General features: G+C 69.6%; 52 protein-coding genes, 2 tRNA genes and 1 riboswitch (2 of these 55 running past the window's edge). Of the genes, 39 read left to right on the top strand and 15 right to left on the bottom strand.

The annotated features are described in order from the left end of the window. The 13 genes from ON41_RS22440 to ON41_RS22380 all read left to right on the top strand — a co-directional run. Positions 1-818 carry the 3' portion of a TIM barrel protein gene (locus ON41_RS22440; protein ID WP_040749684.1) on the top strand. It extends 97 nt beyond the left edge of the window, so 818 of the gene's 915 nt are visible here — the last part of the coding sequence; its start codon lies beyond the left edge, outside the window; the stop codon is at positions 816-818. Positions 819-855: 37 nt separating this feature from the next. After that, on the top strand, positions 856-1854 hold the full coding sequence (locus ON41_RS22435; protein ID WP_040749683.1) for a sugar ABC transporter substrate-binding protein: 999 nt from the start codon (positions 856-858) through the stop codon (positions 1852-1854). A 17-nt stretch (positions 1855-1871) separates the two neighbouring features. Further along, the gene (locus ON41_RS22430; protein WP_051162246.1) at positions 1872-2915 is read left to right on the top strand and encodes an ABC transporter permease; all 1044 of its coding nucleotides are present in this window, start codon (positions 1872-1874) and stop codon (positions 2913-2915) included. Next, positions 2912-3694: an ATP-binding cassette domain-containing protein gene (locus ON41_RS22425; protein WP_174411349.1), complete on the top strand. Its 783-nt coding sequence runs from the start codon at positions 2912-2914 to the stop codon at positions 3692-3694. The genes ON41_RS22430 and ON41_RS22425 overlap by 4 nt, the downstream gene beginning before the upstream one ends. Then, positions 3691-4629 (top strand): 5-dehydro-2-deoxygluconokinase, encoded by a 939-nt coding sequence (iolC, locus tag ON41_RS22420; protein WP_040749681.1) that lies wholly within the window; start codon positions 3691-3693, stop codon positions 4627-4629. Before ON41_RS22425 ends, iolC begins: the two co-directional genes overlap by 4 nt. Continuing rightward, on the top strand, positions 4620-5558 hold the full coding sequence (locus tag ON41_RS22415; protein ID WP_246829583.1) for a Cgl0159 family (beta/alpha)8-fold protein: 939 nt from the start codon (positions 4620-4622) through the stop codon (positions 5556-5558). Before iolC ends, ON41_RS22415 begins: the two co-directional genes overlap by 10 nt. Beyond that, positions 5555-6448, top strand: coding sequence for a 5-deoxy-glucuronate isomerase (iolB, locus tag ON41_RS22410; protein ID WP_040749680.1), 894 nt, complete (start codon positions 5555-5557; stop codon positions 6446-6448). Before ON41_RS22415 ends, iolB begins: the two co-directional genes overlap by 4 nt. A gap of 22 nt (positions 6449-6470) precedes the next feature. Continuing rightward, positions 6471-8309, top strand: coding sequence for a 3D-(3,5/4)-trihydroxycyclohexane-1,2-dione acylhydrolase (decyclizing) (gene iolD / locus ON41_RS22405; RefSeq protein ID WP_040749679.1), 1839 nt, complete (start codon positions 6471-6473; stop codon positions 8307-8309). A gap of 65 nt (positions 8310-8374) precedes the next feature. Continuing rightward, entirely contained in the window at positions 8375-8866 is a 492-nt protein-coding gene (locus ON41_RS22400) for a winged helix-turn-helix transcriptional regulator (protein WP_040749678.1), read from the top strand. A 129-nt stretch (positions 8867-8995) separates the two neighbouring features. Next, complete coding sequence (locus ON41_RS22395) at positions 8996-9202, top strand: cold-shock protein (RefSeq protein ID WP_040749677.1); 207 nt, start codon at positions 8996-8998, stop codon at positions 9200-9202. Positions 9203-9759: 557 nt separating this feature from the next. Continuing rightward, positions 9760-9963, top strand: a complete 204-nt coding sequence (locus tag ON41_RS22390; protein WP_040749676.1) for a cold-shock protein — start codon at positions 9760-9762, stop codon at positions 9961-9963. A gap of 193 nt (positions 9964-10156) precedes the next feature. After that, the gene (serA, locus tag ON41_RS22385) at positions 10157-11755 is read left to right on the top strand and encodes a phosphoglycerate dehydrogenase (protein WP_040749675.1); all 1599 of its coding nucleotides are present in this window, start codon (positions 10157-10159) and stop codon (positions 11753-11755) included. 249 nt (positions 11756-12004) lie between these two features. Then, a complete protein-coding gene (locus ON41_RS22380; RefSeq protein ID WP_040749674.1) occupies positions 12005-13012 on the top strand; it encodes a 3-isopropylmalate dehydrogenase in 1008 nt (335 codons plus the stop codon). Between the two features lie 40 nt (positions 13013-13052). On the opposite strand, the gene ON41_RS22375 is transcribed toward ON41_RS22380, so the two are convergent. Next, positions 13053-14237 (bottom strand): MFS transporter, encoded by a 1185-nt coding sequence (locus ON41_RS22375; RefSeq protein ID WP_040749673.1) that lies wholly within the window; start codon positions 14235-14237, stop codon positions 13053-13055. A 178-nt stretch (positions 14238-14415) separates the two neighbouring features. Here ON41_RS22375 and ON41_RS22370 point away from each other — a divergent pair, with 178 nt between their 5' ends. The 4 genes from ON41_RS22370 (at position 14416) to ON41_RS22355 (ending at position 17086) form a co-directional block, all read left to right on the top strand. Next, on the top strand, positions 14416-15189 hold the full coding sequence (locus tag ON41_RS22370; RefSeq protein WP_040749672.1) for a fumarylacetoacetate hydrolase family protein: 774 nt from the start codon (positions 14416-14418) through the stop codon (positions 15187-15189). Positions 15190-15203: 14 nt separating this feature from the next. After that, entirely contained in the window at positions 15204-16664 is a 1461-nt protein-coding gene (gltX, locus tag ON41_RS22365) for a glutamate--tRNA ligase (RefSeq protein ID WP_040749671.1), read from the top strand. Positions 16665-16812: 148 nt separating this feature from the next. Then, positions 16813-16884, top strand: a tRNA-Gln gene (locus ON41_RS22360). Positions 16885-17013: 129 nt separating this feature from the next. Beyond that, positions 17014-17086, top strand: a tRNA-Glu gene (locus tag ON41_RS22355). A gap of 46 nt (positions 17087-17132) precedes the next feature. On the opposite strand, the gene ON41_RS22350 is transcribed toward ON41_RS22355, so the two are convergent. After that, positions 17133-17633, bottom strand: a complete 501-nt coding sequence (locus ON41_RS22350; protein WP_040749670.1) for a pyridoxamine 5'-phosphate oxidase family protein — start codon at positions 17631-17633, stop codon at positions 17133-17135. Between the two features lie 144 nt (positions 17634-17777). Beyond that, positions 17778-18479, bottom strand: coding sequence for an IclR family transcriptional regulator (locus ON41_RS22345; RefSeq protein WP_040749669.1), 702 nt, complete (start codon positions 18477-18479; stop codon positions 17778-17780). A gap of 95 nt (positions 18480-18574) precedes the next feature. On the opposite strand from ON41_RS22345, the gene leuC reads away from it, so the two are divergent. The 3 genes from leuC to ON41_RS22330 all read left to right on the top strand — a co-directional run bounded on the left by leuC (position 18575) and on the right by ON41_RS22330 (position 21461). Beyond that, positions 18575-19999: a 3-isopropylmalate dehydratase large subunit gene (leuC, locus tag ON41_RS22340; RefSeq protein WP_040749668.1), complete on the top strand. Its 1425-nt coding sequence runs from the start codon at positions 18575-18577 to the stop codon at positions 19997-19999. Between the two features lie 34 nt (positions 20000-20033). After that, on the top strand, positions 20034-20642 hold the full coding sequence (leuD, locus tag ON41_RS22335; RefSeq protein ID WP_040749667.1) for a 3-isopropylmalate dehydratase small subunit: 609 nt from the start codon (positions 20034-20036) through the stop codon (positions 20640-20642). A 156-nt stretch (positions 20643-20798) separates the two neighbouring features. Continuing rightward, positions 20799-21461, top strand: a complete 663-nt coding sequence (locus ON41_RS22330) for an HU family DNA-binding protein (protein ID WP_040749666.1) — start codon at positions 20799-20801, stop codon at positions 21459-21461. A 307-nt stretch (positions 21462-21768) separates the two neighbouring features. Here ON41_RS22330 and ON41_RS22325 read toward each other — a convergent pair whose 3' ends face one another. From ON41_RS22325 to cofC, 3 genes are all read right to left on the bottom strand, one after another. Next, a complete protein-coding gene (locus tag ON41_RS22325; RefSeq protein ID WP_051162244.1) occupies positions 21769-22761 on the bottom strand; it encodes an NUDIX hydrolase in 993 nt (330 codons plus the stop codon). A 14-nt stretch (positions 22762-22775) separates the two neighbouring features. Next, positions 22776-24959: an RNA degradosome polyphosphate kinase gene (locus tag ON41_RS22320; protein ID WP_040749665.1), complete on the bottom strand. Its 2184-nt coding sequence runs from the start codon at positions 24957-24959 to the stop codon at positions 22776-22778. Positions 24960-25025: 66 nt separating this feature from the next. Beyond that, a complete protein-coding gene (gene cofC, locus ON41_RS22315) occupies positions 25026-25790 on the bottom strand; it encodes a 2-phospho-L-lactate guanylyltransferase (RefSeq protein WP_040749664.1) in 765 nt (254 codons plus the stop codon). A 282-nt stretch (positions 25791-26072) separates the two neighbouring features. Between cofC and ON41_RS22310 the strand changes: the two genes are divergently transcribed. Beyond that, on the top strand, positions 26073-27068 hold the full coding sequence (locus ON41_RS22310) for an NAD(P)H-dependent glycerol-3-phosphate dehydrogenase (protein ID WP_040749663.1): 996 nt from the start codon (positions 26073-26075) through the stop codon (positions 27066-27068). Between the two features lie 34 nt (positions 27069-27102). Next, positions 27103-28200 (top strand): D-alanine--D-alanine ligase family protein, encoded by a 1098-nt coding sequence (locus ON41_RS22305; protein ID WP_040749662.1) that lies wholly within the window; start codon positions 27103-27105, stop codon positions 28198-28200. Between the two features lie 113 nt (positions 28201-28313). On the opposite strand, the gene ON41_RS22300 is transcribed toward ON41_RS22305, so the two are convergent. Beyond that, complete coding sequence (locus ON41_RS22300; RefSeq protein ID WP_040749661.1) at positions 28314-28961, bottom strand: DUF3515 domain-containing protein; 648 nt, start codon at positions 28959-28961, stop codon at positions 28314-28316. A gap of 93 nt (positions 28962-29054) precedes the next feature. Between ON41_RS22300 and ON41_RS22295 the strand changes: the two genes are divergently transcribed. The 3 genes from ON41_RS22295 to ON41_RS22285 are packed head-to-tail and all read left to right on the top strand — an operon-like array spanning position 29055 to position 31098. After that, positions 29055-30083, top strand: a complete 1029-nt coding sequence (locus ON41_RS22295) for a thiamine-phosphate kinase (protein WP_373281357.1) — start codon at positions 29055-29057, stop codon at positions 30081-30083. Positions 30084-30122: 39 nt separating this feature from the next. Next, positions 30123-30800, top strand: a complete 678-nt coding sequence (locus ON41_RS22290; protein WP_040749660.1) for a uracil-DNA glycosylase — start codon at positions 30123-30125, stop codon at positions 30798-30800. 37 nt (positions 30801-30837) lie between these two features. Beyond that, entirely contained in the window at positions 30838-31098 is a 261-nt protein-coding gene (locus ON41_RS22285) for a hypothetical protein (RefSeq protein WP_040749659.1), read from the top strand. 4 nt (positions 31099-31102) lie between these two features. Here ON41_RS22285 and ON41_RS22280 read toward each other — a convergent pair whose 3' ends face one another. Next, positions 31103-31615 carry a GNAT family N-acetyltransferase gene (locus tag ON41_RS22280; protein ID WP_051162165.1) on the bottom strand — a complete coding sequence of 171 codons (513 nt, stop codon included), beginning with the start codon at positions 31613-31615 and terminating at the stop codon, positions 31103-31105. 75 nt (positions 31616-31690) lie between these two features. Further along, entirely contained in the window at positions 31691-31882 is a 192-nt protein-coding gene (gene rpmB, locus ON41_RS40475; protein ID WP_011210730.1) for a 50S ribosomal protein L28, read from the bottom strand. A gap of 349 nt (positions 31883-32231) precedes the next feature. On the opposite strand from rpmB, the gene ON41_RS22275 reads away from it, so the two are divergent. From ON41_RS22275 to ON41_RS22265, 3 genes are all read left to right on the top strand, one after another. After that, the gene (locus ON41_RS22275) at positions 32232-34199 is read left to right on the top strand and encodes a DAK2 domain-containing protein (RefSeq protein ID WP_246461055.1); all 1968 of its coding nucleotides are present in this window, start codon (positions 32232-32234) and stop codon (positions 34197-34199) included. Next, the gene (gene recG / locus ON41_RS22270) at positions 34200-36467 is read left to right on the top strand and encodes an ATP-dependent DNA helicase RecG (RefSeq protein WP_040749657.1); all 2268 of its coding nucleotides are present in this window, start codon (positions 34200-34202) and stop codon (positions 36465-36467) included. A gap of 393 nt (positions 36468-36860) precedes the next feature. After that, the gene (locus tag ON41_RS22265) at positions 36861-37784 is read left to right on the top strand and encodes an EamA family transporter (RefSeq protein ID WP_246829582.1); all 924 of its coding nucleotides are present in this window, start codon (positions 36861-36863) and stop codon (positions 37782-37784) included. A 29-nt stretch (positions 37785-37813) separates the two neighbouring features. Here ON41_RS22265 and ON41_RS22260 read toward each other — a convergent pair whose 3' ends face one another. Both ON41_RS22260 and metE read right to left on the bottom strand, forming a co-directional pair. After that, positions 37814-39235: a short-chain fatty acyl-CoA regulator family protein gene (locus ON41_RS22260; RefSeq protein WP_040749656.1), complete on the bottom strand. Its 1422-nt coding sequence runs from the start codon at positions 39233-39235 to the stop codon at positions 37814-37816. A 466-nt stretch (positions 39236-39701) separates the two neighbouring features. Beyond that, positions 39702-42053 carry a 5-methyltetrahydropteroyltriglutamate--homocysteine S-methyltransferase gene (gene metE, locus ON41_RS22255; protein WP_040749655.1) on the bottom strand — a complete coding sequence of 784 codons (2352 nt, stop codon included), beginning with the start codon at positions 42051-42053 and terminating at the stop codon, positions 39702-39704. Between the two features lie 130 nt (positions 42054-42183). After that, positions 42184-42380: riboswitch (cobalamin riboswitch) on the bottom strand. Positions 42381-42639: 259 nt separating this feature from the next. Here metE and ON41_RS22250 point away from each other — a divergent pair. Both ON41_RS22250 and rsmD read left to right on the top strand, forming a co-directional pair. Beyond that, on the top strand, positions 42640-46044 hold the full coding sequence (locus tag ON41_RS22250; protein WP_040749654.1) for a pyruvate carboxylase: 3405 nt from the start codon (positions 42640-42642) through the stop codon (positions 46042-46044). A 24-nt stretch (positions 46045-46068) separates the two neighbouring features. Continuing rightward, positions 46069-46626, top strand: coding sequence for a 16S rRNA (guanine(966)-N(2))-methyltransferase RsmD (gene rsmD, locus ON41_RS22245; protein WP_040749653.1), 558 nt, complete (start codon positions 46069-46071; stop codon positions 46624-46626). A 12-nt stretch (positions 46627-46638) separates the two neighbouring features. Here rsmD and ON41_RS22240 read toward each other — a convergent pair whose 3' ends face one another. Then, a complete protein-coding gene (locus ON41_RS22240) occupies positions 46639-47226 on the bottom strand; it encodes a helix-turn-helix domain-containing protein (RefSeq protein WP_040749652.1) in 588 nt (195 codons plus the stop codon). Positions 47227-47282: 56 nt separating this feature from the next. Between ON41_RS22240 and ON41_RS22235 the strand changes: the two genes are divergently transcribed. Continuing rightward, entirely contained in the window at positions 47283-48329 is a 1047-nt protein-coding gene (locus tag ON41_RS22235; RefSeq protein WP_218003542.1) for an NAD(P)/FAD-dependent oxidoreductase, read from the top strand. Positions 48330-48339: 10 nt separating this feature from the next. Here ON41_RS22235 and coaD read toward each other — a convergent pair whose 3' ends face one another. The 3 genes from coaD to ON41_RS43660 form a co-directional block, all read right to left on the bottom strand. Next, positions 48340-48825, bottom strand: coding sequence for a pantetheine-phosphate adenylyltransferase (gene coaD, locus ON41_RS22230; protein ID WP_040749651.1), 486 nt, complete (start codon positions 48823-48825; stop codon positions 48340-48342). Between the two features lie 54 nt (positions 48826-48879). Beyond that, positions 48880-49923: a hypothetical protein gene (locus ON41_RS22225; protein ID WP_246460843.1), complete on the bottom strand. Its 1044-nt coding sequence runs from the start codon at positions 49921-49923 to the stop codon at positions 48880-48882. A gap of 321 nt (positions 49924-50244) precedes the next feature. Then, positions 50245-51000 carry a GtrA family protein gene (locus ON41_RS43660; protein ID WP_306307788.1) on the bottom strand — a complete coding sequence of 252 codons (756 nt, stop codon included), beginning with the start codon at positions 50998-51000 and terminating at the stop codon, positions 50245-50247. A 246-nt stretch (positions 51001-51246) separates the two neighbouring features. Between ON41_RS43660 and ON41_RS22215 the strand changes: the two genes are divergently transcribed. The 8 genes from ON41_RS22215 to ON41_RS22180 all read left to right on the top strand — a co-directional run. Further along, complete coding sequence (locus tag ON41_RS22215; protein ID WP_040749650.1) at positions 51247-51993, top strand: DivIVA domain-containing protein; 747 nt, start codon at positions 51247-51249, stop codon at positions 51991-51993. A gap of 175 nt (positions 51994-52168) precedes the next feature. Beyond that, positions 52169-52813, top strand: coding sequence for a YceD family protein (locus ON41_RS22210; protein WP_051162237.1), 645 nt, complete (start codon positions 52169-52171; stop codon positions 52811-52813). 2 nt (positions 52814-52815) lie between these two features. Beyond that, a complete protein-coding gene (rpmF, locus tag ON41_RS22205; RefSeq protein WP_024806508.1) occupies positions 52816-52998 on the top strand; it encodes a 50S ribosomal protein L32 in 183 nt (60 codons plus the stop codon). A gap of 20 nt (positions 52999-53018) precedes the next feature. Beyond that, positions 53019-53756 (top strand): ribonuclease III, encoded by a 738-nt coding sequence (gene rnc / locus ON41_RS22200; RefSeq protein ID WP_040749649.1) that lies wholly within the window; start codon positions 53019-53021, stop codon positions 53754-53756. A gap of 24 nt (positions 53757-53780) precedes the next feature. Then, complete coding sequence (gene mutM, locus ON41_RS22195; protein WP_040749648.1) at positions 53781-54638, top strand: bifunctional DNA-formamidopyrimidine glycosylase/DNA-(apurinic or apyrimidinic site) lyase; 858 nt, start codon at positions 53781-53783, stop codon at positions 54636-54638. Between the two features lie 217 nt (positions 54639-54855). After that, complete coding sequence (locus ON41_RS22190; protein ID WP_040749647.1) at positions 54856-55434, top strand: dihydrofolate reductase family protein; 579 nt, start codon at positions 54856-54858, stop codon at positions 55432-55434. Next, on the top strand, positions 55434-56468 hold the full coding sequence (locus tag ON41_RS22185; protein ID WP_040749646.1) for a PHP domain-containing protein: 1035 nt from the start codon (positions 55434-55436) through the stop codon (positions 56466-56468). The genes ON41_RS22190 and ON41_RS22185 overlap by 1 nt, the downstream gene beginning before the upstream one ends. Before the next feature lie 18 nt (positions 56469-56486). Further along, a protein-coding gene (locus tag ON41_RS22180; protein WP_040749645.1) for a class I SAM-dependent methyltransferase crosses the window boundary here: on the top strand, positions 56487-57243 show its 5' portion. It continues 68 nt past the right edge of the window; the window shows 757 of its 825 coding nt (coding positions 1-757); it begins with the start codon at positions 56487-56489; its stop codon lies beyond the right edge, outside the window.

Genomic DNA, 57243 nt, shown 5'->3' with positions numbered 1-57243 from the left:
CCGTGCTGTCCGAGATGGCCGCCTTGGGCCTCACCGCCACCGAAATCGGCCCGCCCGGATACCTGCCGGGCGAGCCCGCCGCGGCGCGTGATCTGCTCGCCCCGTGGGGAATCGGCGTCATCGGCGGATTCCTGGCCCTGCCCCTGCACCGCGAATCGGGTCGCGCGATGGCCGCCGCCCGGCGCAGCGCCGCCCTGTTCGCGGGCCTCGGCGCGGAGGTGCTGGTCCTCGCGGCCGCCACCGGAACCGAGGGGTACGACACCCGCGCGCCGCTGAGCGACCACGAGTGGCGCACGCTGATCGACACCGCCGCCACCCTCCGCGATATCGCCGCCGAATACGGCCTGCGCGCGGTGCTGCACCCGCATGTCGGCACTCACGTCGAGACCGAGGCCGAGGTGGAACGCTTCCTCGCCGACTCCGACCTCGACATCTGCCTCGACACCGGCCACCTGCTGGTCGGCGGCGCCGACCCGGTGCGCCTGGCCCGCCGGTACGCCGATCGCATCGGCCACATCCACCTCAAAGATGTGCGAAACGCCCTCGCCGACGAGATCCGCAGCGGAACAATGGAATACAGCCAGGCCGTGCGGCGGGGGCTGTACGCCCCGCTGGGGGAGGGGGATGTCGATATCGAGGCCCTCGTGCGCTGCGCCCGGGACGCGGGCTATCGGGGCTGGTATGTGATCGAGCAGGATACGGCCTTGGCGCCGGGCGACACCGCGGCCGTCCCGACCCGCGACACCGCCCGCAGCCTCCGCTATCTGGCGGACATAGGCTGTCCCGGCGTGCCGCTGGCCACCCCGGTGCCCCGTTGATCGTTCGGTATGCGCATCCCGTTGATAGTAGGAGCCCATGACAACGAAGTCTCGATTCGGCGCGAGGGGCCGCCGCCTCCTGCCGTGGCTGGCCGCCGGGCTGCTGCTGGCCGCGTGCAGCGGACCGGGCGCCGATGTTCCGGCCTCGTCGCAGACCAAGGCGCCGGTCGCCGCGGGCAGACTCGAATCGGTCGCGGTGGTCTCGCACGGCACCCCCGGCGACGCTTTCTGGAACGTGGTGAAGAACGGCGCCGAGGCGGCCGGTCGGGATCTCGGTGTCCGCGTCGAATACAACTCCGCCGGCGATCCCGGCGAGCAGGCCAAGCTGATCGACAACGCGGTGGCGCAGGGCGTCGGCGGGCTGGTCGTGTCGATGGCGAATCCGGAGGCGCTGCGTCCGTCCGTCGAACGGGCCGTGGCGGCGGGCATTCCGGTGGTGACCATCAACTCCGGCGAGGCCGAGAGCGCGAAGGTGGGGGCGATCGGGCACGTGGGCCAGAGCGAGCGGTCGGCGGGGGAGGCCGCGGGCCGAAGGCTGAAGGATGCCGGGAAGTCCAAGATGCTCTGCGTGATTCACGAGGCCGGCAATGTCAGCGCGGCCGAGCGGTGCGGTGGTGCGATCCAGGGCTTCGGCAATGCCACCACCCTGCAGGTCGACATCAACAATCCGACCGACGCCCAGGCCCGTATCAAGGGGGCGCTGGAGGCCGACCGGTCGATCGACGCGGTACTGACGCTGAATTCGCAGATCGCGGCGCGCGCGGTGTCGGCGGCGGGGGAGTCGAGGTCGGCCGCGACGGTGGCCACCTTCGACCTGAACTCCGATGTGGTGGACGCGATCCGGGCCGGCACGCTGCTGTTCGCCGTCGACCAGCAGCAGTACGAGCAGGGTTATCTGCCGGTGGTGATGCTGCAGCTGTACCGGACCAATCTGAACACCGTCGGCGGCGGCCGTCCGGTGCAGACCGGACCGGCTTTCGTCGACTCCGGAAACGTCGACGCCGTCGCGGAACTCGTGGCACAGGGCACCCGCTGAGAACAGGAGTGGACGAGATGAGTGTTGCCACAGATGTTTCCGCGGTGGACCCGGACCAGCGCGCCTCGCTACTGAACCGGATGATCGTGCGGCCCGAGATCGGCGCCGCGCTCGGCGCCGTGCTGGTGTTCGTGTTCTTCTCGGTGATCACCGACAAATTCCTCAGCCCGCTCGGGGTCGCCACCTGGCTCGACGACGCCTCGACCCTCGGCATCATGGCGGTGGCGGTGTCACTGCTGATGATCGGCGGTGAGTTCGACCTGTCGGCGGGCGTGATGACGGCGTCCACCGCGCTGGTCACGGCGTTGCTCTCGGTGGAGGCCGGCTGGAACGTGTGGCCGGCGCTGCTGGTGTCGCTGCTGTTCGCGCTGGCCGTCGGCGCGCTGAACGGCTGGCTGGTGATGCGGACCGAGCTGCCCAGTTTCATCGTCACCCTCGGCACGTTCCTCGCCCTGCAAGGCGTCAATCTCGGTGTCACGCGGCTGATCACGGGAACCGTGCAGGTGTCGGGGATGCGGTCGGCGTCCGGATACACCTCGGCCGGTTGGGTTTTCGCCTCCACCACCGATATCGGCGACGCCCGTATCCAGGCGTCGGTGGTGTGGTGGATCGTGCTCACGGCCGTCGCGACGCTGGTGCTGATGCGAACCCGGTTCGGCAACTGGGTCTTCGCTGTCGGCGGCGCGCTGCCCAGCGCCCGCGCGGTCGGCGTGCCCGCGATGCGGACGAAGATCGTCCTGTTCATGACGACCGCGTTCGCGGGCTGGGTGGTCGGGTCCTGCAACATCCTGCGGTTCGCCAGCGTGCAGGCCAATCAGGGTGTGGGACTGGAATTCCAGTACATCATCGCCGCGGTGGTCGGGGGCTGCCTGCTCACCGGCGGATTCGGGTCGGTGGTCGGCGCGGCGATCGGCGCGCTGATCTTCGGCATGGCGCGGCAGGGCATCGTCTTCGCGCGCTGGGACAGCGACTGGTTCATGTTGTTCCTCGGCGTCCTGCTGCTGGCGGCGGTCCTGGTCAACAACGCGTTCAAGAAGCGGGCGGAGAGGGTACGACGATGACGGTGCCGCTGATCGAAACCATCGATATCGGAAAGAGTTACGGCGGTGTGGTCGCGTTGCGGGACGTGTCCACGGTGGTCAACGCGGGCGAGGTCACCTGCGTGCTGGGCGACAACGGCGCGGGGAAGTCCACGCTCATCAAGATCCTGGCCGGGGTGCATCGGCACGACACCGGCGAACTGCGGGTGAACGGCGAGACGACCCGATTCGACTCGCCCCGCGCGGCGCTCGATCGCGGCATCGCGACCGTGTACCAGGACCTGGCGGTGGTGCCGCTGATGAGCGTGTGGCGCAACTTCGTGCTCGGCTCCGAACCCACCATCGGCGTCGGCCCCCTGCGACTGCTCGACCGGGGCAAGGCGCGCGATATCGCACGGAAGGCGCTGTCGGACATGGGTATCGACCTGCGCGACATGGAACAGCCGGTCGGGACGCTGTCGGGTGGTCAGCGCCAGTGCATCGCCATCGCGCGCGCGGTGCACTACGGCGCGAAGGTGCTGATCCTCGACGAACCGACCGCGGCGCTGGGCGTCAAGCAGTCCGGCGTGGTGCTGCGCTACGTCGTGCAGGCCCGCGACCGGGGGCTGGGGGTCATCCTGATCACCCACAATCCGCATCACGCCTACCCGGTCGGCGACCGGTTCCTGCTCCTCAAGCGCGGCGCCGTCCTCGGCTCCTACGAGAAGTCCGAGATCGACCTGCCCGAGCTGACCCGGCAGATGGCCGGCGGCGCGGAACTCGATGCGTTGCAGCACGAATTGGAGCGGGTGGTGCCGTGACGGACCTCGAGGCGCTGACCGTCGGTCGGGTGGGTGTCGACCTGTACCCGCAGCAGAGCGGCGTGCCGCTGGCCGAGGTGCGGACGTTCGCGAAGTTCCTGGGCGGCACCGCGACCAACGTGGCCGTGGCCGCCGCCCGGCTCGGCCGCCGCAGCGCGGTACTCACCAAGGTGGGGCCGGACGGGTTCGGCGACTTCGTGCGGCACGCCCTGGACGGCTTCGGCGTCTCGCCCCGTCACGTGTCGACCGCGCCGGATCTGCATACGCCCGTGGTGTTCTGCGAACTGAACCCGCCCGCCGATCCGCCGCTGCTGTTCTACCGCGCGCCCATCGCGCCCGACCTGACCCTCACCGCCGACGACGTGCCGTGGGAGACGGTCGATTCCGTGCCGCTGCTGTGGGTGACGGGGACCGGGGTGAGCGCCGAACCCGCCCGCGGCACTCAGCGCGCCATCCTCGAGCGCCGCGGGCGTGCCGGGCACACGGTCCTCGACCTGGACTACCGGCCGATGTTCTGGCCGGACGAGGCCGCCGCGCGCCGGGAGATCGGCTGGATGCTCGATCACGTGAACGTGGTGGTGGGCAACCGGACCGAGGCGCGGGTGGCGGTCGGCAGCGCCGACCCGGACGAGGCGGCCGACCGGCTCCTCGCCCGCGGCGTACGGCTCGTGGTGATCAAACGCGGGGCCGACGGGGTGCTGGTCGCCACCGCTGCCGAGCGCTGGACCGTGCCGCCGTGCCCGGTGGAGGTGGTGTGCGGGCTCGGCGCGGGTGACGCCTTCGGCGGGGCGCTCGTGCACGGCCTGCTGTCGGACTGGGACCCGCGGCGCGTCGCGGTCTACGCGAACGCGGCCGGGGCGCTGGTGGCTTCGCGGCTGGCCTGCGCCGACGCCATGCCGTCGCACGCGGAGATAGAGGAGATGCTGTGCACCTAGCGGGTACGGCCGGCGCCGCGCGCCTGACCGACGACCGGTGGCGCGAACTCCTGCGGATACGGGTCTCCGATCCCGGCGCGATCACGCGGGCCTACGCCGCGCGGCGGCCCCGGGCGACGCTGCTGTCGGACACCGGGACGCTGTTCCTCGTCGCCGCCGACCATCCGGCGCGGGGCGCGCTCGGCGTCGGTTCGGACCGCACCGCGATGGCGGATCGGCGAATGCTGCTGGAGCGCTTGCTCATCGCGCTCGACAATCCGTCCGTGGACGGGGTGCTCGGGTCGCCCGATATCGTCGAGGAACTGCTGCTGCTCGACGCCCTGCACGACAAGGTCGTCATCGGGTCGATGAATCGCGGTGGGCTGGCCGGGGCGGACTGGGAGATCGACGACCGGTTCACCGGCTACGACGCCCGGTCCCTCGTCGACTACGGGCTCGACGGCGGCAAGATGCTGCTGCGGCTGGTGGATTCGGATCGCGGCACCATCCCCACCCTGCACGCCTGCGCTCGCGCCGTGTCCGAACTGGCCGCGCACGGGCTCATGGCGATGGTGGAACCACTGCCGTACCACCGTGACGAGTCGGGATCGCTGACCATGCAGAAGGATTCGTTCTCGCTGCAACGGGCCATCACGATCGCCTCCGGGCTGGGCGTCACGTCGGCGCACACCTGGCTGAAGATGCCCGCGCCGCAGGATGTCTCGGTCCTCGACGCCACCACCCTGCCGGTCCTGCTGCTGGGCGGAGTGCCCTCCGGTGATGCCGCCACGGATATGGCCTCCTGGGGTAAGGCGCTCGGGCACGACGTCGCCCGCGGCCTGGTGGTCGGCCGCACCCTGCTGTACCCCCCGAACGGTGACGTGGCGGGGGCTGTCGAGTCCGCTGCGAAGATCCTGCGGGAGGCGCGAGGACGGAAGGGGGAGGAATGAGTGAACTGCACTACCCGGCAGGGACTCTCGTCGACTCCGATGACCCCGTTCGACTGGCGGCAGAGGCGGCGGGGTGGGCGTACACCGGGTTGCGGGTATTGCGTGTGGCCACAGGCGTTTCCCGCACTGTTCACACGGGTGAGTACGAAGCGTTCGTGCTGCCGCTCTCCGGCGGGTGCACCGTGCGCGTCGACGGCGTCGAGTTCGAATTGAGCGGCAGGGATTCGGTTTTCACGCGGGTGACCGACTTCGCCTACGTCCCCCGCGATGCGGAGGTGGAGTTGCTGTCGGCCGGAGGTGCTGCTGAGATCGCGCTGCCGATGGCGCGGTGCACGCGAAGGCTGGAACCGAAATACGGCCCGGCCGAGGAAGTTCCGGTGGAGGTCCGGGGCGCGGGCGAGTCGACGCGGCAGGTGACCAATTTCGGGACCCCCGGTGTCTGGGACCATGCCGACAAGCTGAATGCCTGCGAGCTGATCACGCCCGGCGGCAACTGGTCCTCGTATCCGCCGCACAAGCACGACGAGGCGAGCGAGTGCGAAGTGGTGAACGAGGAGATCTACTACTTCCGTGTTGCCGGACGCGACGGAATCACCCCGTCCCCGGAGGGTTTCGGCCTGCACCGGACCTACACCGCCGACGGCACGCTGAACGAGAACGTCGCCGTGCGCGACGGCGACGTCTTCCTGATACCGCGCGGCTACCACGGCCCGTGCGTCGCCGCGCCCGGATATCCCCTCTATTACCTCAATATCCTGGCCGGTCCCGCGCCGGACCGGTCGATGGCCTTCTGCGACGACCCGGCCCACGGCTGGGTCCGGGCAAGCTGGGAAGGCGTAGCACCAGACCCGCGCTGCCCGGTCACCAGCCACCGGGGGCGGGTGAAGTAAGCAGCGACAAGGGGCGATTCACATGGAACTGACAACCGCACAGGCACTCGTCGCGTGGATGATCGCCCAGCACTCGGAGACCTTGGACGGCCGCGAAGTGCCTTTGTTCCCCGCGGTTTTCGCCATCTTCGGGCACGGCAACGTCCTCGGGCTGGGCACCGCGCTCGAGGAGCGGCGCGACGTGATCCCGGTCTGGCGCGGCCACACCGAGCAGGGCATGGCCCTGGCCGCGGTCGGGCTGGCGAAGGCGACGCATCGGCGGCAGGTGGGGGTGGCGACCTCCTCCATCGGTCCCGGCGCGCTGAACATGGTCACCGCGGCCGGCGTCGCGCACGCGAACCGCCTTCCGCTGCTGCTGCTTCCGGGTGACACCTTCGCCGGTCGCGCGCCGGATCCGGTGCTCCAACAGGTGGAGCACTTCGGCGACGCGACGGTCACGGCCAACGACGCCTTCCGTGCCGTCAGCCGCTACTTCGACCGCATCACCCGGCCGGAGCAGTTACTCGCCACCCTGCCCCAAGCGGCCCGAGTCCTGACAGACGCCGCCGACGCCGGGCCGGTCACCCTCGCGCTGCCGCAGGATGTCCAGGCCGAGACCTTCGACTTCCCGGTGGAGCTGTTCGAACCGGTCGTCCACCCCGTCGCCCGGCCGCGGGCCGACCGGGGCGCGCTCGCCCGGGCGGCCCGCGCGATCTCGTCCGCCGAGCGGCCGATCCTGGTGCTCGGCGGGGGCGTCCGCTATTCGGGGGCGGGGGAGCAGGCACTGGAATTCGCTCAGCGGCACTGGATTCCGGTGACCGAGACCACCGCAGGCCGGACCCTGATGCCGCACCGGCATCCGCTGTACGCGGGGCCGCTGGGCATCACCGGTTCGGGGTCGGCGAATGCCGTTGCGGCCGAGGCGGATCTGGTGCTGGCGATCGGTACCCGTCTACAGGACTTCACCACGGCGTCGTGGACGGTCTTCGCTCCCGGCGCCACGGTCGTGAGCATCAACGCCGCCCGCTTCGACGCCGTCAAACACGGCGCACTGGCCGTCGTCGCGGATGCCGCTGCGGCACTGGAGGATCTGGAGCAGCAGCTGGCGGGCTGGCAGGTCGACCAGAGCTGGAGTACCCGTGCCGCCGCGGCGCGCGCCGACTGGGACGGCTACATCGACAAGCTGCGCGCCCCCACGTCCGGCACGCCCAGTTACGCCCAGATCGTCGGCGCTGTCAACGATCTCAGCGATCCCAACGACTACGTCATGACGGCGTCGGGCGGCCTGCCGGGCGAACTGATCGGCGGCTGGCGTGCGGAGGGCGGCGAACCGACGATGGACGTCGAATACGGATTCTCCTGTATGGGATACGAACTCGCGGGCGCCTGGGGCGCGGCCATGGCGCACCGCCGGGGCCTGGTCACCACGCTGCTCGGCGACGGCTCCTACCTGATGCTCAACTCCGAACTGTTCTCCGCGGCCTTCGCCGGTCAGCCCCTGGTGGCGGTGGTGTGCGACAACGACGGCTACGCCGTCATCGCCCGGTTGCAGGAGGGACAGGGCGCGCCACCCTTCAACAACTTCTACCGCCACTGCCGCACCAACCACACCGCCCCGCCCCGCGTGGACTTCGCCGCCCATGCCCGCGCGCTCGGCTGCCCGTCGTTCGTCGCGACGGATCTGGCGGAATTCCGGGCCGCCTACGCCGGCGCGCGGGCCGCGGCGCTCGCCGAATCGCGGCCCGCGGTCGTCGTCGTGCCCACCCGCCCCGCCGACTGGACCGACGCCGGCGCCGCGTGGGAAGTCGGTGTGCCCGAACACCTTTCCGGCCGCGCGGCCTACGCGGAGACCAAACGCCGCCAGGTCCGGTACCTGCGCTGATCGGGACGCGGTACCCTGAGCCGAGTGGTTGTGTTGTGCAAGCGGTCGGCCGCAGGAGGTGAGCGATGGTGGAGGCGCGTTCGGGGTGCCCGATCAACGCCACCATCGAGGTGATCGGCGATCGGTGGACATTGCTGGTGCTGCGCGACGTGATATTCGGCGATCGGCGGTACTTCCGGGAACTGCTGGCCGGCTCCGAGGAGGGGATCGCCTCCAATATCCTCTCCGACCGGTTGAAGCGCCTGGTCGCGGCCGGTCTGCTCAGCCGGGAGGACGCGCGTCCGGGACAGAAGGCGGAGTACCGGCTGACCGAGCCCGCCATCCAGCTGGTGCCTGTGCTCGCGCAGCTGGGCAGCTGGGGATTGCGGCACCGGCCCACCACCCGGCGGCTGCGGGTGCGCGCGGAGCTGCTCGAGGAGGGCGGCCCGCCGCTGTGGGAGGAATTCATGGACGAGCTGCGGGAACGGCACCTCGGAATCCCGCGCCCGGCGGGCTCCGGACCGGCGCCGTCCGAGCGATTGCGCGCCGCCTACGAACAGGCCCTGGCGCGGGACTGACCGCGAACCGCCGACGCCGCGCCGGGGCCGCCTGGACTGCCGCCGATCGCGTCGTTATCGTCTGCGTGGCTCGTAGGGGAGAAGGCGACCGCCGCCGCCTGCGCGCTCCTGGGCGAGAAGGTATGAGGGATGGCGCACGGCACGGTCAAATGGTTCGACAGTAAGAAGGGCTTCGGTTTCATCACCGCCGACGACGGCGGCCCGGACGTCTTCGTCGACTACACCGAGGTCGAGGGCTCGGGTTTCCGATCCCTCGAGGAGGGCCAGCGGGTCCGGTTCGACATTCGCCGGGCCAAGGCGGGGCCGGAGGCCCGGGGCGTGCAGATCCTGCGCTGACCCCTGTGTCCTGGCGCACATTTTCGCATTGCTGTTGCGCGGGTCACTTTTCAGCAAATCTGGATAACGGCTGTTTATGTTCGGTGGATATACGGGTTGACAGCCAGCTGAGCTGGGATTCGTAAAAGGAGAAACATTAATGATCCCCGTCATCATCGATACCGGTAGCGCCGCCCTGAACGGCCTGTGGAGCACCTTCGGCGCGGCCTTCCACGGCCTGGTCGACACCCTGTGGACCGGTTCCTTCGGGGGCTGACCTCGTATGATGGTCGTGACGATCGACCTTGGGCTCGGCCTCGGACATGAGGTGTCCGAGGCCGAGCCATTTTATGCGGGTGGTGTGTGATCGACGGTCGTGATACCGCGCGGTCGCCTATCACGGCGCGATAACGTCGCAGGGCAGCTGGGGTAGCGGGTAAATCGGGCTGATTCGCCGCAAACCCGCCCCGACAAGGTTCCTGGTGGCGGGCATGTATCGAGGCATGGCAGTGTGGACTGTTGAGAACGGGCCCGCCGTATGGTTGGTCGGCCCGGCTCGTCAACACAGAAGGTATGAAATGGCGCAAGGCGTAGTGAAGTGGTTCAACAGCGAGAAGGGCTTCGGGTTCATCGCGCAGGATGATGGGGGCCCCGACGTGTTCGTGCACTACTCGGCTGTCTCCGGATCGGGCTTCCGGTCCCTCGACGAAGGTCAGCGCGTGGAGTTCGAGATCGGCCAGGGCCAGAAGGGTCCGCAGGCCCAGGGCGTCCGCGTCATCTGATTCGCGAACTTGCCGAGAGCCCCGCACCGACGATGGTGCGGGGCTCTCGTGCGTCCGGGGTGGGGGAGCCTCGCTCCGTGCGCCGGATCACTCTGAGGGCACCTGCCTGCCGGGCGGCACTCGCATGCCGAACGATGCCCATTAAGCTGGGCGGCGATAAATTGCCGAACCTCATTCCCAGGAGTGCCCCACAGTGAGCCAACATGGCCGTCCTGTTGTTCTGATCGCCGACAAGCTCGCCCAGTCGACCGTCGATGCGCTCGGTGACGGTGTCGAGGTTCGCTGGGTCGACGGCCCGAACCGACCCGAGTTGCTGGCCGCCGTGCCCGACGCCGACGCCATCCTGGTGCGCTCGGCCACCACCGTCGACGCCGAGGTGCTCGAGGCCGGCAAGCGGCTGAAGATCGTCGCCCGCGCCGGCGTCGGCCTGGACAACGTCGACGTGCCCGCGGCCACCGAACGCGGCGTCATGGTCGTCAACGCCCCGACCTCGAACATCCACACCGCCGCCGAGCACGCCGTCACCCTGCTGCTCTCGGCCGCGCGCCAGATCCCGGCCGCCGACGCCACCCTGCGCGAGCACACCTGGAAGCGCAGCAAGTTCAACGGCGTCGAGATCTTCGGCAAGACCGTCGGCGTCGTCGGCCTGGGCCGCATCGGCCAGCTGTTCGCCGCCCGCCTCGCCGCCTTCGAGACCAAGATCATCGCGTATGACCCCTACGTCTCGCCCGCGCGCGCGGCGCAGCTGGGCATCGAGCTGGCGACGCTGGACGAGCTGCTGGCGCGCGCCGACTTCATCTCCGTGCACCTGCCCAAGACGCCGGAGACCAAGGGGCTGCTCTCCAAGGAGAAGCTGGCGCTGACCAAGCCGGGCGTCATCATCGTCAACGCCGCCCGCGGCGGGCTGGTCGACGAGCAGGCCCTCGCCGACGCCATCACCTCCGGCCACGTGCGCGGCGCCGGTATCGACGTCTACGAGACCGAGCCCTGCACCGACAGCCCGCTGTTCGAGCTGCCCCAGGTCGTCGTGACCCCCCACCTCGGCGCGTCGACGTCGGAGGCGCAGGACCGGGCCGGCACCGATGTCGCCAAGTCCGTATTGCTCGCGCTGGCAGGCGAATTCGTGCCGGGCGCGGTGAACGTGACCGGCGGCGCGGTGGGCGAGGAGGTCGCCCCGTGGCTGGAGATCGTGCGCAAGCAGGGCGTGCTGCTCGGTGCGCTGGCCGACGAGCTGCCGGTCAGCCTGGACGTGCAGGTGCGCGGCGAGCTGTCCTCGGAAGATGTTGCGGTGCTGGAACTCTCGGCGCTGCGGGGCATCTTCTCGGCGCTGGTCGAGGATCCGGTCACGTTCGTGAACGCGCCGCAGATGGCGCAGGACCGCGGCATCGAGGCGTCGGTCAGCACCGTGTCCGAGAGCCCCTCGCACCGCAGCCTCGTCGATGTGCGCGCGGTGTTCGGCGACGGCCGCACGCTCAATGTCGCGGGCACCCTGACCGAGCCGCACCAGGTGCAGAAGATCGTCAACATCAACGGCCGCAACTACGACATGCGCGCCGAGGGCCTGAACCTGGCCGTGCTGAACTACGACGACCGCCCCGGCGCCCTGGGCCGGATCGGCACCAAGCTCGGCGAGGCCGGCATCGACATCCAGGCCGCGCAGCTGAGCCAGGATGTCGATCAGGAGGGCGCGACCGTGGTTCTACGTATCAACCAGGAAGTCCCGGCCGACGTCCAGACGTCGATCGCCGAGGCCGTGGGCGCCGCCAAGGTGGCCCAGGTCGACCTGAGCTGAGCCGGCTCGGATCAACGGCTCGGTGCGCGCGAATCCCGATGCGGGGTTCGCGCGCACGGCTTTTCCGGACCGGTCCGGGGTATGGAATTCCACTATGCGAGACGAGGTTGCCCTGGTCGCAAGGGTTTCCGTAGCACCGGATAGGGTGGCCGTGCCTGCGAACCGGCCACGTCGACGCGCGTGTGCCGTCGCCGCGAGTTCCCGCGAGACCGCGCACGCCTGGCCGACGAACGAACGGAGCACTTGTCTATGAAGCTGGCTGTCATCCCCGGTGACGGAATCGGGCCCGAGGTCATCGCCGAGGCGCTGAAGGTGCTCGACGTGGTCGTGCCCGGTGTCGAGCGGACCCACTACGACCTGGGCGCCAAGCGGTACCACGCGACCGGGGAGGTGCTGCCGGATTCGGTGCTGCCCGAACTGAAGCAGCACGACGCCATCCTGCTGGGCGCGATCGGCGATCCGTCGGTGCCGAGCGGCCTGCTGGAGCGGGGCCTGCTGCTGCACACCCGCTTCGCGCTCGACCACCACGTGAACCTGCGGCCCTCGCGCCTGTACCCGGGCGTGACCAGCCCGCTGTCCGGCAATCCGGATATCGACTTCGTCGTGGTGCGTGAGGGCACCGAGGGCCCGTACACGGGCACCGGCGGCGCGATCCGCGTCGGCACCCCGCACGAGGTCGCCACCGAGGTCAGCACCAACACCCGCTTCGGCATCGAGCGCGTGGTCCGCTACGCCTTCGACAAGGCCCAGGCGCGGCGCAAGCACCTGACGCTGGTGCACAAGACCAACGTGCTCGGCTTCGCCGGCTCGCTGTGGCAGCGGACGGTGACCGAGGTCGGCGCGGAGTATCCGGACGTCGAGGTCGCCTACCAGCACATCGACGCCGCCACCATCCACATGGTCAACGATCCGGGCCGCTTCGACGTGATCGTCACCGACAACCTGTTCGGCGACATCATCACCGACCTGGCCGCCGCGGTCTCCGGCGGAATCGGCCTGGCCGCCTCCGGCAATATCGACGCGTCGGGCGTCAACCCGAGCATGTTCGAGCCCGTCCACGGCAGCGCCCCCGATATCGCCGGCCAGTCCAAGGCCGACCCGACCGCCGCCATCCTCTCGGTCTCCCTGCTGCTCACCCACCTCGGCAAGACCGACGAGGCGTCCCGCATCGAGTCCGCCGTCGCCAAGGACCTCGCCTCCCGCACGGCCCCCGCCTCCACCGTCGACATCGGCGACCGCATAGCCGCCGCCGTCTGACCACCCCGAAGCCCCGCACCCGGGGCTTGCGGGAAGTGGGTCAGGCAGGGGAGCGGTGGGTGAGGGGGACCAAGGGGATTGCGGCGGTGGCGATTACGGCGGCCACCGCGTAGGCGGCGGAGAAGCCGGAGGCGGTGATGAGGGCGCCGAAGAGCGGGGCGATGGCGGCGGAGGCCAGGTTCTGGCCGGTGTTCTGGATGCCGAGGCCGCGGCCGCTCCAGTAGGGGCCCGCGATCTCGGCGACGGCGGTGAAGGCCAGGCCGTTGTCGGCGACGGTGATGACCGAGGCGGCCACCAGGATCGGAATCGCCGCCCACCACCAGTGCGCCCAGGACGCGATCGCCAAGGCGCCCATGGAGATCGCCGCCGCGACGGCCACCGTGCGCAGCGGGCGCAGACGGCTGCCGACCCGGTCCGACCAGATGCCGGCGCCGATGCGGCCTGCGGCGCCCAGCAGCTGGGTGCCGGTCACCAGGACGCCCGCCACCGCCAGTGACATCCCGACGTCGCGGTGCAGCCACAGCAGCGCGAAGGTCCAGACCGTGGCCTGCGGGATCACCAGCAGCACCGAGACCGAGTGGATGCGCCACAGCGTCGAATCCCCGCGATACGGGTTGACCGGGTGCGCGTCGCCCGAGACCGCCGGGCGCGGCGGATCGACGATCCCGAACGCACAGCCGATCGCGGCCACCCCGGCCATGATCGCCGGAACCAGGATCGCGGTGGAAAACCCGTGTGCCGCAGCGATCGGCGGGATCGTCAGCGCCGCGATACCGACGCCCAGCGGCTGCGCGCTCTGCCGGATGCCCATCGCCAGCCCGCGCTGATCCGGCGGGAACCAGCCGACGATCACGCGCCCGCTGGCCCCGTTCGTGGACCCGGCGCCCAGGCCCGCCAGGAACAGCAGTATCCCGAGCGCCGCGTAATTCGTGACCATGGCCGCCGCGATCCCCGCGACGAACATCACCACCGGCCCGGCCACCAGCACCGCCCGCTCGCCGATCCGGTCCACGGCGTACCCCCACGCGATCAGGGTGCACACCAGGCCGACCGTCGGCATGGCCACCAGCAGACCGGCTGTCGCCAAAGGCATTCCGCGATCGGTCAGCGCGGGCAGCAGGAACGGCGTGCCGTGCACGATGACCGCGCTCGAGCTCTGGGCGAAGACCCCGAGGGCGAGCATGATCCACCGCCGGGTCGCGTACATCGGCGTCACGGTAGCCATACCCTCACCTCGAAATCTCATATATTGGGAACAGAGTCCTACTCTGTGAACACGAGCCTCACGGTACACCCTGCGTGCGCCCCTCGCGCGCCGCCCCCTGCCGCGTATCGGTGGAATCCGGTCGCTGTGCAGACCACCCGGTCGGGCACATACCACGCGGTGGATAGACTGTCGAGCCATGCGCCTAGGTCGAATTGCCAGTCCCGATGGGGTCGCGTTCGTCGGTATCGAGGGATCGAGTGCCGACGGAGTGGCCCGAGAGATCGCCGAACACCCGTTCGGCACCCCCACGTTCACCGGCCGCAGCTGGCCGCTGGCCGATGTGCGACTGCTGGCGCCGATCCTCGCGAGCAAGGTGGTGTGCGTCGGCAAGAACTACGCCGCGCACGCGCGGGAGATGGGCGGCGAGGCCCCGCAGGATCCGGTCATCTTCCTCAAGCCCAATACCGCCATCGTCGGGCCGAACGTCCCAATCGTGCTGCCGCCGAGTTCGTCTCAGGTCGACTATGAGGGCGAGCTGGCGGTGGTGATCGGCCGTCCGTGCAAGGATGTACCTGCCGCCCGCGCCCGCGACGTGATCCTGGGCTACACCGTCGCCAACGATGTCACCGCCCGCGACCAGCAGCGCCACGACGGCCAGTGGACGCGCGGCAAGGGGTACGACACCTTCTGCCCGCTCGGGCCGTGGATCGAGACCGAACTCGACCCGGCCGATCTGGAACTGACCACCGAGCTGGACGGCGAGGTCAAGCAGCGCAGCCGGACTTCGCTTCTCCTGCACGATATTCCGAAGCTGATCGAATGGGTCACCACGGTGATGACGCTGTTGCCGGGTGACGTAATCCTCACCGGCACACCGGAAGGTGTAGGACCGGTCCAGGATGGGCAAACCGTCTCCGTGACGGTCGAGGGCATCGGCACCCTCACCAATCCCGTTGCCGCCAAACGCTGATCGAGAGAAGGAACATGTCTGACGTACGGGTACGCTTCTGCCCGTCGCCGACCGGCACGCCGCACGTCGGCCTCGTCCGGACGGCTCTGTTCAACTGGGCGTACGCTCGCCACCACGGCGGCACCTTCGTGTTCCGCATCGAAGACACCGATGCCGCACGCGATTCCGAGGATTCCTATGCCGCGCTGCTGGACGCGCTGCGCTGGCTCGGCCTCACCTGGGACGAGGGTCCGGAGGTCGGCGGACCCTACGCGCCGTACCGCCAGTCGCTGCGGCGGGACCTGCATCTCGACGTCGTCCGGCGTTTGCTGGAGGCGGGGGAGGCCTACGAATCCTTCTCCACGCCAGAGGAAGTCGAGGCCCGTCACCGGGCCGCGGGCCGCGATCCGAAGCTGGGCTACGACAACTTCGACCGCGACCTGACACCGGAGCAGATCGCCGCCTTCAAGGCCGAGGGACGCGGCGCCGTGGTCCGGCTGCGCATGCCCGATCACGACCTCTCCTGGGACGACCTGGTGCGCGGCGAGACCACGTTCAAGGCCGGCTCGGTACCGGATTTCGCGCTCACCCGCGGTACCGGCGACCCGCTGTACACGCTGGTGAATCCGGTCGACGACGCCTCCATGCGGATCACCCACGTGTTGCGGGGCGAGGACATTCTCTCGTCCACCCCGCGGCAGATCGCGTTGTACGAGGCATTGCAGCGGATCGGGGTCGCGGAGTTCACGCCGCGGTTCGGTCATCTGCCCTTCGTGATGGGGCAGGGCAACAAGAAGTTGTCCAAGCGCGATCCCGAGTCGAATCTGTTCGTCCACCGCGACCGGGGATTCATCCCTGAGGGTTTGCTGAATTACCTGGCTTTGCTCGGTTGGAGCCTCGCCGACGACCGCGACGTCTTCTCCATGTCGGAGATGGTCGAGGCTTTCGATATATCGAAAGTAAATTCGAATCCGGCCCGCTTCGACCAGAAGAAGGCGGACGCGATCAACGCCGAGCACATTCGTTTGCTGGAGCCCGGGGATTTCGCCTCGCGGTTGCGGGAGTACCTGACCGGACACGGTCACATCGGCGCCGAAGTGGACGAGGCTCTATTCGCCACCGCGGCCGAGTTGGTGCAGACCCGGATCGTCGTGCTCGGCGATGCGTGGGATCTGCTGAAGTTCCTGTTCGTGCCGCAGTCGGAGTTCGCCGTCGACCCGGCCGCCGCGGAAAAGAACCTCGGTCCGGATGCGACGCCGGTGTTGCGGGCCGCCATCGCGGCGTTGGACGGCGTTTCCGACTGGTCGGCGGCGGAGTTGGAGAATGCGCTCAAAACGGCTCTGGTGGACGATCTGGGCCTGAAACCGCGTAAGGCGTTCGCGCCGGTGCGGGTCGCGGTGACCGGATCGCACATCAGCCCGCCGCTGTACGAGTCGCTGGAGTTGCTGGGGCGCGAGGTCACGATGGCGCGGCTGCGGGCGGCCGCGCCGGCGTAGTCCAGGGCCGGCGCGACGGTCACCGTCGCGCCGGAACCCGCCTCTGACCAGCCGATTTGTATAATTCCGGGAGGAGGCTGGTAACCTTTCTCTCGGCCCGGAACGAGGTCCTCTCCCCGCCAGGGAGACGGCCGAACGCCCAGGTCATTGGGGTATGGTGTAATTGGCAACACAGCTGATTCTGGTTCAGCCATTCTAGGTTCGAGTCCTGGTACCCCAGCGGAGAATGTCTCCGTCTCGGTTCGCGGCCGGGACGGGTGGCATCCTGGTGATTTGGTTCGCCGGGCTCCGGCCGGTAAGCTGGCCGGGCCTCCCACAGCGGAGACCTCCTTCCGGAGATCAATTTCCTGGCCCCGTCGTCTAGCGGCCTAGGACGCCGCCCTCTCAAGGCGGTAGCGCGGGTTCAAATCCCGTCGGGGCTACTGAAAACCCTCCAGCCTGGTGCTGGAGGGTTTTTTCATATCCGCCTCACGGCTGCGGCGGCCAGGTGCTGCCGCCCGCGGGCATCTCCGGCAGGCCCAGCTTCCGGTGATCCCAGCTGCGGGTCCGCTCGGGCACCACCCGGATCGCGACGCGCTTGTTCAGCATCGCCTCCACCATCGGGCGGACCTCCTCCGAATATGGGCCCGTGTAGCGCTCCCACACGCTCACGCCGACCTTGAACAGCGCCTCGGGATCGTCGACGATCTCCGCGCGCCCCTCCATCGAGACCCCGCGCAGCCGGTTGTAGGTGTCGCCGGCCTCCACCAGCACCGTCACCCGCGGATCGCGGCGGATGTTGACCGCCTTCTGCGACTTGGCCTTCGTCTCGAACCAGATCTCCCCGTCGACCAGGCCGTACCACATGGCGGTCAGGTGCGGCAGCCCCGTTTTGCCCAGCGTGGCCAGGTTGACGATGCGGCTGTGCTCGAGAAAATCGGCGATCTCCGCGTCGGACATCACGATCTGAGCGCGTTGATTTACTCCCATGAGCCGACTGTACTTTACGCCGTATGGCCCGCGTCACAGCGGCGTTCGTCACAGACTCCCGACCACTCCGCGTCTGCCCTCACTCCCAAGGCCCTCCGGGCCTCGCTGTTTTTTCCGGCACGCTTTTGGCCGGAATCCACACCCCTACAGACGTTTGTGCAGCGCATCGGCGGCGGCAACGAGATCCGCAGCCCAGCGCGCCCCCGGCCGCCTCCCCATCCGATCGATCGGCCCCGACACCGACACGGCCGCCACCACCGCACCCGACGAGTCCCGCACCGGCGCGGAGATGCTGGCCACCCCGGCCGCGCGCTCGCCGGCGCTCTGCGCCCAGCCGCGGCGGCGCACCTCCGTCAGCGCTCGCTCGCCGAACACCGCATCCGCCAGCACCCCCCGCTGCAGTTCGGGGTCCGCCCAGGCCAGCAGCACCTTGGCCGCCGAACCCGCGGTGAGCGGCAGCCGGGCGCCCACCGGTACGGTGTCGCGCAGCCCGGCGGCCGGTTCCAGCGCGGCGACGCAGACGCGGGAATGGCCGTCGAGCCGGTAGAGCTGCACGCTCTCGCCGGTGATCTCGCGCAGCCGGGGCAGGATGGCCGCGGCGGCGTCCAGCAGCGGATCCTCGGCGGTGGTCGCCAGTTCCGAGAGGGCCGGGCCCGGCCGCCAGAGCCCGTTGGCGTCCCGGGCGAGCATGCGGTGCACCTCGAGCCCCACGGCCAGCCGGTGCGCGGTGGCGCGCGGCAGTCCGGTGCGGGTGCACAGCTCGTTGAGGCCACAGGGCTGCTCGGCGGCCGCGTAGAGCACGGCCATGGCTTTGTCGAGTACCCCGATACCGCTATGCTGTCTCATAGAACGATATTAGCGTCTCGTATGCTGAGATTTGCAAACCGTAGCCGCGTCGTCAGCCCACTTCGGCGCGGATCCGAGCGAAAGCGAGAGCACAGATGGCCGAGCGGCCACGCACCCTGGCGGAAAAGGTCTGGGACCAGCACGTCGTCGCCCGCGGCGCGGGGGAGGGCGACGCGCGTGAACCCGACCTCATCTATATCGACCTGCACCTGGTGCACGAGGTGACCAGCCCGCAGGCCTTCGACGGCCTGCGCGCGGCCGGCCGGCCGGTGCGGCGGACCGACCTCACCATCGCCACCGAGGACCACAACGTCCCGACCGTCGATATCGACAAGCCGATCGCGGACCCCGTTTCCCGGACCCAGGTCGAGACGCTGCGGCGCAATTGCGCCGAATTCGGTGTCCGGCTCTACCCGATGGGCGATATCGAGCAGGGCATCGTCCACGTGGTCGGCCCGCAGCTGGGCCTGACCCAGCCGGGCACCACGGTGGTCTGCGGCGATTCGCACACCTCCACGCACGGCGCGTTCGGCGCGCTGGCGATGGGCATCGGGACCAGCGAGGTCGAGCACGTACTCGCGACCCAGACGCTGTCGCTGCGGCCCTTCAAGACCATGGCGATCAATATCGACGGCGAACTGCCGCCGGGCGTCACGAGCAAGGACGTGATCCTGGCCGTGATCGCGCGCATCGGCACCGGTGGTGGCCAGGGTTATGTTCTGGAGTACCGCGGCGACGCCGTGCGGGCCATGTCCATGGAGGCCCGGATGACGATGTGCAACATGTCCATCGAGGCGGGCGCCCGCGCGGGCATGGTCGCTCCCGACGAGGTCACCTACGCATTCCTGAAGGGCCGCCCGCACGCGCCGCAGGGCGCGGACTGGGATGCCGCGGTGGCCGCGTGGGGCGCGCTGAAGACCGACGAGGGCGCCGAATTCGACGCCGAGGTGCATATCGACGCCGCGACGCTGACCCCGTTCGTTACCTGGGGCACCAATCCCGGTCAGGGCGCCCCGCTGGGCGATTCCGTGCCGAATCCGGCGGATATCACCGACGAAACGGCGCGGGAGTCGGCCGAGAAGGCGCTGCGATACATGGATTTGGAGCCCGGAACTCCGCTTCGCGAGGTCGGGGTCGATACGGTATTCGTCGGTTCCTGCACCAACGGCCGCATCGAGGATCTGCGCGCCGTGGCGGAGGTATTGGAGGGCCGCAAGGTGGCCGACGGCGTGCGGATGTTGATCGTGCCGGGATCGATGCGGGTACGGGCCCAGGCCGAATCCGAGGGACTGGGTGACATATTCACCGCGGCCGGCGCGGAATGGCGCCAGGCGGGCTGCTCGATGTGCCTGGGCATGAATCCCGATCAGCTTTCCCCCGGTCAGCGCTGTGCCTCGACGTCGAACCGCAACTTCGAGGGCCGGCAGGGCAAAGGCGGGCGCACACATCTGGTTTCGCCGCTGGTCGCGGCCGCTACGGCGGTGCGGGGAACGCTGTCCTCACCGGCCGATCTGAACTGATAGGGCGATTTTTCACAGACTTTGGAGGAGAACCATGGAACCGTTCAAGGTGCACAAGGGGATCGGTGTGCCGCTGCGCCGGTCCAACGTCGACACCGATCAGATCATCCCGGCGGTCTATCTGAAGCGGGTGACCCGTACGGGATTCGAGGACGGGCTGTTCTCGGCCTGGCGCTCGGATCCGGCGTTCATTCTGAACACCGAGCCCTACAACCGGGGCTCTGTCCTGGTGGCCGGTCCGGATTTCGGCACGGGTTCCTCCCGTGAGCATGCGGTCTGGGCGCTGATGGACTACGGCTTCCGGGTCGTGATCTCGTCGCGCTTCGCGGACATCTTCCGGGGCAACTCCGGGAAGGGCGGCCTGGTGGCGGCCCAGATGTCACAACATGATGTCGAATTGCTCTGGAAGTTGCTCGAGGAACGGCCCGGTCTGGAATTGATCGTGGACCTCGAGGCCCGGTCCGTGACCGCTGGAACCACCGTGTTGCCCTTCGAAATTGACGACTACACCAGGTGGCGTCTGCTGGAGGGACTGGACGACATCGGCCTGACACTCCGGCGGGAAGACGCCATCAGCGCCTTCGAAAAGGCAAGGCCAACATGGAAACCCACCACCATTCCGGACGCTATTTCGCAGGTGTAAACAGTCCTGGGTGTTAGCTGGGAGCTACCAATCACGGTTGCTGCGCGTGTGCCACGCCACATGAAATTTGGCGTGGCACATAGACTCTTGCCCATTGAGGGTTTACCGTGGTACCTAGTCGGTCCGACGACGGGCCATTAGTCTGCGGAGGATTCAATGAACAAGGCGGAACTGATCGACGTTCTGACCGAAAAGTTGGGTACTGACAGGCGCACGGCCACTGCGGCAGTCGAGCAGATTGTCGACACGATCGTGCGTGCTGTGAACAAGGGTCAGAGTGTCACCATCACCGGATTCGGTGTGTTCGAACAGCGCAAGCGTGCGGCGCGGGTGGCGCGTAACCCCCGCACCGGCGAAACCGTCAAGGTGAAGCCCACTTCGGTGCCGGCATTCCGGCCCGGTGCGCAGTTCAAGGCGATCATCGCGGGTAAGCAGAAGATCGCGGCGGCCGGTCCGGCCGTGAAACGCGGTGTCGCAGCGCCGGTGTCGGGTGCGGCCAAGAAGACGGCCAAGAAGGCCGCCGCGAAGAAGACCACGGCCAAGAAGACAGCCGCCAAGAAGACGGTCGCGAAGAAGACGACCGCCAAGAAGGCCGCTCCGGCGAAGAAGGCTCCGGCCGCGAAGAAGGCCACCGTCAAGAAGACGACGGCCAAGAAGGCGCCCGCCGCCAAGAAGACCGCCGCCAAGTCGACGGTGAAGAAGACAGCGGCCAAGAAGGCCCCGGCCAAGGCCGCCGCCAAGAAGACCGCGGCCAAGAAGGCCCCGGCCAAGAAGACGGCCGCCAAGCGCACCGCTGCCAAGCGGACCACGCGTCGCTGACGGAACAACGCGAAAGCGGCCCCGGCCAACGCCGGGGCCGCTTCGTGCGTATAGGGCCGGGCATTGGGTGAAGCCGGGCCGCTTCGTGTGTGGGGGCGGGCATTGGGTGATGCCGGGCCGCTTCGTGCGTGGGGCCGGGCATCGATGTGCGATGCCGGGGTGATCGAGGGTGATGCCGGACCGTCTGTGCGCGGCTGGGGTATTCAGGATGACGATGAGCCGCTCGCGCGCGGTTCGGCACTCGGGGGTGAGGGCCGGTCTTCATCCGTTGAGGGTGAGATCGGCGCTTCCGTTGTGCGCGAAGGGGCTAGCGGCTTCGGGCGGTGGAATCCGTTCCGGTGTGCTTCGATTCGTGCTTGCTGTTGTGGGCGCGCAGGGCGCGGTCGTGGTGGTCGGCGGCGAGGAGCTTGCCGCCGGACAGCGACAGGACCCACATGGTGCCCTTGCGGTTGCGCGCGGGCGGCAGTGTGACACCGTCGATTTCGGCCCAGTCGCGCAGCAGCGGCGGAATCACCTTGCCCTGACTGCAGATCACCCGCACGGCGTCGGTGTCGGCCAGCTCACGCATGCGAGCCAGGGCCGCGTCCGGGGCTGCGGCATAACCGCTTTCGGACAGCAGCGGCTCTCGCACGATGTCGGCGCCGATCGCCTCGGCCAGGGGCTCCACGGTCTGCACACAGCGCACCGGCGGCGCGGAGAAGATCTCGGTGGCCCCGAACGCCAGCAGATTCGGCGTCAGCGCCCGGGCCTGTTCCCGGCCCGCCTTCTCGAGCGGGCGATCGTCGTCGTCGCCCTTGAAACGGTCCCGGCGGCCCGCCTTGGCGTGGCGCACCAGCAGCAGGGTGACGGTATCCGGCGGCAGCCGCAGGAAATTGCGGACCATGCTGCGGTCCATCGGATACGACAGCTGATCCATGACGGTGTCGACGGGATGCCACACCAGCTCGTCGACCTCCGAATTGGAGACGAACTCACCGTCGGCGGCCGAGGCCGCCCAGTAATCCACCCGCTTGAGTTTCCGGTGCCCGGTGATCGGATAGGTCACATGTCCGAGATAGCGGCCGAGGCGGCCGTGCAGGCCGGTTTCCTCGGCCACCTCCCGGACGGCAGCGACCATCGGCGTCTCACCGGGATCCAGTTTTCCCTTGGGCAGCGACCAGTCGTTGTATTTCGGCCGGTGCACCAGCGCCACCTCGACCGTGTCGCCCTGCGGCGCCCAGCGCCACAGCACGGCGCCGGCGGCGAGAATGTTGGCTTTCACCCGAGGGTCGGAGAATCCGGGGTCCTCGACATCCCGCATCGTCGCCGACCGGCTCACTGCTGATCCGGGCGGCGTAGCCGCATGAGGTACTCCTGATGGTCTCTGACCTGGTCGCCGTCGAGGACATCCGGATCGGGCAGGGCCTGCCAGCCGCCGTCCGCCTCGAGCACCCAGCAGCGCGTGGCGGGATGCAGGGCCGAGTCGAACACCTCTTCCAGACGTTCGCACAGCCGGCGGTCCTTCACCTGTGCCATCACCTCCACCCGCCGGTCGAGGTTGCGGTGCATCATGTCGGCGCTGCCGATCCAGAACTCGTCCTGGGCCCGGAAGTGCAGCACCCGCGAATGTTCGAGGAATCGCCCGAGAATCGAACGCACCTCGATATTCTCGCTCATGCCGGGAACGCCGGGTCGCAGCCCGCAGATGCCGCGCACCACGATCTGCACCGGCACCCCGGCCTGCGACGCCCGGTAGAGCGCGTCGATGATCTGCTCGTCGACGATCGCGTTGGCCTTCAACCGGATCCGGGCCGGCAGCCCCTGCTGGGCGAGTTCGGTCTCGCGCCGGATCCGCTCGATGATGCCCGAGCGGACGCTGGACGGGGCCACCAGCAGGTTGCGGTAGTTGGCCTTCCGCGAGTACCCGGTCAGGGAGTTGAACAGGTCCGTGAGGTCGGCGCCGATTTCCGGTGCGGCGGTGAGCAATCCGACATCCTCGTAGAGCCGCGCCGTCTTCGGGTTGTAGTTGCCGGTGCCGATGTGGCAGTAGCGGCGGATCGTGGCGCCCTCGCGGCGCACCACCAGGCAGGTCTTGCAGTGGGTCTTGAGGCCGATGAGGCCGTAGACCACGTGCACGCCGGCCTGTTCCAACTGCCGCGCCCATTTGATGTTGGCCTGCTCGTCGAAGCGGGCCTTGATCTCCACCAGCGCCACCACCTGCTTACCGGCCTCGGCGGCATCGATCAGCGCGTTGACGATGGGGGAGTCGCCGGAGGTGCGGTACAGCGTCTGCTTGATCGCCAGCACCTGCGGGTCGGCGGCGGCCTGTTCGATGAACCGCTGCACGCTGGTGGAGAACGAATCGTACGGGTGGTGGACCAGCACGTCGCCCTCGCGCAGCGCGGCGAAGACGTTGCGGGGCGTCTCCCGCTCGCCGAAGGCCGAGGGGGTGGCCGGAACGTAGGGCGCGTCCTTCAGCTGCGGCCGGTCCACCCCGTAGACCTGCCACAGGCACGACAGGTCGAGCAGGCCCGGCACCTGGATCACGTCGCCGGGGTCGACGTCGAGTTCGCGCAGCAGCAGATCGAGCATGTGCTCGGTCATATCGTCGGAGACTTCCAGGCGGACCGGCGATCCGAAGCGCCGCCGCGCCAGCTCGCGCTCGAGCGCCTGCAGCAAATCCTCGTCGCGGTCCTCGTCGACCTCGAAGTCGGCGTTGCGGGTGATGCGGAACGAATGTTGTTCCACCACGTCCATTCCCGGGAACAGCTGATCCAGGTGCGCGGCGATCAGGTCCTCCATCGGGAGGAATGCCGCGAGCCGCGCGACAGCGCCCTCGGCGGTGGTGCGGCGGACCCGGACGAACCGGTCGACGTTGTCCGGCACCTTCACGCGCGCGAAATGCTCGCCGCCGGTATCGGAATCCCGCACCGTGACAGCGAGATTGAGGCTCAGGCCGCTGATGTAGGGGAACGGGTGCGCCGGATCCACCGCGAGCGGGGTCAGCACCGGGAAGACCTGGTCCTGAAAGTAACCCGAAAGCCGCCGGCGCTCTTCGTCGTCCAGATCCGACCAGCCGATGATGGCGATGCCCTGATCCACCAGCGCCGGCTGCACCACGTCGAGGAAGACCTGTGCGTGCCGCACCGCCAGCTCCTGGGTGCGCTTGGCGATCAGCTCGAGTTGTTCGGAGGGGGTCAGCCCGTCGGCGGAGCGCACGGACAGTCCGGCCTCGGCGCGGCGCTTGAGGCCCGCGACCCGGACCATATAGAACTCGTCGAGGTTCGACGCGAAGATAGCGAGGAATTTGGCACGTTCGAGCAACGGCTCCGAGGTGTCCTCGGCCAGGGCCAGTACCCGGGCGTTGAAGTCCAGCCAGCTCAGTTCACGATTGAGATAGCGATCGGCCGGCAACTGCGGTGTCGCCGTGACGGTGGGCGGCGGCGTGGCCGCCGGCGGTGCTGCCGGGAGTCTCGGCTGCTGCTGGGCGGTCTCCGTTTCACTCACACTCACGATCATCCCTTACCCTCGGGCGATGTCACGCATGGCACCGCCGTTCCTCTCTCTACACCGCCACTCCGGCGATCATCCAGCACACATGTGATTCGCCGCGTACTTCCGTATGAGATCCCGGTGAACAGGTGTGGGCCAGCCGATGGTCCGCAATATCTCGGCGGTCGCGGGACCCACCCCGAGCGCTACCGCCCGGTCGAGGTCCGCCTCCGTATCGACGTCCAGTCGCAGACCCGGCCAGTCTCCGGCCAGATCCTTTGCACCCGAATCGATGTGGCGGCGCGCCGACTCCCCGCCGAACAGTGGTTCCAGCGGGGACGCGGCGTCGCGGACCAGGAGTGCCGCGGTGCCCCGCCCGGCGTGATCCGCGACGATCGCGCGCCCGGCGGGAGCGGTGGCCAGCATGTCGGACAGTTCCTCCGGGCGCAGTGCGGGCAGGTCCGCTTGCAGCGCAAGCAGATCCACCCCGCCGTGGAGTTCACGTACCGCCGCCGCTCCGGCGATGAGCGCCGCGTTGAGCCCGCTGTCGGGAGCGGTACCCGGACGGGTCGAGTCTATTCGCCCATTCCGGGCATCCGCGGCCCGGGGCGCGTCGCCGGTCGCGGGGTCGGGATGCACGGTCGCGCCGAGCCCGCGCACGGTGGCCGCGACCTCGGGATCGGGCGTCACGACGGTCACCGAACTCAGCCCCGCGGCCACCGCGGCCGTGACCGTATCCGACAGCATGGCCAGCACCAGGCGCGACCGGTCGCCGGGTGGCAACCGATCGGCGAGTCGGCTCTTGGCCCGATCGAGGTGCTTCACCGCGATCACGGCATGCACGGGATCCTGACGCATGTCCTCATCGTCCCATGGTTGCGACAGTGGCGAGCGTCATGCCGAGTCCGCTGGCAAACACCCGGCCCCGGGCCGATCGATGCCTGGCGAAGCGTCGTCGTCCCCTGCCGCTCGGCGCGCGAGGCGCTGGCGGAATCGGCCCCGACCCCGAACGTTTTTCGGCGCGGCTCGCGTTCAGCGGCCGTTTGCGAAGCGACGCAGGAGCCGGCAAACGGCCGCTGAACGCGAGCCATCAAGGCGCCGAAAAACCCGCCGAAGCGAAGCGAAGGCCATAATCACAGCATGACTAGGGCGGCAGTGATGGGTGCGGGGTCGTGGGGTACGGCGCTCGCGAAGGTGTTCAACGACGCGGGCACCGAGGTGACGATGTGGGCGCGGCGGCCCGAGGTGGCCAAGACCCTGGCCACCGAGCATCGCAATCCCGCCTATCTGCCCGATGTGGACCTGTCGGGCATCTCGGCCACCGACGACTTCCGGGTGGCGCTCGACGGCGCCGATACGGTCGTGCTGGCGGTGCCGTCGCAGTCGCTGCGCACCAATCTCGCGGCGTGGAAGGACACCATCGATCCCGACGCGACGCTGCTGAGCGTGGCCAAGGGTATCGAGACCGGCACGCTGCTGCGGATGAGCGAGGTGATCGCGGAGGTCACCGGCGCCTCGACCAGCCGCATCGCCGTCCTGTCCGGCCCGAACCTGGCGGGCGAGATCGCCGCCGAGCAGCCCGCCGCCACGGTCGTGGCCTGCACCGACGCCGCGCGGGCCGAGGCCGTGCAGCACGCCTGCGCCACCGGATATTTCCGCCCGTACACGAATACCGACGTGGTGGGCTGCGAGATCGGCGGCGCCAGCAAGAACGTCATCGCCCTCGCCTGCGGTATCGCCGCGGGCATGGGGCTGGGCAACAATTCGATCGCCAGCCTGATCACCCGCGGGCTCGCCGAGATCATCCGGCTGGGCGTGGCGCTGGGGGCCAATCCGGTCACCCTCGCCGGGCTCGCCGGGGTCGGCGACCTGGTCGCCACCTGCACCTCGCCGCTGTCGCGCAACCGGTCGTTCGGGCATGTGCTGGGCGAGGGCGGATCCATGCAGGCCGCGCAGGAGGCGACGCACGGTCAGGTCGCCGAGGGCGTCAAGTCCTGTAGCTCGATCCGGGCGCTGGCCGAGCGGCACAGCGTGGAGGTTCCGCTGACGACGGCGGTGCATCGGGTCTGCCACGAGGGCCTGTCGGTGGCCGAGGCGGTCGGTCAGCTGCTCGGACGGCGGATGAAGCCGGAATGATTCGCCGCCACGTCGGCCGGGTACGGTTCGCTCTATGAGTCGGATCAGGGTCGCGGTGGTGTTCGGCGGGCGCAGTAACGAACACGCGGTGTCGTGTGTATCGGCCGGTTTCGTGCTCCGCAGCCTGGATCCCGAACGGTTCGAGGCGGTTCCGATCGGAATCACCCGCGACGGCACCTGGGTGCTGGGCGGTTCGGACAGCCGCGAACTCGCCATCGCCGACCGGTCGCTGCCCGCGGTCGACTCCGACGGGACCGAACTGGTCCTGACGGCGGATCCGACCAAGGAGGGCGCGCTGCTGGCGGTCGGTGACACCGGCGCGGCGCTCGGCGCGGTCGAGGTCGTGTTCCCGGTGCTGCACGGCGCGTTCGGTGAGGACGGCACGATTCAGGGCCTGCTGGAGCTGGCGGGCCTGCCCTACGTGGGGCCGGGCGTACTGGCCAGCGCCACCGGCATGGACAAGGAGTTCATGAAGAAACTCCTGGCGGCCGAGGGACTTCCGGTCGGCGACTACGTGGTGCTCCGGCCGGGCGCGGCGACCGTGAGCGAGGCCGACCGGGCCCGGCTGGGCCTGCCGGTCTTCGTGAAGCCGTCGCGGGGCGGGTCGTCCATCGGGATCACCAAGGTGGACGACTGGGCCGATCTCGACGCCGCCCTCGCCGCCGCGCGGGCGCACGATCCGAAGGTGATCGTCGAGGCCGCCATCGACGGTCGCGAAGTCGAGTGCGGCGTACTGGAATTCCCCGACGATCGCGTGGAAGCCAGTGTGGTGGCGGAGATCCGGATGCCCGACGCCGACCCCGGCGACCTGCCCGACTTCTACGACTTCGACACCAAATACCTCGACGACGTGTGCGAGTTCGACATCCCCGCCAAGCTCGACGACGATGTGGCCCAACAGATCCGGGACCTGGCGGTGCGATCCTTCCGCGCCCTGGACTGCCAGGGCCTGGCCCGCGTCGACTTCTTCGTCACCCCCGAGGGCCCGGTCGTCAACGAGATCAACACCATGCCCGGCATGACCTCCATCTCCATGTACCCGCGCATGTGGGAGGCCACGGGGATCGATCACCGGTCGCTGATCAGCACGCTGGTGCAGACGGCGATTGCTCGGGGGACGGGTCTGCGGTAGGTCCAGAGATTCCGGCCAAAAGCGTGCCGGAAAAAGATCTGCTAGCGGTGCCGTAATCACGGCCGTCACCAGTCCTTGTTTCCGGCACGCTTTTGGCCGGAAACAAGGAACGCTCAGTGGGGAATAGGCCCCGGGTCGAGGGGTTGTGCGGGAAGCACCTTCGTAATCGTGTCGGAGATGTCCTGGAGGGGGGTGGGTCCCGCGCTGTTGGGCATGGTGACGGCGATGTAGGTGCCGCGGTCGACGGCGAACCAGGTGCCGGAGGTGGCGCCCGAGGCTTGGTCGCGCACCTCGAACCAGTTGACGCTGTTGACCACCTGTAGTGCCGACGCCTTGTCGAATTCCAGTGGGCGGTCGAGGCCGCAGCGGAGCACGATCGGCTCGCCGCCGTCGGGCAGTTGCCACGCGGTGGTGGCGGGCGGCGCGGGCTGCACCAACTCGGCCTTGGTGTAGTCGCCGAGCGTCTCGGGCAGGGCGGGCATCAGCGCCGCGCATCCCTGCCCGGTGGCCCCCGGCGCGGGAATCGACCCCAGCGCCAACGGCTCCCGCGCCGGGTTCTGGCGCGCCAGCACGGCGATCACCAGCACCAGCACGATCAGCGCGACCGGCAGCGCGACGGCCGTCGCGATGAGGGCGGGGGAGAAACGGGGAGCGTCCGAATCCGAGCCCTCGGTGGCGGGCGCATCCGGGGTCGCGTCGGTCGTTCGGTCCGAGGGGTCAGGCGGGGGTGCGCCTTCGGACCGTTCGGTGTCGCTGCTCATCCGGGGGTTCTTCTCCGCTCGTCCTGGTGCCGGGGATTCCGGACCCGAGCGTAGCGAATGCGGGTGGCGGCCGGTCGTGCGGATACGCGCCCGGTGTCGCCAGTACTGTCGATTCCGCCGACGGCGGATCGGACCTCGGAAGGGAGCAGCGCCATCACCGACAGCACACCGCGCACGGTACGCGAACTGGGGGAGTTCGCCCTGATCGCGCGTATGAACGGCGGCCGCAGCCAGAGCACCGGCGTGCTGCTCGGTCCCGGCGACGACGCCGCGATCGTGGCGGCGCCGGCGGGACGATACGTCGTGAGCACCGACATGCTGGTGCAGGACCGCCACTTCCGCCTCGACTGGTCCGCGCCCGGCGATATCGGCCGCAAGGCGATCGCGCAGAACGCCGCCGACGTGGTCGCGATGGGCGCCGCCCCGAGCGCGTTCGTCGTCTCGCTGGGCTGCCCCGCCGACACCCCGGTGGCGTTCATCGACGACTTCGTCGACGGCATGTGGATCGAGGCGCATCGGGCCGGCGCGTCCGTCGCGGGCGGTGATGTGGTGCGCAGCCCGCTGCTGGTGATCTCGGTGACCGCCTTCGGGGATCCGCCGGACCGCCCGGTGCTGCGCTCGGGCGCCCGGCCCGGCGATACCGTCGCGGTGGCGGGCCGGCTGGGCTGGTCGGCGGCCGGCCTGGCACTGCTCGCCGCCGGCGCCGACCTCGGAAAGTTCCCCGAAGTCGTTGCCGCGCACAGAGTTCCGCAGCCGCCCTACGACACCGTGCTGGGCATGCCCGCCGACGCCGCGATCACCGCCATGGCCGATGTCTCGGACGGCCTGCTCGCCGATCTGGGTCATATCGCCCGATCGTCCGGTATCGCCGTGGATGTCGATCCCGCGCTGCTCGGCGATCCGGCACTGGAACCCGTCGCGGAACTGCTCGGCGCCGACTCGCTCGGCTGGATTCTCACCGGCGGCGAGGACCATGCGTTCGTCGCGACTTTCGGTGCCGGGCAACCACTTCCCGACGGATGGACGCCGGTCGGAAGGGTCGAGGCGGGGTCGGGGGTGACCGTCGGCGGCGAGCCGTGGACCGGACCGGTCGGCTGGGAATCCTTCGCCGAGGGTGGGTGACCTGTCGCCGTGAAACCGGCCACGCTATGTTGTCCCGACATGGGCGCAAAACCACTGTCGGAGATCATCGATTCGGGCTGGGCCGAAGCGCTGGAGCCGGTCGCGGACCGGATAGCCGCGATGGGCGAATTCCTGCGCACCGAGAACGCCGAGGGCCGGGGCTACTTCCCGAAGGGCGAGAACGTGCTACGCGCGTTCCAACGGCCCTTCGACAAGGTGCGCGTGCTGATCGTGGGTCAGGACCCGTATCCGACGCCCGGTCACGCGATGGGGCTGAGTTTCTCGGTCGCGCCGGACGTTTCGCCGGTGCCGCGCAGCCTGGCCAACATCTTCTCCGAGTACTCCAAGGACCTCGGATATCCCACGCCGTCCTGCGGTGATCTGTCGCCGTGGTCGGATCAGGGGGTGCTCATGCTGAACAGGGTGCTCACCGTGCAGCCGGGGCAGCCCGCCTCGCATCGCGGCAAGGGCTGGGAGGCCGTGACCGAACAGGCCATTCGCGCGCTGGTCGCTCGCGATCAGCCGCTGGTCGCGATCCTGTGGGGCCGCGACGCCTCGACGCTGAAGCCGATGCTCGGGTCCGTCCCGTACCTCGAATCCGCCCATCCCTCACCGCTGTCCGCTTCGCGCGGATTCTTCGGATCGAGGCCCTTCTCCCGAACGAACGAATTGCTCGGTACATTGGGTGCCGCTCCGGTCGACTGGCGCTTGCCCTGACCGGGCGGAAACGTTCGAGCTAACCAGGAGAAGTTGCATGCAGATCAAGTCCGTGCGTGGCGCTGTCGTCACCGTCGCCGCGGGAGCGGCCATTCTCGGCGCGCCCGTGGCCGCTCAGGCCGCTCCGCTTCCGCTGGAGCCGGCGCAGGAGACGGCCACCGAGCAGGCCACGCCGGTGCTGGCCCTCTACGACCCGCAGACGGGCTCGGCCTCGCTGTCGTCGAATGTGAACGCCTTCGGACTGTGCGCGTTGCAGAGCATCAGTTCCGAGGTGCAGTGCATCGGCGGCGGTAACTGACACATCAGGATGGCCGGTCCGGATCGGACCGGCGAATCATGCGCACTTCCAGCGCGGGCGTGAAGGCTTCGACTCGGCGGGTGCCGTCGAGTTCGAAGCCGTATTTCCGATAGAAGGCCTGGGCGCGCGGATTGTCCTGGAAGACCCACAGGGACGTGCCCGTCCCGGGTTGGAGAACCGCGCGCATCAGATCGTGCGCCACGCCGCTGCCGTACCACGCGGCGCGGACGTAGAGAGCATTCAGTTCCCGGTCGGCGGCGGGCGGCTCGTCCCGGGACGGCCCGCCGCTCGCGAAGCCGACGACGGTCTCGCCGGCGAGCGCGACGACGGTGGATCCGGGATAGCGGACGCGGACGCGCTCCCATTGCTCGGCGCGGCGGTCGACGTCGAACGCGTCGAGGACGTGTCGCGGCACCAGCTCCCGATAGGCCTCCCGCCAGCAGGCGATATGACATTCGGCGAGACCGCGCGTGTGTTCGGCCGCCAGCGGTTCGATCCGCCAGGCCCGCTCGCTCATGAATCCCCCAACGACGACGGCGCCCCGGTCACCCTCGCGGGTGCGCCGGGGCGCCGGTCGGCAGTTTCGCGCGGCTCAGCCGCGGACCACCTTGCCCGCCTTCAGGCAAGAGGTGCACACGTTCATCCGACGGGTGTTGCCCGGCGCGACCTGAGCGCGGACGGTCTGGATGTTCGGGTTCCAGCGACGGTTAGTGCGCCGGTGCGAGTGCGAAACCGACTTACCGAAGCCGGGGCCCTTGGCGCAGACGTCGCAGACGGCAGCCATAGTCGCGAGCTCCTTCATGTCATGTGGGGACCGCTGTCTTCACGGGACAGCCTGTCCGGAAACGTGTCGTCAATGCCCGCCCGCGGGAACCGCCAGCGAACGCGACCGAACAACGGCCGCGTGAGGCAACCCTGCAAGATTAGCGGGGGTCGCTGATCGATGTCCAATCGCCCCCCGCCAGGTCCCCGCGCAGGGGAAACGGGTGTGACCTTCGACACCGCGACGAGTGCGGGGAGGGCGCCCGCCGACTGCCCGGAGGACATGTCGGCCGAGCCTATTAGGCTGGCGGGAGACGTGTGTGGATCGGCGGCGGCGAAAGGACGACGACGTGCCCGGGGCCCGGGATGAGCTGAACGGCGCTGCGCTCGCGCACTGGGGACGCCTCTGCCGGAACGCCCTCACACACCACCGCGACGAGATCAACGCCCTGAACGTCTTCCCGGTAGCCGACGCCGACACCGGCACCAACCTCCTAGCTACGATGCGCGCCGCTGTCAGGGCCGCCGACGAGATCGCGCCGGACCCACGGCTCTCGTCGCCTGATGCGCAGCCGTCCACACGCGCAGCTGGCGGGCGGCCGTCCGCACCCGATGCGCTGCAAGCCTCAGAATCCGCCGCCTCTTCTGATTCGCGGCACTCCTTGGACTCCGCCGCCTCGTCTGATTTCCCTGCCTCTTCTGGGTCCCCCGCACTTTTCGTTTCCCCCGCGACGGCGGGGGACGTGGCTGGGGCGATGGCGCGGGCGGCGACGGCGGGGGCGCGGGGGAATTCGGGGATCATTCTGTCGCAGGTGCTGCGGGGGATCGCCGAAGCCGTTGCGAGGGGGCCGCTTACGGCAGCATCCCTGCGGATCGCGCTGCGGCGGGCGGCGGTGCTGGTCCGGGACGCCCTGAGCGAGCCGGTCGAGGGCACGATGCTGACCGTGCTGGATGCGGCCGCCGACCGCGCGGGCGACTGCGCCGACGATTCCCTGGAGGCGGTGGCAGTCGCCGCCGCCGACGGTGCGGCGAAAGCGCTGGGCGACACCCCTTCCCAACTGCGCGTGCTCCGCGCCGCGGGCGTGGTGGACGCCGGCGCCCGCGGCCTCCTGGTCCTGCTCGACGCCCTCGTGGCAGCCACGACCGGCCAGGCCCCCACCCGCCCCGAGTACACCCGAGCCCGTGCTGACGCGGGTCGGCAGCCCCCGCACACCTCGAGCGAAGGGATGCGGGAGCCCCGGAACATGCCGGGCGCTGCCACCGTGGCGGTGGTGGGTGGCATCGCGGAGGCGGTTGTCGCCGGGGCGGGGCCCGCGGGCGGAGTCGGCACTCGTGCGTCGGGTGGGTCCGGCGAGGATCGGCCGGAACCCGCGGTAGGCGCTCCGGATGTGGGGGCGGCGATCGTGGCGACAACAGGAGCGAGCCGGGAGGTCTCGGTAGCCCGGCCGCAGTACGAGGTCATGTACCTGCTGGCGGACACCGACGAGCGGCGGATCGCGGCGTTGCGGGAATCCCTTGCGCGGCTGGGAGATTCGGTGGTCGTGGTGGGCGATGGTGCAGAGACGTGGTCGGCACACGTGCACTGTGCCGACGCGGGCGCGGCCGTGGAGGCGGGCCTGGCCGCGGGCACGCTCCGGGATATCCGGGTCGAGGGCCTGGTGAACTCGCCGCACGCGCAGCCCGGCCCGGCCGACCGCGGAATCCTGGCGGTGACGGCGGGCGCGGGCGCGGCGCGGCTGTTCGAAGATGCCGGGGCAGTGGTGCTGGACGGCGAGGTGACCGCCGACGCGCTGCTGTCCGCCATCCGGAACATGCCGCACAGCGAGGTCGTGGTGCTGCCGAACGGCGCGCTGCCCGCCCACGAACTGGTCGCGGTCAGCGTCGCCGCCCGGGACGGCCGGCGCGACGTACTGATGCTCCCGAGCGGATCGATGGTGCAGGGACTCGCGGCCCTGGCCCTGCACGACGGGGGCCGCACGGCCGCCGACGACGTCTTCGCCATGTCGGAGGCCGCGGCCGCCACCCGCTGGGGCGCGCTGCGGGTCGCCCCGGAGCGCGCGCTGACCATCGTCGGCACCTGCGCCCGCGGCGACGGCCTGGGCCTGGTCGGCAACGACGTCGTCGTGATCGACCCGGACACCGGTGCGGCCGCCCGCACCCTGCTGGACCGCATGCTCGGCCTGGGCGGCGAACTGGTCACGCTCCTGATGGGCGCGCACGCCCCGGCCGGGCTGAGCGAGGAGCTGACCGACCACATCACCGCGACCTTCCCGGGCGTCGAGGTCATCACCTACGACGGCGGCCAGGCGGCCGACCTCGTGCAGATCGGGGTGGAATAGATGACGACACTGCGTGACCGGCTCGACCACGTCCTGGGCGTGAAGGCCGCCGAATCGCTGGCCGACGCCTTCGACATGCAGACGGTCGAGGACCTGCTGCGCCACTACCCGCTGCGCTACGCGACGCAGGGACAGCCGCTGACCGAGGAGGCGCCCGAGGAGGGCGCGCACATCACGGTGATCGGGCGGGTGACGAAGACCGAGAAGCGCCCGATGCGCCAGCGCCGCGGCAACCTGCTCAAGGTCGAACTCGACACCGGCGCCAACCGCCCGGTGGAGATCACCTTCTTCAACGGCGACAAGGTGAATTACCTTGTCAAACAGGGTGTCCGGGCGATGATGTCGGGCACCGTGCACTACTGGCGACCGGATCGGTGGAACCTCTCGCATCCCTCGTACCTGATCATGCCCGAGGTCGGCGAGTCGGTGGAGAACCTCACCTCGGTGCGCGGTTCCGGCAGCCTGCGCGGGCTGGCGGAGACCGCGAAAGGCGCCGAGGGCGTGGATGTCTCGTTCTTCGAACGCGAGTACATCCCGGTATATCCCGCCACCGCGAAAGTGCAGAGCTGGGATGTCCTGGCCTGCGTGCGGCAGGTGCTCGACCAGCTGGATCCGATCGACGACCCACTGCCGCAGGACATTCGCGACGACCGTGACCTGATGGCCGTGACCGACGCGCTGCGGCTGATCCACCTGCCCGAGCACAAGCTCGATATCGAACAGGCCAGGGAGCGTTTGCGTTTCGACGAGGCACTGGCACTGCAACTGGTCCTCGCCGAACGCCGTCACGACGCCGAGGCGCGCGCCGCCCGATCGTGCCCGCCGCGCCCCGACGGGATCGCCGCGGCCTTCGAGGAACGGTTGCCCTTCGAACTGACAGCGGGCCAGAAGAAGGTCATCGCCGAGATCTCCGACGACCTGACCCGCGACCACCCGATGCACCGCCTGCTGCAGGGCGAGGTCGGCTCCGGCAAGACGATCGTCGCGCTGCACGCGATGCTCCAGGTGGTCGACGCGGGCCTGCAGTGCGCCCTGCTCGCGCCGACGGAAGTCCTTGCCGCCCAGCACTATCGGTCGCTGCGCGCGATGCTCGGTGACCTCGGCGCCGGCGGGGAGCTGGGCGCGGCCGAGAGCGCCACCAAGGTGGTGCTGGTGACGGGCTCCATGCCGGCGGCCACCAAGAAGGCGGCCCTGCTGGACGCGGTGACCGGTGAGGCCGGCATCGTGATCGGCACCCACGCGCTGATCCAGGACGCGGTCGAGTTCTACGACCTGGGCATGGTGATCGTCGACGAGCAGCACCGCTTCGGCGTCGAACAGCGGGACGCGTTGCGCGCCAAGGCCAAGAAGGGCATCACCCCGCATCTGCTGGTGATGACCGCGACCCCGATTCCGCGCACCATCGCCATGACCACGCTCGGCGATCTGGAGACGTCCACGCTCACGGAGCTGCCGCGCGGCCGTTCCCCCATCACCACGAAAGTCGTTCCCGCCAAGATGCATCCGACCTGGGTGGACCGGGCCTGGGAGCGCATCCGCGAGGAGGTCGGCGCGGGCCGGCAGGCGTATGTGGTGTGCTCGCGTATCGGCGGCGACGAGGAGGAGAGCGGCGGGAAGGGCCGCAAGGGCAAATCCGCCGAGGAGAAGGAGGCCCCGACCACGCACGCCGCGGTCGACATGTTCGACACGCTGCGGGCCGGGGAACTCGCGGGTCTGCGGGTCGGCCTGCTGCACGGCCGGTTGCCGAACGACGAGAAGGACCGCGTGATGCGGTCGTTCAACGACGGCGAGATCGACGTGCTCGTGTGCACCACCGTCGTCGAGGTCGGGGTGGACGTGCCCAATGCGACGGTCATGGTGATCGTCGACGCCGACCGGTTCGGCGTCAGCCAGCTGCATCAGCTGCGCGGTCGTGTCGGCCGCGGCAAGCATCCGGGCCTGTGCCTGCTCATCACCGAAACCTCGCCGATGGGCGGCGCCATGGTCCGGCTGGAGGCGGTGGCGGGCACCCTGGACGGGTTCGAGCTGTCGGTGCTGGATCTGCGCCAGCGCCGCGAGGGCGATGTGCTCGGTTCCGCGCAGTCCGGCACCGCGCGCAGCCTGCGCCTGTTGTCGCTGCTGGACGACCTCGAGGTCATCACGGCCGCGCAGCAGCTCGCGCGCGAGGTGGTCGAGGCGGATCCGGGGCTGAAGAAGCATCCGGGCCTGGCCACGATGATGCACGCCGCCGTCGATTCCGAGCGCCTGGAGTACCTGGCCAAATCGTGATTGCTGGATCGATACGACCAGGTAGTCGGACGTCGTTCCCGCTGGAGAGCGAGTACTCAGCAATTTGGGAGAGCCGTCCGAGTATCGGTTACAGCAGCTGGAACCAACTAATAGTCGGATCGTTATCGCAAACCCTTCCCGCAGATAGCAAATGTCAGGTTATTGTTAGCGGGCAGCGCGTTAACCCGGCGACACCCACCAACTGAGTCCAACAACCGGCCAAGCGCGCCCAGGACCCCATCTGCCCCCGAGGGGCGAGGCACCGCTGCGCGCTGCACCCACACTTCCCCTCCGTCCACGACCCGCGCCATTTCTTCCCGCGTGGGTCGTTCCTTATTCCCCCCCGTTCGTACCGGCTGGAAACGTGTCGGTGCGGGATGGGATGCTGCGACGGTGGTAGCGATCGATGTCGGGTGGGCGCGCAAGGTCTCCGTCCCGCAGCTGATGTCCCGCTTGTCGGTGCGGCGGGGGATCGGGGGAGTGCCGCCGACCATGCTGGTCCTCGCGGGGATCGTCAGCGTGCAGGTCGGCGCCGCCCTCGCCAACAGGCTGTTCGCGGCCACCGGTCCGGCGGGCGCGGTCAGCCTACGGCTGTTCTTCGCGGGCGTGGTGCTGCTGGTGTTCTGGCGGTCGTCGCTGCGGATCGACCGTCGCGCCCTGCCGGTCGTGATCGCCTACGGCACGGTGCTCGCGGCGATGAACCTGTTCTTCTACGAGGCGATCGATCGCATCCCCCTGGGCATGGCGGTCACCATCGAATTCCTGGGTCCCCTGGCGGTGGCGCTGGCCGGGTCGCGTCGCTGGGTCGACCCGGTCTGGGCGGTGCTGGCGGGCGGCGGCGCGCTGCTGCTCACCCACGCCGACGGCCCGGTCGCGTGGACGGGCATCGTGTTCGCGCTCGCCGCCGCGGCTTGCTGGGCGGCCTACATCCTGCTGAGCGCGAAACTCGGCGAGAAGACCAGCGGCGGTGGCGGTCTGGCGCTCGCCATGGCTTTCGGCGGCGTGCTCATGGCGCCGGTCGGCATCGCGGGGGCGGGGACCAACCTGCTCGAACCGTCCGTGCTCGCTGCGGGGTTCGGCGTCGCGATGCTGTCGTCGGTGCTGCCGTACTCGGTGGAACTCGAGGCGCTGCGGCGCATCCCGCCCCGCGTCTTCGGCGTGCTTATGAGCCTCGAACCCGCGGTCGCCGCCTTCGCGGGCCTGATCGTCCTGGGTCAGCTGCTGAATTTTCAGCAGTGGGGCGGTATCGCCTGTGTCGTGGCCGCCTCGGTAGGCGCGACCAGAACGGCGAAGTCCCCTCCGACTCCCGAGGCCTGACCATCCCGCACCCTCCGTCCGGCCGCCGTTCAGGTCATCGCGCGGGGATAGGGCAGGTCGATGGAGGTGGTTTCGGTGATGGCCAGGGGGCGGCCTATCTGGGGGAAGGCTCGTTGGGGGCAGGAGGCGCGTTCGCAGACCTTGCAGCCGGCGCCGATCGGGACGGCGGCGGAGGGGTCGTCCAGTTGCAGGCCCTTCGAATAGACCATGCGATCGGCGTATTCGATATCGCAGCCCAGGCCGATGGCGAATTCCTTTCCCGCCGTGCCGAATCCGCGCGGGGCGGAATGCGCGGTGCGGGCGATCCACAGGTAGCGACGGCCGTCGGGCATCGAGGCGACCTGCGTGAGGATGCGGCCGGGGTGCGCGAACGCCTCGTGCGCCACCCACAGGGGGCAGCTGCCGCCGACGCGGGAGAAGTGGAAGGCGGTGGCGGACTGGCGTTTCGAGATGTTCCCGGCGCGGTCGGTGCGCACGAAGAAGAACGGCACACCGCGCTGGCCCTGCCGCTGCAGTGTGCTCAGCCGATGGCAGACCGTCTCGAAACCCACCTCGAAGCGCAGGCCCAGCAGGTCGATGTCGTAGTGCAACTCCTCCGCCGACCGCAGGAACTTCCCGTACGGCAGCACGAGCGCCCCGGCGAAATAGTTGGCCAGCCCGACCCGGGCCAGCGCCCGGGATTCCCCGGTGAGCGAGGGCGTATCGCTGAGCACCTCGTCCAGCAGCGGCCCGTACAGCAGGAAGGCCAGGGTGGTCGCGATCTGGAACGCGCGCTGGCCGGGCCGCAGCCGCCGGGCCAGGGTGAGCGTGCGGGTCTCCGGATCGAAATGGCGTTTCGGAATGGCCGGGTCGGCGCCGTCTCCGCGCACCAGCACCGTCACCCCCGCCCGCTCCTCGGCGACCCGGGCCAGCTGCCGGTCCAGCGATCCGATGGTCAGGCCGCACTCGTCGAACAGCCGCTCGGCGGCGAGATCCAGCTGGGCGATGTGGTTGTGGTGGTCGTAGAAGAAGTCGCGGACGTCCTCGTAGGGCATCGGCACGCCGGGGGCCCCGGTCGGCGTGGCGACCTTGGACGATAGGAGGTCCAGCTGGTCGGTGGCCGCGCGGAGCCGGCGATGCATGGCCACGATGGTCTTCGCGACCTCGGGTAGGCGGGTGGCCAGGTCCTCGACCTCGGCCGCGGGCGGTGCGGTGCCGCCGGCCGCCTCCACCAGCACCTCGTGCAGGTCCGAGACCAGCCGCGCGTCCGAGTCGGCGGCGAAGAACTGGACGTCCAGGTCGAACGTCGAATTCAGTTTGAGCAGCACCGGAATCGTCAGGGGCCGCTGATCGCGCTCGAGTTGGTTGAGATAACTGGGGGACAGCTCCAGGGATTTGGCCAGCGCGGCCTGAGTCATCCGCCGTTCCTCGCGCAACCGCCGTAGTCGGGCACCCGCATACATCTTGCGCACGCCGCCGATGCTACCTACTGGCTTCGCAAACCTTGCAATAATGGCGGCGGTCCGGTGCCGAAATCGACCGCTGCATGGCATTTCGCCCAAAGCTACCGATGCGTAGCATGCGAAGTATGGGGGCGTATCGGGGCTGCTCGGGGCATGTGGTGGTTGTCGGGGGAGGTAACCAGGCGGTAGCGCAGGGGTTACGGGGATTCCGGCCAAAAGCGTGCCGGAAAAAGGGGGAGCGTGCCGGAGGGGGAGCGTGCCGGAGGGGGGAGCGTGGCGGAGGGGGGAGCGTGGCGGAGAGGGAGCGTGCCGGAGGGGGGAGCGTGCCGGAGGGGAGGAGCGTGCCGGAAACAACTGGGGTGGGGACATCGGCCTCGAGGAGGGCAGGGGCTCGATCTCATTTTCCCGGCACGCTTTTGGCCGGGAACCGCAGGGCGGCCGCACAACGAGGGGAGTCGTGCGGCCGCCCGGTACCTCAGCGCACCGCGCGGGCGGCGGTGACCATGTTGTGCAGGGACGCCTCGACCTCCGCCGGGCCGCGGGTCTTCAGGCCGCAGTCCGGGTTGACCCAGAGGCGCTCGGCCGGAACGGCTTTCAGTGCCGACCGGAGCGAGGCGGTGATCTCCTCGACGCTCGGCACCCGCGGGGAGTGGATGTCGTAGACGCCCGGGCCGACGCCGAGGTGGAAGCCGGCGGCGTTGAGGTCGTCGAGCACCTCCATATGCGAGCGGGCCGCCTCGATCGAGGTGACATCGGCGTCCAGGTCCGCGATCGCCCCGATGACCTCACCGAACTCCGAATAGCAGAGGTGGGTGTGGATCTGGGTGGCGTCCGAGACGCCGCTGGTCGCGAGCCGGAACGCGGTCACCGCCCAGTCCAGGTACGCCTGCTTGGCATTCGCGCGCAGCGGCAGCAGTTCCCGCAGCGCCGGCTCGTCGACCTGCACGATCCGGATCCCGGCATCCTGCAGGTCCACCGTCTCGTCCCGGATGGCGAGGGCGACCTGCCGGGCGGTGTCCGCCAGCGGCTGGTCGTCGCGCACGAACGACCACGCCAGGATCGTCACCGGACCGGTCAGCATGCCCTTGACCGGCTTATCGGTCAGCGACTGCGCGTAGCCGATCCACTCGACGGTCATCGGCGCGCGCCGCACCACATCGCCGTACAGGATCGGCGGACGCACGCAGCGGGTGCCGTAGGACTGCACCCAGCCGTTGGCGGTGGCGAAGAAGCCGTCCAGTTGCTCGGCGAAGTACTGCACCATGTCGTTGCGTTCGGGCTCGCCGTGCACGAGCACATCCAGGCCCAGCTTCTCTTGCAGCGCAACGACATCCGCGATCTCCGACCGCATCCGCTCGTCGTACTGCGCCGCGGTGATCTCGCCCTTGCGCAGTGCGGCGCGGGCCTGCCGGATGGCCGATGTCTGCGGGTAGGAGCCGATCGTGGTGGTCGGCAGCAGCGGCAGCCGCAGCCGTTCCCGTTGCAGCGCACGGCGTTCCTCGGCGGGGGAGCGGCGGGCGGCGTCGTCGCCGAGCGCGGCCAGCCGGGCCCGCACGGCCTCGTCGCGCAGGCGGGGGTCCGCGGACCGGCTCGCGAGTGCCGCACGGGCCGTGGACAATTCACCCGCGATGGCATCGGTGCCCTCGTGCAGGGCAGTGGCCAGCAGGCGCACCTCGGCGATCTTCTCCTCGCCGAACGCCAGCCAGGACCGCAGCGCCGGATCCAGCTCCGTCTCGCCCTCGAGCGAATACGGCACGTGCAGCAGCGAACTGGAGGTCGAGACCGCCAGCGCGCCGGCGCTGCCCAGCAGTGTGCCCAGCGACGCCAGCGCCCGGTCCAGATCCGTCCGCCAGATATTCCGCCCGTCGACCACCCCAGCCACCACCAGCTTGTCCGCCAGCGCCGGAACCGCCGCCACATCCGCAACGGTGGTACCGGAGCCCTGTGCGTCCCCTGGATTGCCTGAGTGCTGTGCGTCCCCTGGATTGCCCGAGTGCCGTGCGTCCCCCGAGTTGCCCGAGACGAAGTCGAGGGCGATCCCCTCCACCCCCATGTCCGCCAGGGCGGGCAGTGCCGCTCCTGGACGGCCGAAATAGGTCGCGACCAGGATCGCGGGGCGCTGGGACAAGCCCGCCAGGTCGGCGTAGGTGCGCCGCATGAGCGCCAGTTCGGCGTCGGTGAGGTCGGTGACCAGCGCCGGCTCATCGATCTGCACCCAGTCCGCGCCCGCGGCGGCCAGCAGGCCCAGCAGGTCGCGGTAGAGCGGGAGCAGATCCGTCAGCCGGTCCAGCGGCGCGATGCCGTCGAGGCCCTTCGACAGTTTCAGGAAGGTCAGCGGGCCGATGACCACCGGACGGGCCGGAACGCCCAGGTCGCGGGCCTCCCGCAGCTCGTCCAGGAGTTTGTCCGCGTGCAGGGTGAACGCGGTGTCCGGGCCGATCTCCGGGACCAGGTAGTGGTAGTTGGTGTCGAACCACTTGGTCATCTCCAGCGGCTCGACGGTGTCCGTGCCGCGGGCGGCCGCGAAATAGCGGTCCAGCGGATCGGCGATCCCGGTCACCCGCGGCGGCAGCGCGCCCACCATGACCGCGGTGTCGAGCATCTGGTCGTAATAGGAGAAGGTGCCGACCGGAACGGAGTCCAGTCCGGCGGCGACCAGGTCGGTGAGCTGGCGGGTGCGCAGCTCACGCCCGGTGGCGTGCAGGGCGGCCGCATCGATCCGGCCGGCCCAGTAGCTCTCGGTCGCGCGTTTCAGCTCGCGCCGCGGCCCGATCCGCGGTATGCCGAGAACCGTTGCGGTGAAAGGGTTGTGAACAGTCACGGTCACTCTCCAGTACTGGAAGCCACAGGTCACCGCCACAGAGCAGACGGAGCCCGAGATGCCTTCCCGCACCGGCGACCGGTGGGTGCATTGGTGTCCGCCCGCCCGATCCACGAGGCGGTGGCCGCCGGATACGGCGTATCCGGCACAGCCGGCAGGTCTTCGGACTCGCAGGCGTTCCCCGTGGGGTGGTTCCTACTGGCCGTCGCTTCCCGGATGCGGACATCCAGTGCTGATGACGGCGGTCGTTCCTGCATACCGCTGCGGGACAGTCCCGGATTCCCACCGGGTTCCCTCTGGCCGGTCACGCGGACCGGGTTCGACGCTGCCGCCCGGCGCTCGGGGCTCCAACTCGCCGGCGCAGCGAACCAGCTGCGTAGAAGAGGATAAGGCATGAGGGCAACCGGATATTCCCCTACGGGCGCCGTCGCGTCCGGCCGGCCGGACGCGTGTGGCGGGCCTGCGAAGACCGCTTCCGGCCCGTTACCGGCGGATTACGCATCTTCGCAAACGGACACGTTTCTGTTGTGAGGTTGGCTGCGAAGCCGTATTCGGCGTCCGGCGCCGCCGATGAGCCAGGTACCTTAAGTTGATGTTCTCCAAAGTGCTGGTCGCCAACCGCGGGGAAATCGCCATTCGAGCGTTCCGCGCCGCCTACGAACTCGGCATCGGCACCGTCGCGGTCTTCCCCTACGAGGATCGCAACTCGGTGCACCGGCTCAAGGCCGACGAGTCCTACCAGATCGGCGTGCCGGGCCACCCCGTGCGGGCGTACCTGTCCATCGAGGAGATCATCAAGGCCGCCCGGACCGCCGGCGCCGACGCGATCTACCCGGGGTACGGCTTCCTGTCCGAGAATCCGGACTTGGCCGCGGCCTGCGCCCGCGAGGGCATCACATTCATCGGTCCCTCGTCCGAGGTGCTGGAGCTGACCGGCAACAAGGCGCGCGCGATCGCCGCCGCCCGGGCCGCGGGCCTGCCGGTCCTGGATTCGAGCGCCCCGTCGGCCGATGTGGAGGAACTGCTCACCGCGTCGGAGTCGCTGCGGTTCCCGGTCTTCGTCAAGGCCGTCGCCGGTGGTGGCGGGCGCGGTATGCGGCGGGTCGGGGATCGCGCGCAGCTGCGGGAGTCGATCGAGGCCGCGATGCGCGAGGCCGAATCGGCGTTCGGGGACGCGACCGTGTTCCTGGAGCAGGCGGTGGTCAACCCCCGCCACATCGAGGTGCAGATCCTCGCCGATCAGCACGGCAACGTCATGCATCTGTTCGAGCGGGACTGTTCGCTGCAGCGGCGGCACCAGAAGGTGATCGAGCTGGCGCCCGCGCCGAATCTGGATCCCGCACTGCGCGAACGGATCTGCGCCGACGCGGTGGCCTTCGCGCGGCAGATCGGCTATTCCTGCGCGGGCACCGTGGAATTCCTGCTGGACGAGCGCGGCAATCACGTGTTCATCGAGATGAATCCGCGAATCCAGGTGGAGCACACGGTGACCGAGGAGATCACCGATGTGGATCTGGTGGGGGCGCAGCTGCGGATCGCCGGGGGCGAGTCGCTGGAAGACCTCGGCCTGAGCCAGGATTCGGTCGCGATCCGCGGGGCGGCGTTACAGTGCCGCATCACCACCGAGGATCCGGCCAACGGATTCCGCCCCGACACCGGCCGCATCACCGCCTACCGCAGTCCGGGCGGTGGCGGCATCCGTCTGGACGGCGGCGCCAATCTGGGTGCCGAGGTCGGGGCGCACTTCGACTCGATGCTGGTGAAGCTCACCTGTCGCGGGCGCGATTTCGGCCAGGCGGTGGCGCGGGCGCGGCGCGCGGTCGCCGAATTCCGCATCCGCGGCGTCTCGACGAATATCCCGTTCCTGCAAGCGGTCCTGGACGATCCGGACTTCCGGGCCGGGCGGGTCACCACCTCGTTCATCGATGAGCGGCCGTACCTGCTGACCCAGCGGGCCTCCGCCGACCGCGGCACCAAGATCCTGACCTACCTCGCCGACGTCACCGTCAACAAGCCGCACGGCGAGCGCCCGACCGCGGTGTACCCGCACGACAAGCTGCCCCCGATCGATCTGGCGGTGCCGCCGCCGGACGGGTCGCGGCAGCGGCTGCTGAGCCTGGGCCCCGAGGGTTTCGCGCGGGCGTTGCGCGAACAGCGGGGAATCGCGGTGACCGACACCACCTTCCGCGACGCGCACCAGTCGCTGCTGGCGACGCGAGTACGCACCAACAGCCTGATCCAGGTCGCCGGACACGTCTCGCGGCTGACGCCGGAACTGCTGTCGATCGAGTGCTGGGGCGGCGCGACCTACGATGTGGCGCTGCGATTCCTGCACGAGGATCCGTGGGAGCGCCTGGCGGCGCTGCGCGAGGCGATCCCGAACATCTGCCTGCAGATGCTGCTGCGCGGCCGAAACACCGTCGGGTACACGCCGTATCCCGAACAGGTCACGCGCGCGTTCGTCTCCGAGGCCACCGCCACCGGTATCGACATCTTCCGCATCTTCGACGCGCTGAACAACGTCGACCAGATGCGCCCCGCCATCGACGCCGTGCGCGAAACCGGCACGGCCGTGGCGGAAGTCGCGATGAGCTACACCGGCGACCTGTCGAATCCGGACGAGAACCTCTACACGCTCGACTACTACCTGAAGCTGGCCGAGCAGATCGTGCAGGCCGGGGCGCACGTCATCGCCATCAAGGATATGGCCGGGCTGCTGCGCGCGCCCGCCGCGCACACGCTGGTGACCGCGCTGCGGGAGAACTTCGACCTGCCGGTCCACGTGCACACCCACGACACCCCGGGCGGCCAGCTGGCCACGTATCTGGCGGCGTGGCAGGCCGGCGCCGACGCGGTCGACGGGGCGTCGGCGCCGATGGCGGGCACCACGTCTCAGCCCGCGCTGTCGGCGATCGTCGCGGCGGCGGCCAATTCGCCGTACGACAGCGGGCTGGACCTCGGGAACGTGTGCGATCTGGAGCCGTACTGGGAGGCGCTGCGAAAGGTGTACGCGCCCTTCGAATCCGGGCTTCCGGGGCCGACCGGCCGCGTCTACCACCACGAGATTCCGGGCGGACAGCTGTCGAATCTGCGGCAGCAGGCGATCGCGCTGGGCCTCGGCGACCGGTTCGAGGAGGTCGAGGCGAAATACGCGGCGGCGGACCGGCTTCTGGGACGGCTGGTGAAGGTGACGCCGTCGTCGAAGGTGGTCGGCGACCTGGCGCTGTCGCTGGTGGGTTCGGGCGTGGCGGTCGAGGACTTCGCCCGCGATCCGGGCAGCTTCGACATCCCCGATTCCGTGATCGGTTTCCTGCGTGGCGAACTCGGCACTCCGGCCGGTGGCTGGCCGGAACCGTTCCGCAGCCGCGCGCTGGCCGGGCGCGGCGCGGCCAAGCCCGAATCCCAGCTGACCGCCGCCGACGAGGCGGCGCTCGCGGGAACCTCGGAGGAACGGCGGGAGACGTTGAACCGCTTGCTGTTCCCGGGACCCGCCGCCGAATTCGCCGCGCACCGTGAGAAATACGGCGACACCTCCGGCCTGTCGGCCAACCAGTTCCTCTACGGCCTGCGTCACAACGAGGAGCACCGGGTCCAGCTGGAGAAGGGCGTCACGCTCCTCATCGGCCTGGAGGCCATCTCCGAACCCGACGAGCGCGGTATGCGCACGGTGATGTGCATCCTCAACGGTCAGCTGCGCCCGATCACGGTCCGCGACCGGTCCGTCTCCAGTGACGTCCCCGCCGCCGAGAAGGCCGACAAGACCGACCCCGGCCATATCGCCGCGCCGTTCGCCGGAGTCGTGACCCTGGTTGTCTCCGAGGGCGATACGGTCGCCGCGGGCGACACCATCGGCACCATCGAGGCCATGAAGATGGAGGCCGCCATCACCGCGCCCCGCGCCGGCGCCGTCCGCCGCGTGGCCATCGGCAAGGTTCAGCAGGTCGAGGGCGGCGACCTCCTGGTAGACCTCCGCCTCAACGAAACCGCCCCCGAGTGAGTGAGTTTCGGTGAGGGTGGCGGAATGACGCGGATCGTGTCCGGGGTGGCCGGGGGGAGGCGGTTGCGGGTGCCAGGGGCCGGGACCCGGCCTACCTCGGACCGGGTGCGGGAGGCGCTGTTCAACGCGCTCGCGGCGCGGATGGATTTCGAGGGGGTGCGCGTGCTCGACCTGTACGCGGGGTCGGGGGCGCTCGGGCTGGAGGCGCTGTCGCGGGGGGCCGCGCACGCGCTGCTCGTCGAATCCGATCGGAAGGCCGCGGCGGTCGTGCGGGGGAATATCGCCGAACTCGGCCTGCCCGGCGCCGAATTGCGGGTCGGTGCGGTGGGTTCCGTGCTGTCGGGCACGCCCGCGACGCCCTACGATCTGGTGTTCTCCGATCCGCCGTATGCGGTGGAGGGCGCCGAGGTGGCGGCCGACCTCACCGCGCTGGCGGGCAACGGCTGGCTGGCCGAGGATGCTCTCGTGGTGGTCGAGCGGCCTACCAGGTCGCCGGAAATCGTGTGGCCCCCGGCGTTTTCCGTGCTCAAAGCGCGGCGTTACGGCGAAACCCGTATCGAGTCGGCGGAATACGTCTCCTGATATCGAAAGGCGTTATGCGCCTGGCTCTTTGGGGCGCGCTCGCAGATGGGCGCGTTCGCCCTGTTTGCCGAAGAGGCTGAGGAGTTCCACCGGTTCGTCGCCCGCCGCGCCGAACCAGTGCGGCACCCGGCAGTCGAATTCGGCCGCCTCGCCCGGCGCCAGCACCAGATCGTGTTCGCCGAGAACGAGGCGCAGCCGCCCGTTGAGGACGTAGACCCAGTCGTAGCCCTCATGGGTCTGCTGCCGCGGCTCGCCCGGGCGGTCCTCGGGGCTCAGCACCATCTTGTATGCCTGGATACCGCCGGCGCGCCGGGTCAGCGGCACCATCGTCAGGCCGTGATGGGTGACCGGGCGCATGTGCACCCGCGGATCTCCGGTCGGCGGGGCGTCGACCAGCTCGTCGAGGGTGACGCCGTGTGCCCGCGCCAGCGGCAGCAGCTGTTCCAGCGTCGGCCGCCGGGTGCCCGACTCCAGGCGCGACAGGGTGCTCACCGAGATGCCCGTCGCCGCCGACAGGTCCGCGAGCGTGGTTTCGCGTTGCCGTCGCAGCGCCCGTAGTCGCGGGCCGACCGCGTCCAGTGTCCGATCGACATCTTCCATGTCCTCCAGTTTGCCATTCCGGCAAAGAAGTTTGCACAGGGGACCGATGCGCCCGCATGGTGGTCGGCAAGGAGGTGGTCGTGGTGACCGATGAATTGACGAGCGAATACGACGTGGTGGTGGTCGGCGGCGGTGCGGCGGGTCTGAACGGAGCGCTGATGCTGGCCCGGGCCCGCCGGTCGGTGGTGGTGCTCGATGCGGGCGATCCGCGCAACGCACCGGCGGACGGCGTGCACGGCCTGCTCGCGAGAGAGGGGATGCCTCCGGCCGAGTTGGTCGAGCGCGGCCGCGCCGAGGTGCGGGGTTACGGCGGGCACGTGGTGGCCGCGACCGTCGAGACCGTCACGCGCGACGGCGACGGGTTCACGGTGTCGCTGTCGGACGGGCGGACCGTGCGGGCCCGGCGGCTACTGGTGGCGAGCGGGTTGACCGACGAGCTGCCCGAGATCGCCGGACTGTGGGATCGCTGGGGCCGCGATGTCGTGCACTGCCCGTACTGCCACGGGTGGGAGGTGCGTGACCAGGCCATCGGTGTGCTCGGCACCGGGCCGATGGCGGTGCACGGGGCGCTGCTGTGGCGGCAGTTGAGCGATGACGTCACGCTGTTCTGCCACAGTATCGATGCGCCGACCGGTGAACAGGCGGAACAGTTGGCCGCGCGCGGTATTCGCGTCGTGGTCGGGGAAGTGAAGTCGCTGGAGATCCTCGACGACCGCCTGACGGGTATCCGCCTGGCGGACGGCACCGTTGTCGCCCGGCAGGTGCTGGCGGCCCCGTCGCGCATGGTGGCCCGCGCGGGCTTCCTGGCGGATCTGGGACTGCGCGCGGTGCCGCACGTGAGCGGTATGGGCGAGAACATTCCCGCAGACCCGACCGGGCGCACCGAGGTGCCCGGAGTCTGGGTGGCGGGCAACGTGACCGATCTCTCGGCCCAGGTCGGCAATGCCGCCGCGGCGGGCGCCCTCGCGGGCGCGCACATCAATGCCGACCTGATCACCGAGGAGACCCGCCTCGCGGTCGAGGCCGCCCGCGCTCCCTTCTCGGCCGCCGTGGAGTCCCGCGTGAGCGACCTGGTGGGAGGGGACCGCCGCCACGGCATGTGAGCCGGGCGGGTCAGCCCCGGCGTTCGGCGAGGCGGGCGAGGAGGCGCTTGTGCACGCCGGCGGGGAGCATGTCGGTGACATCGCCGCCGAAGGTCGCGACCTCCTTCACCAGGGAGCTGGACAGGAAGCTGTAGACCGGGTTGGCGGCGAGGAAGTACGTGTCGACGCCGGACAGCTTCCTGTTCATCTGCGCCATCTGTGTTTCGTAGGCGAAGTCGGTGGAGTCGCGCAGGCCCTTGACGATCGCCGTGATGCCCTGCTCCCGGGCGAAGTCCACCAGCAGTCCGTACCACGACTCGACCCGGACGTTCGGCAGGTCGGAGGTGCTCTCCCGCAACATCTCCATGCGCTCGTCGACGCTGAACATGCCCTGCTTGCTCTTGTTGATCATCACGGTCACGACGACCTCGTCGAACTGCGCGGCCGCCCGCGCGATCACGTCGAGATGCCCGTACGTCACCGGATCGAACGATCCGGAACACAATGCTCCGCCCATTCCCGAACGCTAACAGGTACACCACCCGGCCGGGGAGTGGCCTGGCCCGGCCGTTCACAGTTCGTGTAGGGCAAGGGGTTTGGGCTCGGGAAGCGGGGCCTGGCGGATGACGGCGTCGGGGCGGGATCGGCGGGCTCGGGTCAGGGCGGCGCGGAGACGGGTGGCGACCTCGTCGGTGGGGATCTCGTCCCAGGTCCAGCGGACCACCTGTAAACCGGTGGCGCGCAGGGCGTCTTCGCGTTTCTTCTCGGCGAAGACCGCGTCTCCCGGTTGCTCGCCGGGGCGGAGGAGGCGGCCGTATTTCACGCGGCCGTCGAATTCGCCGACGACGCCGGTGTCGCCGAAGAAGAAGTCGACGCGGCCCAGCAGGCGTCCGTCGCCGTAGACGTCGCCCTGGCAGCGCGGCCTGGGCAGATCGAGTCGCCGCAGCATGACCCGGCTGCGGGATTCGCCGGCGCTCTCGCTGTGCGGGTCGAGGAAGCCGACCACCCGGCGGGCCGCCGCGATCCCGTGCCGTCGCTTCGCCGCCTCCAGCTCCACGGCCAGATCGCCTGGGGTGACGCCGTATTCGCGGGCCAGCGCGTCGCCCGCGACGACCGCCGCCTCGAACGGCACCGTGCGCGCGAGGTCGACGATGGTGCGGGCCGGTGTGGTCAGGACGAAGCCGTCCAGTTCGGCCACCGTCTCCACCGGAGCGCAGTGCACCTTCGTCCCCGGTCGGATGCGGCCGCCGTTGCGCCGGTTGCGCGTGACATCGACGCGGTCCAGCAGGGCGACCCACACCGGAGCGCCGTAGACGACCGCCGCCGACTGATGACTGAGAATCGCCTCCGCCGACAGCTCGGGCAGGACCGCGTCGGCCAGCACCCGATGCCGCGCCACCGCGTCCAGTCCCGCGAACGCCGCCTCGTCGGCGTACGAGCCGCGCCGCAGCCGTAGCCACCGCCCGCCGCTGCACCGCCGCCGGATCTCGGCATCGCTCACCCCGTGCCGGACGGCCACCCGGCGCCGGTGGATCCCGTCGCCCTCCCACGCGTCGTCCGCGCAGCCGATCCACGGACCCGGCAGCGGGGGACCGCCGGGCGCGGGGGTGGTCATTCGGGCTCGCGATCGTGGCGAGGCCACCGGCGCTGCGGGGTGAACCGGTCGCAGAACGCGGCCGGCCCGACGAAGGGGCGGACCCGCACCGGGTCCGAGCGCGTTCCGCTGCGCGCCGACGTGCGACATCCCCGGCAAGGCTGCATGACTGAACCTCCACATCGAGTACTCGGCTCTGCGTTTGCTCTGTTTGGACGCCGGGTACTCCCCGCCGGTTCCTTACTCGTGTGACCAGCTCGTTCCCGCACCCCTTCCCGCTTCCCGCACGGGTTGCGGAGGGCTGGAGAGGGTGCGGGAGTACGCAGGGGGTGCGGGAAGGTGTCAGAAGACCCAGAGGCGGAGGGTGATGAAGCGGAGGGCGCCTACGGCGGCGGTGATGCCGATAACCGCGAGGGCCTCGACGACGTCGTCCATGCCGGGGGCGAGGAAATCGAGGACGGCCAGGGAGGCGGAGGTGATGGCGAGGCCGGCCAGGGCCAGGCCGCCGCCCTCGAGCTGGGCGGTGAGCCAGCCGACGCGATCGGCGGCGTGGAAGGTCAGGCGGCGGTGCATCTCGTTGGCCAGCGCGGTGCTCACCACCGAACCGGTGAGGTTCGCCAGTTGCGGGCCGCCGCCGTAGCAGGCCATGAACAGCAGGAAGTAGCCGATATTGCTGAGCCCGCCGACCAGTGCGAACCGGATCAGCTGCGGCAGCCACTTGTCCCCGCGCAGGTACGCGCCGGCCTGGACCAGCAGGCCGCCGGTGGAGGAGAGGTCGGACCCGTCGTCGTCCAGGACGGCGACATCGGTCTCGCTCGTGGGTGACCGGTGTTGCGCGGCGGCCCGGGACTGCCCGCCCGTGGTCAGCCGCGACAGCAGCGACGGTCCGGTTTCGGCGGGGTGCGGCGGCAACCGGAAGATCTCGGGCGGCGGTACGACGAAACCGGCGCCGAGCCAGATGGTCCAGGGAATCGGGGAACGCCGCGAACGCGCGCGGTGCTCGGCGGCTTTCTCGTCGGGCTGCGCGGGTACAGGAGAACCGGGCTGGGGGTTGGTCCCCAGTCCTCGATGTACCGGATACAGGACAGCCATCGTCATTCCGATCCAACGTCGCCGGGCACTACCTGTGGCGGTGGCCCAGCTGGTCTACCGCTCAGTAGAAAGATAACACCAAGTGGAGAGAATTCCTCCACTTGATTTCTGTGGCATAGGAAACACACCCACGACACACCGTGGGTGAACTGGGCAGATGATCGTGACGAGGGGCACACTGGGCCCAGGCTGTTACAAGGCCGGGCGGCAGGAATCGCCGTGAGAGTTCGGTAGGAGAGTGGGGTCAGCAGGATGTACCGCGTATTCGAAGCACTCGACGAACTGGTCGCGATCGTGGAGGAGGCGCGCGGGATCCCGCCGACCCGCAATTGCATCGTCCCGCGCGGCGACGTGCTCGAGCTGCTGGACGACGTGCGCGATGCCATCCCCGGCGAACTCGACGACGCGCAGGACGTGCTGGACCACCGCGACAAGATCGTCACCGACGCCCGCGACACCGCCGAGACCACCGTCACCACCGCCGACGAGCAGGCCAAGCACACCGTGAACGCGGCCCGCGAGGAGGCCGACCGCATTCTGGCCGACGCCAAGGCGCATGCCGACCGGATGGTCGCCGAGGCGAGCGCCCACGCCGACCACCTGGTCGCGACCGCGCAGGCCGAGGCGGAGCGGGTCGTCACCGACGGCAAGGCCGAGTACGAGGCGGTCACCGGCCGCGCCCGCACCGAATCCGAGCGGATGATCGCGGCCGGGCAGGCGTCCTACGACCGTTCGGTCGCCGAGGGCCGCGCCGAGCAGGAGCGCCTGGTGACGCAGACCGAGGTGGTCCGGGCCGCGCACGCGGAGTCGGCCCGCCTCATCGACTCGGCCCAGGCGGAATCCGACCGGCTGCGCGAGGAATGCGACCACTACGTCGACGGCAAGCTGGCCGACTTCGAGGAGACCCTGCACGGCGCCCTCCGCACGGTCGGCCGCGGCCGCCAGCAGCTCCGCGCGGGCGCGGGCGTCCCGGACTACGCCTCGGAGTTCCGCCGCTGATCCCGGCCAAAAGCGTGCCGGGATAGGGGAGGGCGCGTCGGGATGCGTGGAGGGCATGTCGGGTGACGTGGGGGATCACGGTGGGTTGACGGGCCTGGATTTGGGCTGGAGGTGCGGTTTCGCGTACCGTTGAGTGGTTGCCCAAATCCCAGACCTCAACGTGAGTGAGTTCGTGATGCCCGCCGAATCCGGTTCCGGTTCGCGTCGTCGTTCGACCGACGCGGATTTCGTGCTGGACACCCGCAGCCTCGGACGCGCCGCCGGCTCGATGAAGCAGGTGCGGCGCACCGTGAGCGCGCCGCGCCGGATCGGCCTGGAGATGGTCGCCATTCCGGTGGGCGGCGAGATCCAGGCGGATCTGACGTTGCAGTCGGTCTCCGAGGGCGTGCTGGTCACCGGCACCGTCACGGCGACGCTGGAGGGCGAGTGCTCGCGCTGCCTCGAGCCGTTCACCGAGGAGGTCGAGCTGCCGATCACGGAGCTGTTCGCCTACCCGGACAGCGCGACCGAGCAGACCACCGACGACGACGAGGTCTATCGCCTGGTCGACGACAGGATCGACCTCGAGCCGGTCGTCGTCGACGCCGTCGGCCTGGAACTGCCGCTGCAGCCGCTCTGCGAGCCCGACTGCGCCGGACTGTGCGCGGAATGCGGTGTGCGGATGGCGATTGCGGGCCCGGATCACAGGCATGAGATACTGGATCCTCGCTGGGCCGGGCTCGCGGATTTCGCGGCCGAGGCGCCCGAGGCAGATACAGACGTAAACCGATCACTTGCGGGCCGTAACGGCTCGGCAGGTTCCACAACAGAGGAGAAGTAGTCGTGGCCGTTCCGAAGCGCCGGATGTCTCGTGCCAACACCCGCTCGCGGCGCAGCCAGTGGAAGGCCACCGCGCCTACCCTGATCACCTGCCCGAACCGGGCCTGCGGTCAGAAGACGCTGCCGCACATCGCCTGCCCGAACTGCGGCACCTACAAGGGCCGCCAGGTCGCCTCCGCGGTCTGAGCGCCTATCGGTAGCCGAAGTTGACCGCCAGCAAGGACGGAGCGGACGCACCCGCAGTGGGCGATGCCGCCGACCACAGCTCTCTGCTCGAGGCGCTAGGCGTCGACCTGCGTGCCGATCTGCTCCGGCTGGCACTCACCCACCGCTCCTACGCCTACGAGAACGGCGGTCTGCCGACCAACGAGCGCCTGGAGTTCCTCGGCGACTCGGTGCTCGGCCTGAGCATCACCGAACGCCTGTATCTGGAGCATCCGGACAAGTCCGAGGGTGAGCTGGCCAAACTCCGCGCGAGCGTGGTGAACATGCACGCGCTCGCCGAGGTCGCGCGCGCCCTCGGCGAGGGCGGCCTCGGCCGCCACCTGCTGCTCGGCAAGGGCGAGGAGCTCACCGGCGGCCGCGACAAGCCCAGCATCCTCGCCGACGGCATGGAGTCGCTGCTCGGCGCGGTCCACCTGGAGCACGGCATCGATGTCGCGCGCAGCGTGGTCCTGCGGCTGTTCGCGGATCTGCTCGAGCGTGGTCCCCGCATGGGCGCCGGGCTGGATTGGAAGACCAGCCTGCAGGAGCTGACCGCCGAGCGCGGCATCGGCGTGCCCAGTTACGAGATCACCTCGACCGGCCCGGACCACGACAAGGAATTCACCGCGACCGCGATGGTCGGTGGTCAGGCCTACGGTAAGGGCATCGGCCGCTCGAAGAAGGAAGCGGAGCAGAAGGCGGCGGGCGCGGCCTGGCAGGCGCTCACCGGCGACAGCTAGCTGTCCGGACGAATCGGAGCATCGGTGCCCGAACTACCCGAGGTCGAAACCGTTCGACGTGGGCTGAGCGACCATGTGGTCGGCAGCGTCATCGAGTCGGTCACCGTCAAACACCCGCGTTCCGTGCGCCGGCATCTGCTCGGCGGTGACGATCTGGCCGCACAACTGGCCGGGCTGCGCATCGAATCCGCGCGGCGCCGCGGCAAGTTCCTCTGGCTGACCTTCGACGATCCCGACCTCGCGCTGGTCGTGCACCTGGGCATGAGCGGGCAGATGCTGGTGCAGTCCGCCGATGTCCCGCTGGAGAAGCACGCGCACATCGTCGCCACCCTGGACTCCGGATCGCAGATGCGGTTCGTCGATCAGCGCACCTTCGGCGGCTGGGCGCTGAACACGATCGTGGAGGTGGACGGCAGCCGCGTCCCCGAATCCGTCGCGCACATCGGGCGTGATCCGCTGGACCCGCTGTTCGACGCCGACTCGGTGGTGCGGCGGATGCGGGCCAAGCATTCCGAGATCAAGCGGGTGCTGCTGGACCAGACGGTGGTGTCCGGGATCGGCAACATCTACGCCGACGAGGCGCTGTGGCGCGCCCGCCTGCACGGTGAACGCATCGCCGCCAAGCTCACCGGCCCCGCCCTGCACGGCCTGCTGACCGAGGTGAGCGCGGTGATGGGGGAGGCGCTGCGGGTCGGCGGCACCTCCTTCGACGCGCTGTATGTCAACGTCAACGGCCAGTCCGGCTACTTCGAACGCGCCCTCGCCGCCTACGGCCGCGAGGACGAGCCCTGCCGGCGCTGCGGAGCGCCCATGCGCCGCGAGAAGTTCATGAACCGCTCCTCGTTCTCCTGTCCCCGGTGCCAGCCGCGGCCGCGGCGGTAAGCAGGACGTAGCCCTGCCGCTGGTGCCAGGTGGCCGCGGCGGTAAGCAGGACGTAGCCCTGCCGCTGGTGCCAGGTGGCCGCGGCGGTGCGAGCGGGTGGTCCCCCGGCGGTAACCGAGGGCGCGCCGGAGCCACATCGCTGCCACCACCGGAATTGAAGCGCTACCGTTTTCAGTGTGCCTGCCGACCGTGCTCGGCGGACCTGAAGGGAGGACGGATGCGCAAGCTGACCTATTACGTCGCATCGACCATCGATGGCTTCATCGCCGGCGAGGACGGTTCGGTCGACTTCTTTCCGGTCGGGGGTGACCACGGCCCGGCGATCACGGCGCAATATCCGGAGACCCTGCCGACGAAGGTGCGCGAGGCACAGGGCATCGACAAACTCGGCAGCTACTTCGACACCGTGCTGATGGGCCGCAAGACCCACGACTTCGGCGTCCGCACCGGAACCTCCAGCCCGTACGCCCACCTGCGGCAGTTCGTGGTGTCGACCACCCTGCCCGAGAACCCGGCGCCGGATGTCGAACTGATCCCGGGTGATCCGCTCGAACGCGTACGAGAACTGAAGCGGGAGAAGGGCCTCGGCATCTGGCTGTGCGGCGGCGGCGAACTCGCCCAGACGCTGCTGCCGGAGATCGATCAGATCTTCCTGAAGTTGTATCCGATCGTGCTCGGCGTCGGCCGTCCGCTGTTCGGCGCGACGCACCTGCCCGAACCGGCCCGATTCCGGGTACTCACCAGCCGGGTCTTCGAGGACGGAGTCGCCTTCGTGAAGTACGTACGGATTCACTAGTGGCCGAGCACGTTCCGGGGCCGGTCGAGGCGCTGCGGGAGATCGCGTTCTGGATGGAGCGCTCCCGGGCTCAGACGCATCGTGTCAAGGCCTACCGGCGGGCGGCCGATATCGTGGCCGACCTGTCGCCGGAGCGGTTCGACGACTACCGGAGAAACGGCCACTGGCAGGAGCTTCCGGGCATCGGGCCGAAGACCGCCGACGCGATCGCGCAGGCGTGCGCCGGGCAGTTGCCCGACCGCCTGCGCGAATCGCGGACGGCGGCACGGCCGATCGGCCCGGCGGGTGGCCCGTTGCGCAAGCAGCTGCGCGGCGATCTGCACACCCACTCCGACTGGTCCGACGGCGGCAGCCCGATCGAGGAGATGATGCGCACGGCCGCCGCGCTCGGCCACGACTACTGCGCGCTGACCGACCATTCGCCGCGGCTGACGGTCGCCAACGGGTTGTCCGCCGACCGGTTGCGCCGGCAGCTGGACGTGGTGGCGGAGCTGAACGAGGAATTGGCCCCGTTCCGCATCCTCACCGGTATCGAGGTCGACATCCTCGACGACGGCGCCCTCGACCAGCAGAGCGACCTGCTCGCACGCCTCGATGTCGTGGTCGCCAGCGTCCACTCCAACCTCCGCGCCGACAGCGAGACCATGACCCGCCGCATGGTCTACGCGGTCGCCGACCCGAATGTGGACATCCTCGGCCACTGCACCGGGCGGCTGGTCGAGGGCGCGCGCGGCACCCGGCCGGAATCGCAGTTCGACGCGGAGGTGGTGTTCGAGGCCTGCCGCCGCTACGGCACCGCGGTGGAGATCAACAGCCGCCCCGAGCGCCGCGATCCACCGAGCCGGCTGCTGCGGCTCGCGGTCGAGATGGGCTGCTACTTCTCCATCGATACCGACGCGCACGCGCCCGGCCAGCTGGATTGGCAGGGCTACGGATGCGAGCGCGCCGTCGCCAACGACGTCGCGGCCGAACGGGTGATCAACACCTGGCCGCTGCCGGAGCTACTGGAGTTCACCACCGCTACGAACCGATAGCCGCACGCGAGACGGGAGATGCTGATGACAGGCACCGTGGATTTCACCGGGGTCGAATGGACCACTCTCGTCACGCTCTACCTGCGAGCCGTGGAGAGCCGCGATCCGAGGTCGATCCTGGGCGACACCGCGGCCGACGAGGCGCTGCGGCGCATCGACTACGACTTCGGCACGCTGAAGATGCGATTGACGGCCGGTGACCGGTACATCGTGGTGCTGCGCGCCAAACAGCTGGACGACTGGGCCGCCGACTTCCTGGCCCGCCACCCGGCCGGCACGGTGGTGCAACTGGGCTGCGGGCTCGACAGCCGGGTGCACCGGCTGGATCCGGCGGAGACCGTGCGGTGGTTCGACGTCGACCTCCCCGACGTCATCGAGCTACGCCGCCGAATTTATCCGGAGCGAGCCGGATCCGGATACAAGATGATCGGCTCGTCGGTGACGGCGCCGGAATGGCTGGTGCAGGTCCCCTCGGACGGGCCCACCCTGATCATCGCCGAGGGCCTGCTGATGTATCTCACCGAGGACGCGGTGCGCACGCTGCTGAACCGGCTGATCGGCCGGGTTCCGGGCGGGGAACTGATCTTCGACGGCGTCGCCCCGTGGGTCGTCTCCGTCTCGGGCAGGATGCCCGGCCCCTACGGCGGCTTCCGGATGGGCTGGGCGCTGCGCGATCCCGAGCAGCTCGAACGCTGGAATCCGAAGCTGCGCATGGCCGATCACATCGACGTCCTGTCGCGGTACGCGCAGGTGCCCTCGACCGGCTATCGCACCC

The sequence above is a fragment of the Nocardia transvalensis NBRC 15921 genome, from assembly GCF_000308875.1.
GTDB lineage: Bacteria > Actinomycetota > Actinomycetes > Mycobacteriales > Mycobacteriaceae > Nocardia > Nocardia transvalensis.
This window is presented reverse-complemented; position numbering and strand designations above follow the sequence as displayed.

What these genes read in the sequence shown, in the direction of transcription:
- ON41_RS22375 (WP_040749673.1), bottom strand. Translation starts at nt 14,237, where the DNA reads ATGGCTACCGTGACGCCGATGTACGCGACCCGGCGGTGGATCATGCTC.
- ON41_RS22235 (WP_218003542.1), top strand. Translation starts at nt 47,283, where the DNA reads ATGGTGGTCGGCAAGGAGGTGGTCGTGGTGACCGATGAATTGACGAGC.
- ON41_RS22325 (WP_051162244.1), bottom strand. Translation starts at nt 22,761, where the DNA reads ATGCGGGATGTCGAGGACCCCGGATTCTCCGACCCTCGGGTGAAAGCC.
- ON41_RS22310 (WP_040749663.1), top strand. Translation starts at nt 26,073, where the DNA reads ATGACTAGGGCGGCAGTGATGGGTGCGGGGTCGTGGGGTACGGCGCTC.
- iolB (WP_040749680.1), top strand. Translation starts at nt 5,555, where the DNA reads ATGAGTGAACTGCACTACCCGGCAGGGACTCTCGTCGACTCCGATGAC.
- ON41_RS43660 (WP_306307788.1), bottom strand. Translation starts at nt 51,000, where the DNA reads ATGACGATGGCTGTCCTGTATCCGGTACATCGAGGACTGGGGACCAAC.
- ON41_RS22225 (WP_246460843.1), bottom strand. Translation starts at nt 49,923, where the DNA reads ATGACCACCCCCGCGCCCGGCGGTCCCCCGCTGCCGGGTCCGTGGATC.
- gltX (WP_040749671.1), top strand. Translation starts at nt 15,204, where the DNA reads ATGTCTGACGTACGGGTACGCTTCTGCCCGTCGCCGACCGGCACGCCG.
- rpmB (WP_011210730.1), bottom strand. Translation starts at nt 31,882, where the DNA reads ATGGCTGCCGTCTGCGACGTCTGCGCCAAGGGCCCCGGCTTCGGTAAG.
- leuC (WP_040749668.1), top strand. Translation starts at nt 18,575, where the DNA reads ATGGCCGAGCGGCCACGCACCCTGGCGGAAAAGGTCTGGGACCAGCAC.
- ON41_RS22400 (WP_040749678.1), top strand. Translation starts at nt 8,375, where the DNA reads ATGGTGGAGGCGCGTTCGGGGTGCCCGATCAACGCCACCATCGAGGTG.
- iolD (WP_040749679.1), top strand. Translation starts at nt 6,471, where the DNA reads ATGGAACTGACAACCGCACAGGCACTCGTCGCGTGGATGATCGCCCAG.
- ON41_RS22300 (WP_040749661.1), bottom strand. Translation starts at nt 28,961, where the DNA reads ATGAGCAGCGACACCGAACGGTCCGAAGGCGCACCCCCGCCTGACCCC.
- ON41_RS22390 (WP_040749676.1), top strand. Translation starts at nt 9,760, where the DNA reads ATGGCGCAAGGCGTAGTGAAGTGGTTCAACAGCGAGAAGGGCTTCGGG.
- ON41_RS22210 (WP_051162237.1), top strand. Translation starts at nt 52,169, where the DNA reads ATGCCCGCCGAATCCGGTTCCGGTTCGCGTCGTCGTTCGACCGACGCG.
- ON41_RS22345 (WP_040749669.1), bottom strand. Translation starts at nt 18,479, where the DNA reads ATGAGACAGCATAGCGGTATCGGGGTACTCGACAAAGCCATGGCCGTG.
- rsmD (WP_040749653.1), top strand. Translation starts at nt 46,069, where the DNA reads ATGACGCGGATCGTGTCCGGGGTGGCCGGGGGGAGGCGGTTGCGGGTG.
- ON41_RS22290 (WP_040749660.1), top strand. Translation starts at nt 30,123, where the DNA reads ATGGGCGCAAAACCACTGTCGGAGATCATCGATTCGGGCTGGGCCGAA.
- recG (WP_040749657.1), top strand. Translation starts at nt 34,200, where the DNA reads ATGACGACACTGCGTGACCGGCTCGACCACGTCCTGGGCGTGAAGGCC.
- ON41_RS22350 (WP_040749670.1), bottom strand. Translation starts at nt 17,633, where the DNA reads ATGGGAGTAAATCAACGCGCTCAGATCGTGATGTCCGACGCGGAGATC.
- ON41_RS22435 (WP_040749683.1), top strand. Translation starts at nt 856, where the DNA reads ATGACAACGAAGTCTCGATTCGGCGCGAGGGGCCGCCGCCTCCTGCCG.
- ON41_RS22425 (WP_174411349.1), top strand. Translation starts at nt 2,912, where the DNA reads ATGACGGTGCCGCTGATCGAAACCATCGATATCGGAAAGAGTTACGGC.
- coaD (WP_040749651.1), bottom strand. Translation starts at nt 48,825, where the DNA reads ATGGGCGGAGCATTGTGTTCCGGATCGTTCGATCCGGTGACGTACGGG.
- ON41_RS22190 (WP_040749647.1), top strand. Translation starts at nt 54,856, where the DNA reads ATGCGCAAGCTGACCTATTACGTCGCATCGACCATCGATGGCTTCATC.
- ON41_RS22330 (WP_040749666.1), top strand. Translation starts at nt 20,799, where the DNA reads ATGAACAAGGCGGAACTGATCGACGTTCTGACCGAAAAGTTGGGTACT.
- ON41_RS22280 (WP_051162165.1), bottom strand. Translation starts at nt 31,615, where the DNA reads ATGAGCGAGCGGGCCTGGCGGATCGAACCGCTGGCGGCCGAACACACG.
- ON41_RS22370 (WP_040749672.1), top strand. Translation starts at nt 14,416, where the DNA reads ATGCGCCTAGGTCGAATTGCCAGTCCCGATGGGGTCGCGTTCGTCGGT.
- ON41_RS22320 (WP_040749665.1), bottom strand. Translation starts at nt 24,959, where the DNA reads ATGATCGTGAGTGTGAGTGAAACGGAGACCGCCCAGCAGCAGCCGAGA.
- ON41_RS22395 (WP_040749677.1), top strand. Translation starts at nt 8,996, where the DNA reads ATGGCGCACGGCACGGTCAAATGGTTCGACAGTAAGAAGGGCTTCGGT.
- ON41_RS22250 (WP_040749654.1), top strand. Translation starts at nt 42,640, where the DNA reads ATGTTCTCCAAAGTGCTGGTCGCCAACCGCGGGGAAATCGCCATTCGA.
- ON41_RS22285 (WP_040749659.1), top strand. Translation starts at nt 30,838, where the DNA reads ATGCAGATCAAGTCCGTGCGTGGCGCTGTCGTCACCGTCGCCGCGGGA.
- ON41_RS22380 (WP_040749674.1), top strand. Translation starts at nt 12,005, where the DNA reads ATGAAGCTGGCTGTCATCCCCGGTGACGGAATCGGGCCCGAGGTCATC.
- ON41_RS22430 (WP_051162246.1), top strand. Translation starts at nt 1,872, where the DNA reads ATGAGTGTTGCCACAGATGTTTCCGCGGTGGACCCGGACCAGCGCGCC.
- ON41_RS22215 (WP_040749650.1), top strand. Translation starts at nt 51,247, where the DNA reads ATGTACCGCGTATTCGAAGCACTCGACGAACTGGTCGCGATCGTGGAG.
- leuD (WP_040749667.1), top strand. Translation starts at nt 20,034, where the DNA reads ATGGAACCGTTCAAGGTGCACAAGGGGATCGGTGTGCCGCTGCGCCGG.
- ON41_RS22305 (WP_040749662.1), top strand. Translation starts at nt 27,103, where the DNA reads ATGAGTCGGATCAGGGTCGCGGTGGTGTTCGGCGGGCGCAGTAACGAA.
- ON41_RS22240 (WP_040749652.1), bottom strand. Translation starts at nt 47,226, where the DNA reads ATGGAAGATGTCGATCGGACACTGGACGCGGTCGGCCCGCGACTACGG.
- cofC (WP_040749664.1), bottom strand. Translation starts at nt 25,790, where the DNA reads ATGCGTCAGGATCCCGTGCATGCCGTGATCGCGGTGAAGCACCTCGAT.